The sequence below is a fragment of the Pseudomonas sp. R5(2019) genome (genome assembly GCF_009905435.1).
Lineage (GTDB): Bacteria > Pseudomonadota > Gammaproteobacteria > Pseudomonadales > Pseudomonadaceae > Aquipseudomonas.
Map to the genome: position 1 here is coordinate 1 of NZ_JAAAMT010000036.1, position 56,966 is coordinate 56,966.

Genomic DNA, 56,966 nt, shown 5'->3' on the forward strand with positions numbered 1-56,966 from the left:
CGCGATGGGCTGCGAAGCGGCCCCCTGCGATGGTGAAAACTATCTCTTCCGCTGGCTGCGTAGCAGATGTCAATGGCGTCTGGGGCCGCTTCGCGGCCCATCGCGGCCAGGTCCGCTCCTACATTCGATCATCTAACTCAGGCCAGCGCCTGCATTCTTCTGATGTATTTTTGTGCCCCGATCTCCGTCAACTGCCGGTTCATGAACGGCCCCTCAAGGGTGTTTCCCGCGTGCTGAAGTAGAACAGGCCGTTGATCAAGCTGATGCGGTCGCTGCGAAAATGCGTAGTGGGTCTCGGATCCTGAGCGCGTTTGCCGTACATGGCGATCTCCACGGAGGGGCGGTGTTCTCGAGCGTAATAGCTCTTTTCAGCCCCATGGGTTTGCCCGATCAGCGACAGCCACACAATTTCCCCTGGATCTGCACCATAACTGTGCCTGTGAGTGCACCCGCCTGGGCAGTACACTGCAGCTTCCCCCTGCCACAGGGTTATCGAGGCTGGTATGCATATTTCATCAGGACGCTGGGCTTTCGGTTTTTCATTGGCCCTGTTAACCGCCGTGCTATGGGGCGTCCTGCCGATCCAGCTCAAGCAGGTGCTGCAAGCCATGGACCCGGTGACCGTCACCTGGTTTCGCCTGGTGGGCGCCGGTGGGGTGCTGGTGATCTACCTGACCGTGATGAGGCGCCTGCCGGATTTCCGCGCGCTGGGCCGCAAGGGCATTGCGCTGGTGGCGGTGTCGGTGGCCGGGCTGGTGGGCAACTACGTGCTTTATCTGTTTGGCCTGCGCCTGCTCAGCCCGGGCACTGCCCAGCTGGTGATCCAGATGGGGCCGATCCTGTTGCTGCTCGGTAGCCTGTTTGTGTTCAAGGAGCGCTTCAGCCTGGGGCAGGGCCTGGGGCTTGCCGTGTTGCTGGTGGGCTTCGGGTTGTTTTTCAACCAGCGCCTGGACGAGTTGCTGGGCTCCTTGAGCCAGTACACCGCCGGGGTATTGATGACCCTCCTGGCCGCCGGGGTCTGGACTTTTTATGCGCTGGGCCAGAAGCAACTGCTGACGGTGTGGAATTCAGTGCAGGTGATGATGGTGATCTACCTGCTGTGTGCCTTGCTGCTGACACCCTGGGCGCATCCGTTGGAAGCACTGCAGCTGAGCCCGTTGCAGGGCTGGCTGCTGCTGGCGTGCTGCCTGAACACGCTGGTGGCCTATGGCGCGTTCGCAGAAGCGCTGGCCCATTGGGAGGCCTCGCGGGTCAGTGCGACGCTGGCGATTACGCCGTTGATTACCTTTATCGCCGTCGCTGTTTCGGCCTGGCTCTGGCCTGACTACGTGCAGGCCGAAGAGATCAATGGCTGGGGGTATCTGGGGGCGGTGCTGGTGGTAGCGGGCTCGGCGTTGACGGCGCTGGCGCCGTCGTTGTTGGCCAGTTGGCGGGCGCGGCAAGGCGCAACGGCGGCGGTGTGATTGAAAGGCGGTCCTGCGGCCCGCATCGCGGCCAGGTCCGCTCCTACAAACTGATGTAGGAGCGGACCTGGCCGCGATGGGCCGTGAAACGGCCCCAAAATCTCAACTCAGAGCATATTCTGCGGCTGCACCCACTCATCGAACTGCTCATCCGTCAGATACCCCAGCGCCAGCGCCGCCTCGCGCAGGGTGCTGTTTTCCGCATAGGCTTTCTTGGCAATTTCGGCAGCCTTGTCATAGCCGATATGCGGATTGAGCGCCGTCACCAACATCAACCCACGCTCCAGATGCGCGGCCATTTGCACAGGGTCGGGCTCAAGCTCGGCAATGCAGTGCTGCTGGAAGTTGCTGCAACCGTCCGCCAGTAGCCCGATCGACTGCAGCAGGTTGTGGATGATCACCGGCTTGAACACGTTCAGCTGCAGGTGCCCTTGGCTGGCGGCTATGCCGATCGCCACGTCGTTGCCCATCACCTGGCAGGCGAGCATCGACAGCGCTTCGCACTGGGTCGGGTTGACCTTGCCGGGCATGATCGAGCTGCCCGGCTCGTTGGCCGGCAAGCGCACTTCGGCGAGCCCACCGCGCGGGCCAGAACTGAGCAAACGCAGGTCGTTGGCAATTTTCATCAGGGCCACGGCCAGGGTTCTCAGCGCACCGGCCAGGGTGGTCAGCGGTTCATGGCCGGCGAGGGCGGCAAACTTGTTCGGCGCGGTCACAAAGGGCAAGCCGGACAACGCCGCCAATTCCCCGGCAATCGCCTCGCCAAAGCCCTTCGGTGCATTCAGCCCGGTGCCCACCGCCGTGCCGCCCTGGGCCAGCTCGCAGACCGCCGGCAACGCCGCCTTGATCGCCCGCTGGGCGTAGTCCAGCTGCGCCACGAAGGCCGAGACTTCCTGGCCGAAGGTGATCGGCGTGGCGTCCATCATATGGGTGCGACCGGTCTTGACCAGCGCCATATTGCGCGCCGCCAGCTCCGCCAGGCCTTCCGACAATTCGGCGATGGCCGGCAGCAGATCCTGATGAACGGCCTTGGCCGCGGCGATGTGCATGGCGGTCGGGAAGCAGTCGTTGGAGCTCTGGCAGCGGTTGACGTGATCGTTGGGGTGCACCGGGACCTTGCCGCCACGGCCCTTGCCCGCCAGCTCGTTGGCGCGCCCGGCAATCACCTCGTTGACGTTCATGTTGCTCTGGGTGCCACTGCCGGTCTGCCAGACGACCAACGGAAACTGGTCATCATGCTGGCCGGTCAGCACTTCATCGGCGGCCTGTTCGATCAATCGCGCGACGTCGGCCGGCAGGTCTCCATTGCGGTCGTTGACGCGTGAAGCGGCTTTTTTGATCAGCGCCAAGGCATGCAAGACCGCCAGCGGCATCCGTTCATTACCGATCGCAAAGTTGATCAGTGAGCGCTGCGTCTGGGCCCCCCAATAAGCCTTGTCAGGAACTTCGACCTGCCCGAGGCTGTCAGTTTCGATACGGCTCATGCTGCTCTCACTCCTTTGTGGTCTGAATCCGCAGTTTAGGTCGTGATTCGGCACACAGGATCCCTCGAACCTCGATTGCCGCTTCACGCCGCCCCTGTACGGGCTTGAGCCGTGCGCCCGACTGGGCGCAGAATGACAATCCCTGGGGTTCACGCCTCGCCTGTTCTATAAGGAAACTCGATGACTCGTCTTCGCGCCCTCTTTACCGCGGCCGCCCTGGTTTGCGCCAGCGGCCAGGTGTTTGCTGACACCGCCAGCCACAACGCCAGTGCCGAAGCCTTCCTGATGATGGCGCACGCCGATAAACTCGGAACCCCGGTCTACATGCAAGTGCAGCAGATGTTTGCCCAGCGCTTCGAGCAAACCAAGGCCCCGGCTTCGAAAAAGACCGTGCTTGACAGCTACCAGGCCAAGGCCAACGCCGCGCTGGATTCGGCCATTGGCTGGAACAAGCTCAAGCCGGACATGATCAAGCTGTACACCACCAACTTCACCGAAACCGAGCTCAAGGACCTGGTCGCGTTCTACAAATCGCCACTGGGCCGCAAAGTCCTGGAAAAAATGCCGGTCGTCACCCAGCAGTCCGCTCAGCTGACCCAGCAAAAACTCGAAAGCGCGGTGCCGGTGGTCAACAAACTGCTGGCCGACATGACCAACGAGCTTGACCCGGCCGCTGCCAAGGCAGCTGCTGGCGCTGCGAAAAAACCATAAGGCGCAGCCACCATGTCCATGCAACAGAAAATCGAGCAGACCCTGGCAGCCCTGGCCCCCGAGCACCTGCAAGTGCTCGACGAAAGCCACATGCACAGCCGTGGCCTGGAAACCCACTACAAGGCGATTCTGGTCAGCGAGCAGTTCGCCGGCCTCAACAGCGTCAAGCGCCATCAGAAGGTCTACGCCACCCTTGGCGAGCTGATGGGGCAATTTCATGCGCTGGCGCTGCACACCTACACCCCCGAGGAGTGGGCGAAAATCGGCGTGGCCCCGGCATCGCCGACCTGCGCCGGTGGCAGCAAGCACTGATTCCTCTTCAGGATTTTGTTAGAATCCGCAACGCGCCGCCTGTCGGCGCGTTTTTTTTGCATCCGGTTCGCCCTTTACGAGGGCAGCCACCTGGAGATTTCCCATGACACAACCGATTGTCGTGGCGGCCTTGTACAAGTTCGTCACCCTTGATGATTACGTCGAAATGCGCGAGCCGCTGCTGGCCGCCATGGTTGAGAACGGCATCAAAGGCACCTTGCTGATCGCCGAGGAAGGCATCAACGGCACCGTTTCCGGCAGCCGCGAAGGCATCGATGGCCTGCTCGCCTGGCTGCGCAGCGACGCGCGCATGGTCGATATCGACCACAAGGAATCCTACTGCGACGAGCAGCCGTTCTACCGCACCAAGGTCAAGCTCAAGAAAGAGATCGTGACCCTGGGCGTGCCGGGCGTCGACCCGAACCACAACGTCGGCACCTACGTCGACCCGCAAGACTGGAACGCCCTAATCAGCGACCCTGAAGTGCTGCTGATCGATACCCGCAACGACTACGAGGTTTCGATCGGTACCTTCGAAGGCGCCATCGACCCGAAGACCACCAGCTTTCGCGAGTTCCCCGACTACATCAAGGCCAACTTCGACCCGGCCAGACACAAGAAAGTCGCGATGTTCTGCACCGGCGGCATCCGCTGCGAAAAAGCTTCCAGCTATATGCTCGGTGAAGGCTTCGAGGAGGTCTATCATCTCAAGGGAGGCATCCTCAAATACCTTGAAGAGGTGCCGCAGCAGGAGAGCCGCTGGCAGGGCGACTGCTTCGTGTTCGACAACCGCGTCACGGTCCGTCACGACCTGACCGAAGGCGACTACGACCAGTGCCACGCCTGCCGCACGCCGATCAGTGTGCAAGACCGCGAGTCCGAGCATTATTCGCCCGGTATCAGCTGCCCGCATTGCTGGGGCAGCCTGAGCGAAAAGACCCGCCGCAGCGCTATCGACCGGCAAAAGCAGATCGAGTTGGCCAAGGCCCGCAACCTGCCACACCCGATCGGCCACAATTACCGGAAAGCCGCAGAGGTCTGATCGATGGCCGCACGCCTGCTGTATGTGATGGATCCGATGTGTTCGTGGTGCTGGGGGTTTGCGCCGGTGGCGCAGGCCTTGATCGAGCAGGCGCGCGAAGCGGGTGTTGCGGTGCATCTGGTGATGGGCGGGCTGCGCACCGGCAGCAGCGCCCTCGACGCGTCGACCCGGCGCTACATTCTTGAACACTGGCAGGCCGTGACCGAAGCCACCGGGCAGCCCTTCACGTTTGAAGGCGCCTTGCCGGAGGGCTTTGTCTACAACACCGAGCCTGCCTGTCGGGCCGTGGTGGTGGCGCGCAGCCTCGATCCGGCCTGCGCCTGGCCGCTGGTGCAACTGATCCAGCGGGCCTTTTATGTCGAAGGCCGTGACGTTGGCCGCGCGGCGGTACTGGTCGAGCTGGCCGAGCAGGCCGGCCTGCCGCGCGCGGAGTTCGCGGCGGCCTTCGACAGCGCTGAACAGCAGCTCGCCACCGCCTCCGATTTCAGTTGGGTCCAGGACTTGGGGATTGCCGGGTTCCCGACCTTGCTGGCCGAGCGCAATGGCCAGCTGGCGCTTTTGACCAACGGCTACCAGCCCCTCGACCAGCTATCGCCGCTGCTCGCGCGTTGGCTGGAGCGCGCGGCCTATGCTTGATGTGTCCGGCTCACCGGAGCTGCCGCCGGTCAAAGAGTCGTCACACACGGACCGATTGAGTTGGGCGCAAATCAGACGCCTGGCCCTGCACCATAAAAAAGCCCTGTGGATCGCCAACGGCGTGGCCGTGCTGGCGGCCTTCTGCAGTGTGCCGATTCCCTTGCTGTTGCCACTGCTGGTCGACGAAGTGTTGCTCGGCCATGGCGACGCCGCGCTCCAGTGGATGAACCACCTGCTGCCGGACCGCTGGCAGGCGGCCGCCGGCTATATCGGCCTGATGCTGCTGATGACCTTGACCCTGCGTCTGGGTGCGCTGGCCTTCAACGTGATGCAGGCGCGCTTGTTCGCAGGCCTGGCCAAGGACATCGTCTATCGCTTGCGCCTGCGCCTGATCGAACGCCTCAAGCGTATTTCCCTGAGTGAATACGAAAGCCTGGGCAGCGGCACGGTCACCACTCACCTGGTCACCGACCTGGACACGCTGGACAAATTCGTCGGCGAAACCCTCAGCCGTTTCCTGGTCGCCATGCTGACCCTGACTGGCACCGCCGGCATCCTGATGTGGATGCACTGGAAGCTGGCGCTGCTGATATTGCTGTTCAACCCGCTGGTGATCTTTGCCACGGTGCAGCTGGGCAAGCGGGTCAAGCACCTGAAAAAACTCGAAAACGACAGCACCTCGCGCTTTACCCAGGCCTTGAGCGAAACCCTGGAAGCCATTCAGGAAGTCCGCGCTGGCAACCGCCAGGGCTTTTTCCTGGGGCGCCTTGGCCTGCGGGCCCAGGAAGTGCGGGACTACGCCGTGGCCTCGCAATGGAAAAGCGACGCGTCCGGGCGGGCCAGTGGCCTGTTGTTCCAGTTCGGTATCGACATCTTCCGCGCCGCGGCGATGCTGACGGTGCTGTTTTCTGATCTGTCCATCGGCCAGATGCTGGCGGTGTTCAGCTACCTGTGGTTCATGATCGGGCCGGTTGAACAGCTGCTGAACCTGCAATACGCCTATTACGCCGCCGGCGGTGCGCTGACCCGCATCAACGAGCTGCTGGCGCGGGCCGACGAGCCGCAGTACGTCGGCAACGTCAACCCGTTCAAGGGCCGCGAGACGGTCGGCATCGAGGTCCGCGGCCTGCGCTTCGCCTATGGCGAGGAACCGGTGCTCGACCAGTTGAACCTGTCGATTGCACCGGGCGAAAAGGTCGCGATTGTCGGCGCCAGCGGTGGCGGCAAAAGCACCCTGGTGCAGTTGCTGTTGGGGCTGTACAGCGCCCAGGCCGGCAGCATCCGGTTTGGCGACTCGACCTTGCAGGAAATCGGCCTGGAGACGGTGCGCGATAATGTGGCGGTGGTGCTTCAGCATCCATCGCTGTTCAACGACAGCGTGCGCGCCAACCTGACCATGGGCCGCGAGCGCTCCGATGATGCCTGCTGGCGCGCGCTGGAAATCGCCCAGCTGGACGCCACCATTGCCGCGCTGCCCCAGGGCCTGGACAGCATTGTCGGCCGCTCCGGCGTGCGCCTGTCCGGCGGCCAGCGCCAGCGCCTGGCCATTGCCCGGATGGTGTTGGCCGAGCCCAAGGTGGTCATTCTCGATGAGGCCACCTCGGCTCTGGATGCCGCCACCGAATACAACCTGCACCATGCCCTGACGCGTTTTCTCAGCGCGCGGACTACGCTGATCATTGCTCACCGATTGTCAGCGGTGAAACAGGCCGACCGAGTGCTGGTGTTCGATGGAGGGCGCGTGGCCGAAGACGGGGGGCATCAACAGTTGATTGCCGAAGGCGGCTTGTACGCCAAGTTGTATGGGCACTTGCAACAAATTTAAGTGTTTTTTGCGTATCAGTTCTTCCGTGCGCGGGCGGCTTTTCGCCTAGGCTGAGCAAGGGTAGGTGACGATTGGCCTTTGTTGCCATGGATCAAGGGACCTCATGAAGTCAAAACGGACGCTGAAAACGCCAAGGTTACTGGGCATCATCTGGCCCTTTATCGCTGTCGTGCTGTTTCAGGCCCTGTTGGGTTGCCTGAGCCTGTATGCCTTGTCTGCGGTCAGGGCGTATGTGGGTGGGGAAAGCCTGTGGTCGAAAAGCCAGAAAGACGCGATCTATTACCTCAACCTGTATGCCGATACCCGTAGCCAGGCGGTGTTCGAGCGCTACCGGCGGGCGATTGCCGTGCCCGAGGGCGACCATGCCATGCGCGTGGCACTGGACCGACCGGTGCCGGACATCGAAGCCGCGCGCCAGGGGATTCTGCAAGGCGGCAACCACACCGAAGACGTCGACAGCCTGATCTGGCTGTATCTCAATTTCCGCCATTTCAGCTACCTGGAAAAGGCCATCGAGCTGTGGATGGTCGGCGATGCCTATTTGCAGCAACTCGACGATGTCGCCCGGCAGATGCACGCCAGCGTGAGCAACGGTCAAGTCAGCTCGGCGGATGTCGCTCGCTGGAAGCAGCAAATCAACGACATCGACGATGACGTCACCCCCGCGGCCAAGGCCTTCAGCGACGCGCTGGGCGCGGGCTCGCGGGCACTGTTGCGGGTGCTGATCGTGGTTAACCTGACCACAGCGCTGTTTCTGATTGCGCTGGCGGTGTGGCGCACGCACAAGCTGCTGACCCAGCGCCAAGCCTTCGCCACCGCCCTGGAGGCCGAGAAGGAGCGGGCGCAGATCACCTTGCAGTCGATTGGCGACGGGGTGATCACCACCGATGTGGATGGCTCGATTGCCTACATGAACCCGGCCGCCGAGCAGTTGACCCACTGGAACGCCGAGCAGGCCCAGGGCCTGCCGCTGTCTGCGTTGTTCAATGTGGTGGATGAATCGGCCGAGCACGACCGCTTTACCTTGATCGAATACATTCTGGCGGGCCGCCTGAAAAGCGGCAGCGAGCAGGCCAAGCTGATCCAGCGCCTGGATGGCAGCACGGTGTCGGTGACCCTGGTGGGTGCCGCCATCGAGAACGCCGGCACCTTGAGTGGTGCCGTGCTGGTGTTGCATGACATGACCCAGGAGCGCCAGTACATCGCCAACCTGTCCTGGCAGGCGACCCACGATGCCCTGACGGGCCTGGCCAACCGCCGCGAGTTCGAATACCGCCTGGAGCAGGCCCTGGCCGGCGTGGCCCGGCAAGCCGGCCGGCACTCGTTGATGTTCCTGGACCTTGACCAGTTCAAGCTGGTCAACGACACCTGCGGGCACGCCGCCGGCGATGAGCTGCTGCGGCATATCTGCACCCTCCTGCAGGCCGGCCTGCGCGACGGCGATACCCTGGCGCGCCTCGGCGGCGACGAGTTCGGCGTGCTGCTGGAGAACTGCCCGCAAGACATGGCCGAGAAAATTGCCGAGCAGCTGCGCCAGACCGTGCAAAACCTGCACTTTGTCTGGAAGGGGCGGCCGTTCGTGACCTCGGTCAGCATTGGCCTGGTGCACATCACCCACGTGCCGACCACCCTTGAAGCCTCGCTGCGCGCTGCCGATATGGCCTGCTACATGGCCAAGGAGAAGGGCCGCAACCGGGTGCAGGTCTACCATGCCGACGACACCGAGCTGTCCATGCTTTTCGGTGAGATGGCCTGGATTCAGCGCCTGCACGTGGCGCTCGACGAAAACCGCTTCTGCCTGTATGCGCAGGAGATCGCTTCGCTCGGGGTGCCGTTGCACAGTGCCGGCCATGTCGAGATCCTGCTGCGCCTGCAGGACGAAAATGGCCGCCTGATCCTGCCCGACAGTTTTATCCCGGCCGCCGAGCGCTATGGCCTGGTGGCCTCCCTGGATCGCTGGGTGGTTCAGCATGTGTTCAAGGTGATCCGCGAGGGCCTGGACAACGGCGTCGAGGGGCCGCTGGCGATGTGTGCGATCAATCTGTCCGGGGTCAGCATCGGCGATGAGGACTTCCTGGACTACCTCAAGGCCCAATTCCGGATGTTTGATATTCCTCCGGAATTAATTTGTTTTGAAATCACTGAAACCAGCGCAATCGCCAACCTGGGCAGTGCGATTCGATTCATCAACGAATTGAAAAGCTTGGGTTGTCACTTCTCTTTGGATGACTTTTGCGCCGGGATGTCGTCATTTGCATACCTCAAGCATTTGCCTGTAGATTTCCTGAAGATCGATGGCAGCTTCGTCAAAGACATGCTCGATGACCCGATAAACCGTGCGATGGTCGAGGTTATCAACCATATCGGCCATGTGATGGGCAAACGCACCATTGCCGAATTCGTCGAAACGCCATTGATCGAACAGGCTTTGCTGGAAATTGGCGTGGATTACGCTCAGGGCTACCTGATCGAGCGACCACAACCCTTCACCATTGAAAGCCTTCAGCGCCGGGAACCAAGGATGCGGCCGTTGCTGTTCAAGGCGCCGGGGACCTTTCGCTGAGTGGCTAGCCAGTTACACATCACACACACAAGGAGGCGAACGTGATTGATTCGTTCAACCGCACGGGCCCGCTGATGGAAGCCACCAGCTACCCCTTGTGGGCACAGCTGCTGATACAAGCCTGCGCGCCGAGCAAGGCCCGGGTAGTCGAACACGAGATTTACCAGCGCATGCGCGATGGCAAGCTGTCGCCCCAGACCCTGCGCCAATACCTGATTGGCGGCTGGACGGTGGTAGAGCAGTTTTCGCTGTACATGGCCCAGAACCTCACCAAGACCCGCTTCGCCCGCCACCCCGGCGAAGACATGGCGCGGCGCTGGCTGATGCGCAATATCCGTGTTGAACTCAACCATGCCGACTACTGGCTGGACTGGAGCCAGGCCAATGGCGTCAGCCTGCAGGACCTTCAGGCCCAGGAGGTGCCGGTAGCGCTGCAAGCCTTGGGGCACTGGTGCTGGCAGACCAGCACATCACACCCGCTGGTCGTCGCGATTGCCGCGACCAACTACGCCATTGAAGGAGCGACAGGGGAATGGTCGGCGCTGGTGTGCTCCGACGGCACCTATGCCGAAACCTTTGCGCCAGCGGAACGAAAGCGGGCGATGCGCTGGCTGAAAATGCATGCCCAGTACGACGATACCCACCCGTGGGAAGCGCTGGAAATTATCTGCACCCTGGCCGGCAACAACCCGGCCGAAGCCCTTCAGGCCGAGCTGCGGCGGGCCATCTGCAAAAGTTACGACTACATGTTTGTGTTTCTGGAGCACTGCCTGGCGCTTGAGCAGCGCCAGTCCGGCCGCAGTCGCATGGCGCTGGTGCAAGGCGGCTAACCCGCTCTTCACGGAGGCAGCAAATCCCTTGTAGGAGCGGACCTGGCCGCGATGGGCCGCACAGCGGCCCCTGAGGCCATTGACATCAGCGATACAGCTTGCGGGCCAGGTAGGTTTCAGAATCGCTGGGGGCCGCTGCGCGGCCCATCGCGGCCAGGTCCGCTCCTACAACACGTCAGCGTTCACACTCGTTTACTGGGCGTTGAACGCCTGGCCATTGATGCCGGTGCTGTCCGGGCCCATCAGGTACAGGTAGACCGGCATGATCTGTTCGGGCGTCGGGTTGTCCTGCGGGTTTTCGCCAGGGTAGGCCTGGGCGCGCATGCTGGTGCGGGTGGCACCGGGGTTGATGCTGTTGGCGCGCACGGCGGCGACGCCATCGACTTCGTCGGCCAGGGTCTGCATCAGCCCCTCGGTGGCGAACTTCGACACCCCGTATGCACCCCAGTAGGCCCGGCCTTTGCGCCCGACGCTGCTGGAGGTGAAGATCACTGACGCATCTTCGGACAACTTGAGCAGCGGCAGCAGCGTGCTGGTGAGCATGAAGGTGGCGTTGACGTTGATCTGCATCACCCGCATGAAGTTGTCGCCCGAGAGCTGCTCCAGCGGTGTGCGCGGGCCGATGATCGAAGCGTTGTGCAGCAGCCCGTCGAGGCGGCCGAACTCGGTTTCGATCATCGCGGCCAGCTCGTCGTACTGGTGCGGCAGGGCGGTTTCCAGGTTGAACGGAATGACCGCCGGCTGCGGGTATCCGGCCGCTTCGATGCGGTCGTAGAGCTCGGTCAGGTTGGCTTCGGTCTTGCCCAGCAACAGCACGGTGGCGCCGTGAGCGGCGTAGGTCATGGCGGCGGCGGCACCGATGCCGCGGCCGGCGCCGGTCACGAGAATGACCCGGTCTTTGAGCAGGTTGGGGCGGGCAGAGTAGTCGAACATGGGGGTTGCCTCGTTGTCAGGGTGGGATCAGCAGCTACAGAGCGCGTGATCCAGCACCTTCCTCAGTTCCAGCGGATGATCCACCACCACGTCCGCGCCCCAGTGATCCGGATTGTCATTCGGGTGGATATAGCCAAAGCGCACCGCCGCCGTTTTGGTACCGGCATCGCGCCCGGATTCGATATCGCGCAGGTCATCGCCCACGAACAGCACGCTGGCCGGATCCAGGTCGAGCATCTTGCACGCCAGGATCAGCGGCTCCGGGTCAGGCTTGCTGTTTTTCACGTGGTCCGGGCAAATCAGCAGGGCAGAGCGCTCGGCCAGCCCCAGTCGCTGCATGATCGGCTCGGCAAAGCGCACCGGCTTGTTGGTCACCACACCCCAGACCAGGTTGGCCTTCTCGATGTCGGCCAAAAGCTCTGCCATGCCGTCGAACAGCTTGCTGTGCACCGCGCAATCGATCTGGTAGCGCTCCAGGAACTCAAGGCGCAGCGGCTCGAACTCGGGGGCTTCGGGGTCCATGTCGAAAGCGGCGGCCACCATGGCCTTGGCACCACCGGAAATCACATCACGGATCAGCTTGTCGGCCACCTGCGGGCGACCGCGGTCTGCCAGCATGCTCTGGCAGATGGCAATAAAGTCCGGCGCCGTGTCGAGCAGGGTGCCGTCCATGTCGAAAAGAACTGCTCTTAAACGCATTGATTATTCCTCGCGCAGCGTCTGGATCATGTAGTTGACGTCGACGTCAGCGGCCAATTTATAGTGCTTGGTCAGCGGGTTGTAGGTCAGGCCGATGATGTCCTTGACCGTCAGGCCCGCGGCGCGGCTCCAGGCACCCAGCTCGGAAGGGCGGATGAATTTCTTGAAGTCATGGGTGCCGCGTGGCAGCAGCTTCATGATGTACTCGGCGCCGATGATGGCGAACAGGTAAGCCTTGGGGTTGCGGTTGATGGTGGAGAAAAACACCTGGCCGCCCGGCTTGACCATGCGAAAGCACGCGCGGATCACCGACGAGGGATCGGGTACGTGCTCGAGCATTTCCAGACAGGTCACCACGTCGAACTGCTCGGGCATTTCCTCGGCCAGGGCTTCGGCGGTGATCTGCCGGTAATCCACTTCTACGCCGGATTCCAGCTGGTGCAGCTGGGCAACCGCCAGCGGCGCTTCGCCCATGTCGATGCCGGTGACGGTCGCACCGCGCAAGGCCATGGCCTCGCTGAGGATGCCGCCGCCGCAGCCGACGTCGAGGACTTTCTTGCCGGCCAGTTTGACCCGCTCGTCAATCCAGTTCACCCGCAGCGGGTTGATGTCGTGCAGGGGCTTGAATTCACTTTCGCGGTCCCACCAGCGATGAGCCAGTGCCTCGAATTTTGCGATTTCGGCGTGATCGACGTTGCTCATGGACAATCCTCTGAAGCTTGAAAATACGGGGTTCCTGATGCCAGGCGATGGCTGCCCGGCAGAAATTATTCGCTAAGGCCGCTGATGCGTTTGCCCCATTGGGTGGCGGTGGCATGCAGCGCTTGTTCGTCAAAATGGGTCAGGCGGCGGTCGGCAACCAGCTGTTTGCCGCCGACCCAGACGTCCTTGACGCACTCGCGACCGGTGGCATAAATCAGCTGCGACACCGGGTCATAAATCGGTTGCTGGGCCAGCCCCGACAAATCGAAGGCCACAAGGTCCGCGGCCTTGCCCAGCTCCAGCGAGCCGGTCTGCTCGTCCAGGCCCAGCGCCCGGGCACCGTTGAGGGTGGCCATGCGCAAGGCGCTGTGGGCATCCAGGGCGGTGGCGGAGCCGGCCACGGCCTTGGCCAGCAGGGCTGCGGTGCGGGTTTCACCGAGCAGGTCGAGGTCATTGTTGCTGGCCGCGCCATCGGTGCCGACCGCCACATTGACCCCGGCTTGCCACAGGCGTTCGACCGGGCAAAAACCGCTGGCCAGTTTCAGGTTCGATTCGGGGCAGTGGATCACGCTGGTATTGCTTTCTACCAGCAAGGCCAGGTCGTCATCGCTGATCTGGGTCATGTGCACGGCCTGAAAGCGCGGCCCCAGCAGGCCCAGGCGCGCCAGGCGGGCCAGTGGCCGCTCGCCGCGCTGTTCGATGGACTGCTGAACCTCGAAGGCGGCTTCGTGGGCGTGCATGTGAATCGCGGCGTCCAGCTCTTCGGCCAGCACGCGGATTTTCTCGAGGTTTTCATCGCCCACGGTGTAGGGCGCGTGCGGGCCGAAGGCGACGCTGATGCGCGGGTGGTACCTGAGGTCGTTGAACAGCTCGATGCTCTGGTGCAGGGCTTCATCGGCGTTGCGCGCGCCGGGGATCGGGAAGTCCAGCACCGGGATGGTGATTTGCGCGCGAATGCCGCTGTTGTGCACGCACTCGCCGGCGACCTTCGGAAAGAAATACATGTCCGAGAAGCAGGTGATACCGCCCTTGAGCTGCTCGGCGATGGCAAGGTCGGTGCCGTCGCGCACGAAGTCTTCCGTGACCCAGCGACCCTCGGCCGGCCAGATGTGCTCTTCGAGCCAGGTCATCAGCGGCAGATCGTCGGCCAGGCCGCGGAACAGGGTCATGGCGGCGTGGCCATGGGCGTTGATCAGCCCAGGGGCCAGCAGGCAGCCCGGCAGTTCGCGTACTTCGGTGGCGGCAAGCTTGAGCGCATCGCTGCGCGGGCCGATAAATGCGATGTGCCCATCGCGCAGCCCCAGTGCATGCTCGGTGAGTACCACGCCAGCCGGTTCGACCGGCACCAGCCAGGTCGGCAGGAGCAACAGGTCGAGTGGGGTACTGGCGTTGGGCATGGGCAATTTCCGATACATTTGAGCGAAGAGGGCGAGTATACCCGAGCGTCTTCGTCGGGGGATCGCTATAATCGACCGCTTTTGATGTCTGAGTACGGGGTGAGGCATGCGCGATCGACTGTTGGCTGCGGAGAAGGTAAAGGCCATCGATTGGCGAGACGGTGCCCTTTACCTGATCGATCAGCGTGTCCTGCCGTTTCAGGAAACCTGGCTGAGCTACACCGATGCGGCCGGGGTGGCCGAGGCAATCCGCTTGATGGTAGTGCGCGGCGCGCCGGCGATCGGCATCAGCGCGGCCTATGGCGTGGTGCTTGGCGCACGCCAGCGCCTGGCAGCGGGTGGTGACTGGCGCGCTGCGCTGGAGCAGGACTTCGCCCTGCTGGCCAATTCGCGGCCCACGGCGGTCAACCTTTTCTGGGCGCTGAATCGCATGCGTGATCGCCTGGACCGTCTGAAAAACAGCGATGACCCATTGCCCGCCCTGGAAGCCGAAGCGCTGGCGATCCACGAGAGCGATCGTGAAGCCAACCTGACCATGGCGCAACTGGGTGTCGACCTGATCCGCCGACACCAGGGCAACGAACAGACCTTGCTGACCCACTGCAATACCGGTGCCTTGGCCACGGGCGGGTTCGGTACTGCCCTGGGTGTGATTCGCGGCGCGTTTCTGGAGGGCATGGTTGAGCGCGTTTACGCCGATGAAACCCGCCCTTGGCTGCAAGGCTCGCGCCTGACGGCCTGGGAGCTGGCGAACGAAGGCATCCCGGTCACCCTTAATGCGGACTCTGCCGCGGCGCACCTGATGAAGACCAAGGGCATCACTTGGGTCATCGTAGGCGCCGACCGCATCACCGCCAATGGTGATGTGGCGAACAAGATCGGCACCTACCAACTGGCGGTGAACGCCATGCATCACGGTGTGCGCTTCATGGTGGTGGCGCCAAGCTCGACCATCGACATGAGCCTGGCCAGTGGCGAGGACATCCCGATCGAAGAGCGCGCCGGCAGCGAACTGCTCGAAGTGGGCGGCCAGAGAGTCGGCGCGGACGTCGATGCCTTTAACCCGGTCTTCGACGTGACGCCTGCCGACCTGATCGATGCGATAGTGACCGAGAAGGGCATTGTAGAGCGGCCTGATACCGCCAAGATGGCGCAATTGATGTGTCGCAAGCGGTTGCATTGATCCTGCCGCACCGCAATCGTGTAGGAGCGGACCTGGCCGCGATGGGCCGCGCAGCGGCCCCTTGGGCCTGTGACATCTGCGAATAGCTTGCGAGTGCCGGCGGTTTCAGAATCGCCGGGGCCGCTTCGCAGCCCATCGCGGCCGGGCCGGGTCGCCGGACCGCCGCTCCTACAGGGGTGCAGGCTGTCTTGTAATACCAAACCGCGCCCACCCCCGCCATTTCACCTTGTCGCCATCCACACGACGAATGTCGCTCCCACACCCCCGTTTGTGATAACATCCGGCGGTTTCCAAGGCCGCTCGATGAAGCGGTCTTTACTGCGCAGATCCATGGCTTAACTCGTTGATTTGTCGTAAGTCGTCGCTGGGCAAACCTCGCGGCGGCGAGCTTCGTGCGTCCCATATGGATGTGACGAGGTTTCACCAGAAAAAGGAATCAGGCTTCTCATGGGCGAACTGGCCAAAGAAATCCTCCCGGTCAATATCGAAGACGAACTGAGACAGTCCTACCTCGACTACGCGATGAGCGTCATTGTCGGGCGTGCACTGCCCGATGCGCGTGATGGCTTGAAGCCCGTGCATCGCCGCGTTCTGTATGCGATGAGTGAACTGGGTAACGACTGGAACAAACCGTACAAGAAATCGGCCCGTGTGGTCGGTGACGTAATCGGTAAGTACCACCCGCACGGCGATACTGCGGTCTACGACACCATCGTGCGTATGGCCCAGCCGTTCTCCCTGCGTTACCTGCTGGTCGACGGCCAGGGCAACTTCGGTTCGGTCGACGGCGACAACGCCGCGGCCATGCGATACACCGAAGTGCGCATGACCAAGCTGGCGCACGAGCTGCTGGCCGACCTGCACAAGGAAACCGTCGACTGGGTGCCCAACTACGACGGCACCGAGCTGATCCCGGCGGTCATGCCGACCAAGATCCCCAACCTGTTGGTCAACGGCTCCAGCGGCATCGCCGTGGGCATGGCGACCAACATCCCGCCGCACAACCTCGGTGAAGTCATCGACGGTTGCCTGGCGCTGATCGACAACGCCGATATCACGGTTGATGAGCTCATGGAGTTCATCCCGGGTCCGGACTTCCCGACCGCTGCCATCATCAATGGCCGTGCCGGTATCATCGAAGCCTATCGCACCGGTCGTGGCCGCATTTATATGCGTGCCCGCTCCATGGTCGAAGACATCGACAAGGTCGGTGGCCGCCAGCAGATCGTCGTCACCGAGCTGCCTTACCAGTTGAACAAGGCGCGCTTGATCGAAAAGATCGCCGAGCTGGTAAAAGAGAAGAAACTCGAAGGCATCACCGAGCTGCGTGACGAGTCCGACAAGGACGGCATGCGCATCGTGATCGAGCTGCGTCGTGGCGAAGTGCCGGAGGTTATCCTCAACAACCTCTACGCCCAGACCCAGCTGCAAAGCGTCTTCGGCATCAACATCGTCGCCCTGATCGATGGCCGTCCGCGCATCCTCAACCTCAAGGACCTGCTCGAAGCCTTCGTGCGTCACCGCCGTGAAGTGGTGACCCGTCGTACCGTGTTCGAGTTGCGCAAGGCGCGTGAGCGCGGCCACATCCTTGAAGGCCAGGCGGTTGCGCTGTCCAACATCGACCCGGTGATCGCCCTGATCAAGGCCTCGCCGACGCCGTCGGAAGCCAAGGAAGCGCTGATCAGCACGCCGTGGGAATCCAGCGCCGTGATGACCATGGTCGAGCGCGCCGGTGCCGACGCCTGCCGTCCCGAGAACCTCGACCCGCAATTCGGCATGCGTGATGGCAAGTACTTCCTGTCGCCAGAACAGGCGCAAGCCATTCTCGACCTGCGCCTGCACCGCCTGACCGGCCTGGAGCACGAGAAGCTGCTGGCCGAGTACCAGGAAATTCTCAATCAGATCGGCGAGCTGATCCGAATCCTCAGCAGCGCCGAGCGCCTGATGGAAGTGATCCGCGAAGAGCTCGAACTGATCCGTTCCGAGTACGGCGATGTGCGTCGCACCGAAATTCTTGATGCGCGTCTGGATCTGACCCTGGGTGACATGATCCCGGAAGAAGACCGTGTGGTGACCATTTCCCACAGCGGTTACGCCAAGACCCAGCCGCTGGCGGCCTATCAGGCCCAGCGTCGCGGTGGTAAAGGCAAGTCGGCTACAGGCGTCAAGGACGAGGACTACATTTCTCACCTGTTGGTCGCCAACAGCCACACCACGCTGCTGCTGTTCTCCAGCAAGGGCAAGGTGTACTGGCTCAAGACCTACGAGATCCCGGAAGCCTCCCGTGCTGCCCGCGGTCGGCCGCTGGTGAACCTGCTGCCGCTCGATGAGGGTGAGCAGATCACCACCATGCTGCCGGTGGAGGAGTACACCGAAGGTCACTTCATCTTCATGGCCACCGCCAACGGTACCGTGAAGAAGACCCCGCTGGAGCAGTTCAGCCGTCAGCGCAGCGTTGGCCTGATCGCGCTGGAGCTGGACGAAGGCGACATCCTGATTTCGGCCTCCATCACCGATGGCGAGCGTGAAGTCATGCTGTTCTCCGACGCCGGCAAGGTCACCCGTTTCAAGGAATCCGACGTCCGTGCCATGGGCCGTACCGCCCGTGGCGTGCGTGGCATGCGCCTGGCCGAAGGCCAGAAACTGATCTCCATGATCATTCCGGAAGAGGGCAGCCAGATCCTGACCGCTTCCGAGCGCGGCTACGGCAAGCGCACCGCCATCAGCGAGTTCCCGGAGTACAAGCGTGGCGGCCAGGGCGTTATCGCCATGGTCAGCAACGAGCGTAACGGTCGCCTGGTAGGCGCTGTGCAGGTGCTCGACGGCGAGGAAATCATGCTGATTTCCGACCAGGGTACCCTGGTGCGGACCCGTGTCGGTGAAGTGTCGAGCCTGGGCCGTAACACCCAGGGCGTGACGCTGATCAAGCTGGCCAGTGACGAAACCCTGGTAGGCCTTGAGCGCGTGCAGGAGCCTTCGGATGAAGGCGACGAGCTGGACGGTGAAGAGTCTGAAGGTGAGTTCGCGGTCGACGCTGACGTGGTTGCCGGCGAAGAGCCGCAACCGGACGCCGGCGCAGACGAAGAAACACCGCAGGAATAAAGTAATAGCGCAATGCCCGTGGCCGCTGCGGCCGCGGGCTTGAGAACATGAGCAGAGCGAGAGTGGATGTGAGCAAACGAGCCTTTAACTTCTGCGCAGGCCCTGCTGCGCTTCCCGAAGCCGTTCTGGCGCGTGCCCAGGCTGAAATGCTGGATTGGCATGGCAAGGGCTTGTCGGTCATGGAGATGAGCCACCGCAGCGACGAATACGTGGCCATTGCTGAAAAGGCCGAGCAGGACCTGCGTGACCTGCTGTCTGTTCCGTCCAACTATAAAGTCTTGTTCCTGCAGGGTGGCGCGAGCCAGCAGTTCGCCGAGATCCCGCTGAACCTGCTGCCTGAAGAAGGCACCGCCGACTATATCGAAACCGGTATCTGGTCGAAAAAGGCCATCGAGGAAGCCCGTCGCTTCGGCAACGTCAATGTGGCTGCCTCCGCCAAGCCTTATGATTACCTGGCTATCCCTGGCCAGAATGAGTGGAACCTGACTCAAGGTGCTGCTTACGTTCATTACGCCTCCAACGAAACCATCGGTGGCCTGGAGTTCGACTGGGTTCCACAGACCGGTGATGTTCCGCTGGTGGTCGACATGTCTTCCGATATTCTCTCGCGCCCGATCGATGTGTCGCAGTACGGCCTGATCTATGCCGGCGCGCAGAAAAACATCGGCCCGAGCGGCCTGGTGGTGGTGATCGTTCGTGAAGACCTGCTGGGCCGTGCCCGCAGCAACTGCCCGACCATGCTCAATTACAAGGTCGCGGCCGACAACGGCTCGATGTACAACACCCCGGCGACCTACTCCTGGTACCTGTCGGGCCTGGTGTTCGAGTGGCTCAAGGAGCAGGGCGGTGTCGAGGCCATGGAGCAGCGCAACCGCGCCAAGAAGGATCGCCTGTACGGTTTCATCGACAGCAGCGCCTTCTACAGCAACCCGATCGCGCCAAACGCCCGTTCGTGGATGAACGTACCGTTCCGTCTGGCTGACGAGCGCCTGGACAAGGCCTTCCTCGCCGGTGCCGACGCCCGTGGCCTGCTGAACCTCAAGGGCCACCGTTCGGTCGGCGGCATGCGCGCCTCCATCTACAATGCCCTGGGCCTGGATGCGGTCGAGGCGCTGGTGGCCTACATGGCCGAGTTCGAGAAGGAACATGCCTGATGTCTGAACAAGAGCTCAAGGCGCTGCGGGTTCGCATCGACAGTCTGGATGAAAAGATCCTCGAGTTGATCAGCGACCGTGCCCGCTGCGCGCAGGAAGTGGCCCGGGTGAAGATGGCTTCCCTGGCCGAAGGCGAAGTCCCGGTGTTCTACCGCCCCGAGCGTGAAGCGCAGGTACTCAAGCGGGTCATGGAGCGCAACCCGGGGCCACTGGGCAACGAAGAGATGGCACGGTTGTTCCGTGAAATCATGTCGTCGTGCCTGGCCCTGGAGCAGCCGCTGAAAGTCGCCTACCTGGGCCCTGAGGGGACGTTCACCCAGGCCGCTGCGATGAAGCATTTCGGCCACGCCGTGATCAGCAAGCCGATGGCGGCGATCGACGAAGTGTTCCGTGAGGTGGCAGCCGGTGCGGTCAACTTCGGCGTGGTGCCGGTGGAGAACTCCACCGAGGGTGCGGTCAACCACACCCTGGACAGCTTCCTTGAGCACGACATGGTGATCTGTGGCGAAGTCGAGCTGCGGATTCACCATCACCTGTTGGTCGGTGAAAACACCAAGACCGACAGCATCACCCGTATTTACTCCCACGCCCAGTCGCTGGCGCAATGCCGCAAGTGGCTGGATGCGCATTACCCGAACGTCGAGCGTGTCGCGGTTTCCAGCAACGCCGAGGCGGCCAAGCGGGTCAAGGGCGAATGGAACTCCGCCGCGATTGCCGGCGACATGGCGGCCGGGCTGTATGGCCTGACCCGTCTGGCCGAGAAAATCGAAGACCGCCCGGACAACTCCACGCGCTTCTTGATGATCGGCAACCAGGAAGTACCACCGACGGGCGACGACAAGACCTCGATCATCGTCTCCATGAGCAACAAGCCAGGTGCCTTGCACGAGCTGTTGGTGCCATTCCACGACAACGGCATCGACCTGACCCGCATCGAGACCCGGCCTTCACGAAGCGGTAAATGGACCTACGTATTCTTCATTGATTTCATGGGGCACCACCGCGATCCGCTGATCAAGGCCGTGCTCGAGAAAATCAGTCAGGAAGCCGTGGCACTCAAGGTGCTGGGGTCCTACCCGAAAGCGGTTCTCTGAGGCGATTATCAATGAGCGACTTTTGTGCTTGATGTGATTCCGGTAGAGCCCGTCGTAGGGCGTCTGGTTGTTGTGGGCCTGGGCCTGATTGGCGGTTCGTTCGCCAAGGGTCTGCGTGAAAGTGGTCTGTGCCGTGAGGTGGTGGGTGTCGATCTGGATGCCCAGTCGCGCAAGCTGGCGGTCGAGCTGGGTGTGGTCGACCGCTGCGAAGCGGACCTGGCGGCGGCCTGTGTCGGGGCGGATGTGATTCAGCTCGCGGTGCCGATCCTGGCCATGGAAAAGTTGTTGGCCAAACTGGCCGCGCTTGACCTGGGCTCGGCGGTGCTCACGGATGTCGGCAGCGCCAAGGGCAATGTGGTGCGTGCGGCGCGTGAAGCGTTTGCCGGCCGGTTGTCGCACTTCGTTCCGGGCCATCCGATTGCTGGCTCCGAGCAGAGCGGGGTGGAGGCCTCCAATGCTGCCCTGTTCCGCCATCACAAGGTCATTCTGACGCCGCTGGCCGAAACCGATCCCGCTGCGCTGGCAGTGGTTGACCGGATGTGGCGCACGCTCGGCGCCGACGTCGAGCACATGCAGGTCGAGCGTCATGACGAGGTGCTGGCGGCGACCAGTCACCTGCCGCATCTGTTGGCGTTCGGGCTGGTGGATTCGCTGGCCAAGCGCAATGAAAACCTCGATATCTTCCGTTATGCCGCGGGTGGTTTCCGGGATTTCACCCGTATTGCCGGCAGTGATCCGGTGATGTGGCACGATATCTTTCTGGCCAACCGCGAAGCGGTGCTGCGCACCCTCGATACCTTCCGCAGTGACCTGGACGCCTTGCGCGAAGCGGTCGATGCCGGAGACGGGCATCAACTGCTGGGTGTGTTCACCCGGGCGCGGGTGGCGCGTGAGCATTTTGGCAAGATTCTGGCGCGTCGGGCGTACATGAATGCCAAGGGCTCCAGTGATTTGGTGTTCGTGGCCCAGCCTGGCGGGCAGCTGTCCGGTCGCGTTCGCGTGCCGGGCGACAAATCCATTTCCCACCGTGCAATCATGCTGGGTTCGCTGGCCGAGGGCACGACCGAGGTCGAAGGCTTCCTCGAGGGCGAAGATGCCCTGGCAACCCTGCAGGCCTTTCGCGACATGGGCGTGGTCATCGAGGGCCCGCACCATGGTCGGCTGACCATTCACGGGGTAGGGCTGCAAGGCTTGAAGCCGGCGCCGGGGCCGATTTACCTGGGCAATTCCGGCACCTCGATGCGCTTGCTGGCGGGCGTGTTGGCGGCGCAACCCTTCGACAGCGTGCTCAGTGGTGATGCGTCGCTGTCCCGGCGGCCGATGGGCCGGGTCGCAGCTCCGCTGCGCGAGATGGGCGCTGTGATCGAGACGGCCGCTGAGGGTCGCCCGCCATTGACCATTCGCGGTGGCCAGACGCTGAAAGGCATCGACTATGAATTGCCGATGGCCAGCGCCCAGGTCAAATCCAGTGTGCTGCTTGCCGGGCTTTATGCTCAAGGCGCTACGCGCGTGACCGAACCTGCGCCGACCCGTGATCATACCGAGCGCATGTTGCGTGGCTTCGGTTGCCCGGTAACAGTCGATGGCGCCAGGGTTTCGCTGGCATCCGGGAAGGCGCTCGTCGCATCCCGTATCGAAGTACCCGCCGATATCTCCTCGGCGGCGTTTTTCCTGGTGGCGGCCTCGATCGCCGAGGGCTCGGAGCTGGTGCTCGAGCACGTTGGCGTCAACCCTACGCGCACCGGTGTCATCGACATCCTGCGTTTGATGGGGGCCGACATTACCCTTGAAAACCCGCGTCAAGTGGGTGGCGAGCCGGTCGCCGACCTGCGGGTGCGCGCAGCGAAGCTGCACGGCATCGACATCCCCGAGGCGCTGGTGCCGCTGGCCATCGATGAGTTCCCGGTGCTGTTCGTCGCTGCGGCCTGTGCCCAGGGGCGCACCGTGCTGCGAGGTGCGCAGGAGCTTCGCGTCAAGGAATCGGACCGTATTCAGGTCATGGCGGACGGTTTGCAAGTAGTGGGCATTAACTGCCAGCCGACCCCGGACGGTATCATCATCGAAGGTGGTAAGCTCGGCGGCGGCGAAGTTCATGGGCATGGCGATCACCGTATTGCCATGGCCTTCAGTGTCGCGGCCCTGCGGGCGTCGGCGCCGATTCGTATCCATGACTGCGCCAACGTCGCTACCTCCTTCCCCAACTTCCTGGCGCTGTGCGCCGAAGTGGGACTTCGTGTTGCAGAAGAGGGCAAGTCGTGAAAGAACAAGCGCCGGTCATCGCGATCGACGGACCAAGCGGTTCGGGCAAAGGTACCATCGCAGGCATGCTGGCCAAGCGTCTGGGCTGGAGCCTGCTGGACTCAGGGGCTCTCTACCGATTGCTGGCATTCGCCGCCCGCAACCATGGGGTCGATCTGACCAATGAAGAATTGCTCAAGGCACTTGCCGCTCATCTGGATGTGCAGTTCATCGCCGCCCACGGCAAGGATCCGCAGCGGATCATTCTGGAGGGCGATGATGTCACCAACGACATTCGTAACGAAAGCATCGGTGCCGGTGCCTCCCAGGTTGCCGCACTGCCGGCGGTCCGCGATGCCTTGCTGCAGCGCCAGCGCGCCTTTCAAGAGGCGCCCGGCCTGGTAGCCGACGGCCGCGACATGGGTACCGTGGTGTTCCCGGATGCCCCGTTGAAGATTTTCCTCACGGCCAGCCCTGAGGAGCGAGCACGTCGCCGATACTTGCAGTTGAAGGCCAAAGGCGATGATGTTAGTCTGTCGAGTCTGCTAGATGAGATACGTGCACGCGATGAGCGTGACACCCAGCGAGCCGTCGCACCGCTGAAGCCGGCGCCCGACGCCATTCAGCTGGATTCCACGGAGCTGTCCATCGAGCAGGTGCTGCAACGCATCGAGAGCGAGATCGCCCTGCGCGACATCGCCGGATGAACAAGAAGCTCGCAGGGGACCAGTCATAGTCCTGCGGTTTTCTTTTATATGAACGTAACCCACGTCGTCTGGGATGTGGAGATGGGCGTATTCTTCGCCCTCATCGACAGGAATTAAAATGAGCGAAAGCTTTGCGGAACTCTTTGAAGAAAGCCTAAAAACCCTGAACCTTCAGGCAGGCTCCATCATCACCGGTATTATCGTTGATATCGATTACCAGGCTCGCTGGGTAACCGTTCACGCTGGCCTGAAGTCCGAAGCACTGATCCCGCTTGAGCAGTTCTACAACGACGCTGGCGAGCTGGCTATCAACGTCGGTGACGAAGTTCACGTTGCGCTGGACTCGGTTGAAGACGGCTTTGGCGAAACCAAGCTGTCCCGTGAAAAAGCCAAGCGCGCTGAATGCTGGATTGTTCTGGAAGCTGCCTTCGCAGCCGAAGAAGTGGTCAAGGGCGTTATCAACGGTAAGGTTAAGGGCGGCTTCACTGTCGACGTTAACGGCATCCGTGCGTTCCTGCCTGGTTCTCTGGTTGACGTCCGTCCAGTGCGCGACACCACGCACCTGGAAGGCAAAGAGCTGGAATTCAAGGTCATCAAGCTGGACCAGAAGCGCAACAACGTTGTCGTTTCCCGTCGCAGCGTCCTGGAAGCCGAAAACAGCGCCGAGCGCGAAGCTCTGCTGGAATCCCTGCAGGAAGGCCAGCAAGTCAAAGGTATCGTCAAGAACCTCACCGACTACGGCGCATTCGTTGATCTGGGCGGCGTTGATGGCCTGCTGCACATCACCGACATGGCTTGGAAGCGTATCAAGCATCCTTCCGAAATCGTCAACGTTGGCGACGAGATCGATGTCAAGGTACTGAAATACGATCGCGAGCGTAACCGCGTATCGCTGGGCCTGAAGCAGCTGGGCGAAGACCCGTGGGTTGCTATCAAGGCACGTTACCCAGAAAGCACTCGCGTCATGGCGCGCGTCACCAACCTGACCGACTACGGCTGCTTCGCAGAGCTGGAAGAAGGCGTGGAAGGCCTGGTACACGTTTCCGAAATGGACTGGACCAACAAGAACATCCACCCTTCGAAAGTCGTTCAAGTGGGCGACGAAGTGGAAGTCATGGTTCTGGACATCGACGAAGAGCGTCGTCGTATCTCCCTGGGCATCAAGCAGTGCAAGTCCAACCCATGGGAAGACTTCTCTGGCCAGTTCAACAAGGGCGACAAGATCTCCGGCACCATCAAGTCGATCACCGATTTCGGTATCTTCATTGGTCTGGACGGCGGCATCGACGGTCTGGTTCACCTGTCCGACATCTCCTGGAACGAAGTGGGCGAAGAAGCCGTACGTCGCTTCAAGAAGGGCGACGAGCTGGACACCGTGATCCTGTCGGTTGATCCAGAGCGTGAGCGCATCTCCCTGGGCATCAAGCAGCTGGAAGACGATCCGTTCTCCAACTACGTTGCTGTCAACGACAAAGGCGCTATCGTTACCGGTACCGTTAAAGAAGTTGACGCCAAGGGCGCTGTCATCACCCTGGCTGACGACATCGAAGCGACTCTGAAAGCCTCCGAAATCAGCCGTGACCGCGTTGAAGACGCGCGTAACGTCCTGAAAGTTGGCGAGCAAGTAGAAGCCAAGATCATCAGCGTTGACCGCAAGTCCCGCGTTATCAGCCTCTCCATCAAGTCGAAAGACGACGCTGAAGAGAAAGAAGCTATCCAGAGCCTGAAATCCGCTCCGGAAGCTGCTGCTGCCGATACCACCATGGCTGCACTGCTGCGCGAAGCAATGGCCAAACAGAACTAAGTTCTGCTTGATCATGAAAAAGGGCGACTTCGGTCGCCCTTTTTTGTGCCTGCGATTTTTCGCCCCGATAGGCGGTTGCGCCGACTGGCCGCGCCCTGGCGTCAATCAGGTATCCGCGCCCAACGCCTTGAATGCTCAACGCGCCGATATTCGCCCTGTTCAAATCCTTCTTCTCATGCTAAAACCATGAGAGCGCTTATCTAGCTGCTTGATAAAGAAGGGAAAAATATGACGAAGTCGGAACTGATCGAACGTATTGTCACCCATCAAGGGCTGCTCTCATCCAAGGATGTGGAGTTGGCCATCAAGACCATGCTTGAGCAAATGTCCCAGTGCCTGGCCACTGGTGATCGAATTGAAATCCGTGGTTTTGGTAGCTTTTCGCTGCATTACCGGGCACCGAGGGTGGGGCGTAATCCCAAGACTGGGCAGTCTGTCAGCCTCGATGGCAAGTTCGTTCCTCACTTCAAGCCGGGGAAGGAGCTGCGGGATCGGGTGAATGAGGATGATGAGTCGGTTTAACCGAGCAGTCTCAGGAGAAATGTTGTGCGCGGAGTAAAGAAGTTGTTGTTGCTTCTGGTCGTTTTGCTGGCATCAGCGGTTACCGTGCTATTTTCGCTGGAAAATCAACAGCCGGTTACTTTGTCGTTTGTTGGTTGGTCTGCCCCGCAATGGCCAGTGTCGGTTTACATTTTGGGGGCATTGTTGTCGGGGTTGGTGGTCGGACCTCTGTTGAGCTTAGTCATTTCCCGACGTCATAAGCCAAGTCTTGGCAAGTAGGCGGGTGACCGGGATCTGAAAGTGTCTCTGACGGCTTCGTCTGATGAACGCTGGATTTGGCTGTGAATAAAAGCCCGGCGCAGCGCGCCGGACCAGGCTGGCATCTAGCCGCGCAGCTCCATTGCTTCAATCATGGCGGTGTTCACTCGATGTACATCATACTTTTGCTCCGCCATTTCGCGACTTGTACGGCCCATTCGCTCACGCAGCTCACTAGAGCCTGCCAAGCGTCCCATCGCTGTAGCCAAGTCGACCGAGTCACGCGGCCTGACAAGAAATCCGTTAACCCCGTCCTGAACCGTTTCACGACAGCCAGGTGCATCAGTGGTCACAATCGCTCGCCCGCTTGACATGGCTTCAAGCACTGAGCGCGGTGTTCCCTCGCGGTACGAGGGCAGCACAAATATACTGCAGGCGGCGAGGTAGGGTTTCACATCGCTGACTGCGCCGTGGTACTGGACGATCCCTTCTTTTTCCCAGCCTGAAACAATATCTGCGTTAATGCCCGAGGGATTGGAGTCCAGCGGTCCGAGCAGATGGAATGTGGCTTGTGGGAAGGTGAGCTTCAGTGCGCGAGCGGCTTCTACATACTCGATCACTCCCTTGTCTCGCAGCAATCTGCCCACGAACAGAAAGCTTGGCTGTGCTGGCAAGGGAGCTACCGGGAAGCTGTCGGTGTCGACCCCGGATCCATTGACGATCCATGTCTTCAGCTTCGCGTTGAACAGTCCATTGTTCTTGAAAAGCTGTCGGTCATCCGGGTTCTGAAAGAACACACCATCGGCAAAGCGTAGGCCGAATCGATACAGGCCCGAAGCGACGCGATGTACAAGGCCTCGACTGAAGCTTTTTTCTACGTCTGTAAACGCATAGCCAAGCCCGGTAATCAGCGCGTAGCGCCGCCTGACACGCGCAAGACGCGCAGCAGGCAGGCCATAAACAACGGGCTTTATGGTATAGGCAAGTACTACATCGGGCTTGATTCTTCGCAGGCATCCGCAAAGTCGAAGCAGGTAGCGCAGATCGGCGAAGGGGTTTAGTCCGGCACGTGCCATCGGCACAACATGGTATTCGATCCCTTTCTCGGCGAGTCGTTTGCGTACCGAATCGTCTTCTTCCGGTGCAATGGCGACGACTTCATGGCCATTAGCCCTCATTGCATCCAGAAGATCCCCGCGAAATCGGATGAGCGATTCGGCCAGCCCGGCGATGACGGCAATCTTAGACATGCTTGCCTACATGAGTTGTGTAATAGGTTGCCGAGTCCTTCAGTCCGGCAGCAATACGATGTGTAGGTGCGTACCCGAGCAGTGTTTGCGCCTTGCTAATGTCCGCTTGGGAGTGGCGCACGTCTGCGGCTCTGAAATCACGGTATACCGGGGCCACATCCTTGAGCTCAGGCTTGGTTGCGCAGGCAAGATCACGGATATTGGTGAACAGCTCATTCAGCGTGGTGCGATCACCTACAGCGACGTTGAATACCTGATTCACAGCTTCGGTTTCTTGCGTCGTGGCCGCTAGCAGATTGGCTTGGACGGCATTGGCGACGAAGCAGAAGTCACGGCTGGTTTCACCGTCGCCGTTGATATGAATGGGTTCATCGCGGAGCAGAGCGCCAAACCATTTTGGGATAACGGCTGCGTACGCTCCATCAGGGTCCTGCCTGGGACCGAACACGTTGAAATACCGCAGGCCTATGGTCTGAAGTCCATAGCAACGTGCAAACACGTCCGCGTACAACTCGTTAACGTACTTGGTGACGGCATAGGGCGACAGTGGTCGGCCGATCCGATCTTCGACCTTGGGCAGGCCCGGGTGATCACCGTACGTGGAGCTTGAAGCGGCATAGACGAAGCGTTTGACACCTGCGTCTCGGCTGGCGACGAGCATGTTCAGGAAGCCGTCGATGTTCGTGCTGTTGGTTCGTATAGGGTCTTCCAGCGAGCGGGGTACGCTGCCCAATGCTGCCTGGTGAAGGACGTAGTCGACACCGTCTTCCAGTGACCGCTGGCAGTCTTCCAGTTTTCGGATATCACCTTGTACAAACTTGAACTGGGCCCAGGCTTTCTCGGAGACAGCCCGCTGAACCAGATCAAGGTTGCGTTGGTGACCGGTTTCGAAGTTGTCCAGGCCGATGACGCGCTGATTCAATTGAAGCAGAGCCTCAAGCAAATTCGAACCGATGAAGCCGGCCACGCCGGTGACGAGCCAGGTGCGAGGTGAAGTCGCTAGCTCTTGGCGCAATGTTTCGTAAGTAGTCATGCTGTTCTCCATTAAAGGCGCCAGAAGCGCGCTCCAGCACGTTCCAGCGCGGGACCATCGCAAACACCTTTGACATCGATGACGACGGGGCCGTTGTGCATGAGTTTCAGATATTCGTCGTTTGTCCACCGTGCATAAGCATCATGTGCAACGGCGACCACAACGGCAGCGGCAGGCTGGAGCTCGTCCAGTTTGAGCAGCGAGACGCCATATTCGTGCAGCGCTTCTGTAGGTTCGGCTTCTGGGTCGAAGACTTGTACCTTGACACCGAACTCTTCAAGCTCACGAATGATATCGATGACACGAGAGTTGCGCAGATCCGGACAGTTCTCTTTGAACGTCAGGCCAAGGACTGTAACCACGGCACCCGCAATAGGGTGGCCGGCATGGATCATCTGCTTGATCGTCTGTTGGGCGATAAAAGCGCCCATGCTGTCGTTGATGCGACGGCCAGCCAGAATGACCTGAGGGATATAGCCGAGTTTTTCAGCTTTGTGCGTCAGGTAGTAAGGGTCCACGCCGATGCAGTGCCCGCCTACCAGGCCGGGCTTGAACTTCAGGAAGTTCCACTTGGTCCCGGCTGCTTCGAGAACGTCGAGGGTATCAATGCCCATGCGGTCGAAGATCAACGCCAGTTCATTCATCAAGGCGATGTTCAGGTCGCGCTGGGTATTTTCGATCACCTTGGCGGCTTCGGCCACTTTGATGGATGCGGCTTTATAAACGCCGGCAGTAACGACGGAGCTATAGACGTCAGCGACAATCTCAAGGGTGGTGGCATCCTGTCCGGATACCACTTTTTTGATCTTGGTGAACGTATGCTCTTTGTCGCCCGGGTTAATACGCTCCGGGCTGTAACCTACGGTGAAGTCGGTGCCGCATTTGAGGCCGGACAGGCGTTCAAGAATTGGAACGCAGATGTCCTCCGTGACACCAGGGTAGACAGTAGACTCATAGACAACAATGTCCCCCTGTTTGAGGGCTTTACCAACGGTTTCGGATGCCTTCACTACCGGCGTCAGGTCTGGCTGATGAGCGTCGTCGATCGGCGTTGGGACCGCTACGATATGGAAGTCGGCTTGAGCAAGCACCTCTGTCTTGCTGGTGAATTCGATTTGCGTCTGCGCCAGCTCATCGCTGCTGACCTCATTGGTGCGGTCTTGTCCCGCACGCAGTTCTTGCAGACGGCTTTCATTAATGTCGAAGCCAATGACAGGTCCGTGCTTGCCGAACGCTACAGCCACGGGCAAGCCAACATAGCCCAGCCCGACCACTGATATCTTTCTCAGATACATGGATTTTCCTCTAATAATGGAATCTTTTTAGTCAGATGGTTCGTTTTCGATCGAGCCATGCCTGGAACATCAGCACAGGCCAAAGCTGGTGCTGGTAGTTTCCTTGTCCGCGAAGGTGCCTTTCCCAGACGGCGCGGACAGGGCCAGGAACGAAATATCCTTCGCTTGCCAATCGTTGTGGATCCAGCAGTGATTCAGCCCAGTCGCGCAAAGGGCCTCGGAGCCATTCGTGCAGCGGGATACCGAAGCCCATCTTGGGGCGTTCGATGAGTTCCCGAGGCACATAGCGATAGAGTAGTTGGCGCAGGATCCACTTGGTGCTGCCATTGCGGATTTTGAGTGACATCGGCAAAGCCGACGCGAACTCTACGATTCGATGGTCGAGGAAAGGTACGCGGGTTTCCAGGCTGACCGCCATTGCCGCGCGATCAACTTTGGCCAGAATGTCGTCCGGCAGGTAGGTTTGTGTGTCCTGGCGCATCATCCACGAGGCGAAATCACTGTCCCCGACAGCAGCCAGTTCGGGAAAGGCACGCGCCCCAATTACCACGTCGGTTGCATTTTGCCACTGCGATACCACGCGATTGTACATTTGGCTGGGTGAGTCGTGCCGCATGACGCTGGCCAGTTTGTGAAGTTTTTCTCCGGGCAGGCGAACTCGCAGGCCCGCGGGAATAATAGGGTTCAATCCATTGGCGATGGAGTCCCAGCGATTGGGTGAGGCGGACTCGATCATGCGGGCGACCAGCTTGCGTGCAGGTCCCGGTATGCGACTGAGTTTGCTCCATACGTTGGGCAAGAACTGATAGCGATTGTATCCGCCAAATAGCTCATCGCCCGCGTCGCCAGACAGGCTTACTGTGACTTGGCTGCGTGCCAATTGAGAAACCAGGTACGTCGGTATCTGTGATGAATCGGCGAAGGGCTCGCCATAAATCTCAGGTAGCTTCGGCACAACGCTCAGTGCGTCAGCGCCTGACACATAGAGTTCAGTATGGTCAGTGCCAAGATGGCGGGCCACGGCTTTTGCGTGCTCAGCTTCGTTGTAGCCGGGGTCGTCGAAACCGATGGTATAAGTCTTGACCTGTTGCGGCGATAGCGATTGCATCAAGCTGACGATCAGCGTTGAGTCAATGCCGCCGGAAAGGAAAGCGCCGAGGGGAACATCGGCCACCATTTGCTCGCTTATCGTAGTGCGCATCAGCTCATGCAGCTGGTCGATAGCCTCAGCGTCGGAAAGCGACGGGGTGCTTGCGGTGTGTGCGCTGGGCAGCTCCCAATAGGCTTGTGGCGTTGCCTTCGTGCCACTCGCCAAGGCGGCCCGGTCGAATTCGATCCACGTGCCGGCGGGCAACTTGTGAATGCCTTCATAAATGGAGTGTGGTGACGGCACATACGCATATTTGAGCAGCAGGGCCAGGCTGTCGCGTGATACATGCGCGTCAAAGCCGGGATGGGCATCAAGTGCCTGTAATTCCGATGCGAACAGTAACGCGCCTTTTTGCAGGCCGTAATAGAGGGGTTTTTCCCCAATGCGGTCGCGTGCAAGTGTGAGCGTTTCGCGGGTGCGGTCCCACACTGCCAGCGCGAACATGCCGACCAGCCTGCGCAGGGTGTCAATGATGCCCCAATGTTCGAATGCCGCCAGCATTACCTCGGTGTCGGAATGACCGCGCCAAGGCAGGGGATTCTGCTGCGCTGAATCGAGCGCCTTGCGCAGTGCCTGGAAATTGTAGATTTCACCATTGAAAACAATGACATACCGGCCGGTTGGCGATGCCATTGGCTGGTGTCCTGCTGAAGACAGGTCGACGATCGCAAGCCGGCGGTGGCCAAGAAAAAGGCCAGCGCCATCGTCCCAGGCGCCAGCATCATCAGGACCTCGATGAACAATGGCGTTAGTCATGCGAGTGAGGGCGGCTGGCCCGTCATACATGCTTTGGCTGTTAGGGTGCCAGAACCCAGCAATACCGCACATGGAACAATCTCGTTGTAATCAGATGGGTTGAGGCTTCTCGCGCGCGACAGTAAAGCTGCCCTTCTTGATCGCCAGTGCGCAAATAATCATGTAAAGACTAAATACGGGCTGTCGGAGCATGAAGTGAGCCGCAGAGAAAACCATCAGCACGATGAGTACCGCTAGCGAGTAAGGGTCTCGTGCTTGATACGCCTTGACGAGAAGCCACAGATACAAGGCAGCGAACAGCAACACGCCTGCGATGCCGACCTGGGTGAGCATGTCGAAGCCAAGGTTATGTGCCTCCTCCTTCTTGGCTGGATCTTCAAGGTAGGAAAACGCGCCTGGACCATGCCCGATAATGGGGGACAGCAACCATGCTTCAGATGCATGGATCCATAGCGTTTTACGCACGCCAGTCTTGTTCTGGTCGAAGCCGACGCCAATCATGGAGTCCGATTTGCCGGGAGCTGACGCTCGATGGATTTTTTTCGGGCGGGTTTCGCCTGCAGTTGGAGTGAATATCGAGGAGACGGTATTGATAATAGCGTTCTCGGCCGCAATGAGCTTTTCCCGGCCTGGTCCGTCGATCATGTACTTGAATGAACCGAAAGCCAGTACGAAGGCGGCCAGCATCGTTACAAACATTTTCCAGTTGATTCGTTTTAACCAGAGAGATGCCACGAATGTCAGCAGGGGCAAACCAATACACCAGGCAAGCAACAGTGCATCACTGCGCACGCATATGCCAAGGAAGAAAAAGGCCCAGAGAAGCAAGAAGTTACGTAGCCAGCGTGCGCCTTGCCAGTTGGAGTCACGGTAGACCGCCATCAGCCAGATTGGAATAGGCAGCAGGAATACCGCAAGCTGGTTGGGGTTGGTGGACCAGGCGGAAAGGCGTGAAGGGTAGTCGGTATTGATCCCGAATAACTCCGAAAGCTCGTAGGAATCAGTCAAGAAGCAGAGAAACGGAATAGCCAGCAATACAACCGGAACGATGCCCAGAGCCCTGATAAAACTGTTGAATTCCTCTTGTGAAGCTTTATCTATGCAGGCCAGTGCCATGAGCGAGAAGCACGCCGTATACACATAAGCAGCAGCGGTGTGGACGGTGCTGGCGCCCGTAAGAGGGCTGAAAAACGCTGCTACTCCTGCAATCGTGATAAAGCCTATCCAGAAGAGCATGATCGGGTGCGTCAGGTAGCCCAGTGCCTGCCTGTAGCGCAAGGCCCACAGAAAAAGCAGGATCACAGCCAGCTCGCCGATTCCAATTGGCAGTTTTCCGAAGCGCAGCGCTGTCGCCACGGAGGCAAAAACAATCAGGGCGGCGCCGATCGAGATGTAGTTTACCTTGCGCATTTTACTTGCCTTAGGTTACGCAAACGCTTCGCCAGAATGGCGAGGCTGCTCATAAAAACAGCAAGCAGGAGCAGTGAAGTCACTGTGCCTTCCATGCCGTGGATTGAAGTCGTTATGAAAACCCCGATACCTACCCCGAGCCAAGGCAGCAGCCCGATCACTGATTTACGGAGTGAGGAAGACAAAAGTATACCGTTACGAATGTCGACAATTATGACCGCCAACAATTGAGAGACGAACCATGCCCATCCGATTTCGCTGGTTGCTTCACCGTAGAAAGCGAATAGGGTCGCGGCACCCGCACCCAGTGAAAGCAGATTGATCAGAAGTGCAGCGCCTGCATCTTTCTGTGCCTGCAAAAACTCATACCCGAGTCGAACATGCCCAGACATGCAGATCCCGGCAAGCAGGCCTGCAGCGAAGGGGGCGGCATCCCCGAGCGCCGGAATCCAGTGAACCATGAGTGGGTAGATGGCCAGGCCCGCGAGCGTGAGCGCGCCATAAACCAGCGCGCTTCCCAAGTTCAGGTAAGGCATCATGTTCTGAAGCCACGCCTTTTTGTTTGTGTCGGCCAACCACTCGCAAATTTTTGGGTACACCAAAACCGGATAGAGCGTCGCAACAAACCAGATCTTGTTCAGTACGTCGTAGACAGATCTGTACTTGCCCAGTGTTTCAGCGCCATAGGCGTGGCTGACATAGATAGAGATGAACTCGGTCGCGAGCACCAGCAGCAGCGCGACTCCGATGATCGGTGCTGCCTGTCGATAGAGAGTGGTTACCACAGGCCAGGCGACCGGGGTGGTGGGTTCGGACTCTTGTTTGCGCCAGAACAGCCACAGAATCAGATAGTCGGGGATCTTTCTGAGTACAACCGCGGCAAGCACCCACTCGATCTGCTGTGTCGTGGCAGCGACGATCACCACCGCAAGAAAACGACTTAGCTGGATGCACAATTGATATTGCGCATAGGCAAAGTGACGAGCCCGTAGCACGTTCAGCATCTGGAAATATTGACCCGGCAAGGCCAGGACGTATTCAATCGCTGCAGCGGCGCCAATCCAGTAGGCCAGGTTCAGTTGTTCGCTGTAGAGCGGAAACAGGACCGAGACACCCTTGGCAATCATAGGGGTGGCCAGCAGCAGCGCAATTCCCGCAATGATGTAAGCCGCTCGTGAGGAGCTGACGAGCTGAGCGCGTTGCTCTTCCTTTGCCGAGTAAATGGCGTTTACCGCAGACTTGGATAATGCCGAGTCGAGGAACAGCAAGGTGCTCGAGAGAATGATATAGACGGAATAGAATCCATAGCCTTGAAAGCCGATGTAGTAAACAAGGATAGGGATAATCACAATGTTCAGCAGGAAATTCAGGCCATTGGCTGAATACAGCGCGAGGGATTTTTTCAGCCAGCTATTCAAGCGCATCTCCCTATGCCGAATACGTAAAGTTCTCAACGTTCCGGTTTCCATCGGGTAATGGCCTGGATCGCAAAGCATGGTGTGATCTATGGAGTATCAGAAGCAGTTCCTGGCCAGCCTTTTTCTTTATATGTGAGTAGCTGAAGGTCGTGCCGGGCTTCGAGCCAGGGAGGATGCAAGCGAGGTTGCGGCCCGGGGCTGGAAGGTACGGAATGATACTGGATAGGGCGGCTCTGGCAAGTGGCTTTAGTCGATGACAGACTCGCAGGCCGCACGCCAAGAGGCTGGCCGAATTTCAATCGGCGCAGTGACCTGCGCGCAGGTGAGCCTCCGGCGTGCTGCTGGAGCTGCGATTCGATGTCTGCGTCAGAGTCCGTGGTTAGGTTGGCTCAATGTCGACGGGCGAGGAGGTGAGCTTTTCTTTCAGGAACAATAGGGGAATTCGGGCTGCGCTATTCATTGCTTGACGACTGAAATCAGGGTTGTCAAAATTTTTCGCTTTTGGTGGCAGCATTCCGATTCATCGGGGTGAGCGGTGAAGGACAGGATGCAACGATCCCGCAATGGGTAACGGCGGTGTTGGCGCCTGGGGTCTCAAAAGGCGGAAGTTTGCGAATTATCCGGTCAATTTCTATCCTTTATCGAGACATCTGCAAGAAGGGTCGTCATCCATCATTATGTCCTCTTCAGGTTCCAGGCGCCCATGGCCTTTGTTTTGCCGCTATTGATGGTTGTCAATGTCTATTCAACAAGCCTCATGCGAAAGCTGTAACCTGATCGCTCAATGGAAAGACTCCAGTCGCAGGCAGGAGCAGCATTGAGGATGTGCACTCCTCCAATCCATATTCGAGTCAACACATGTACAAACGGTTCATCGACATCAGTGCTTCATTGTGCGCTCTCATACTCCTGGCTCCGGTGATGGCTATCGTCGCCTGGAATATCCGAAAAAAACTCGGCTCTCCGGTTCTCTTCAGGCAGGTTCGCCCTGGCCGCGATGGGAAACCGTTCGAAATGGTGAAGTTTCGAACGATGCGCGATGCGGTGGATTCCAACGGCAACCCTCTGGCGGATTCGGAGCGGATGACGCCTTTCGGCAGCTTCCTTCGCGCCAGTAGCCTGGACGAGTTGCCGGAGTTGTGGAACGTCCTCAAGGGAGACATGAGTCTGGTGGGGCCACGTCCGTTACTGATGGAGTACCTCCCCTTGTACAGTCTTGAACAGAACCGCCGTCACGAGGTTCGTCCAGGCGTTACCGGGTGGGCTCAGGTCAATGGCCGCAATGCGTTGAGTTGGGATGAAAAATTCAAAATGGACGTCTGGTATGTGGACAATCGATCGTTTGTACTCGATATGAAGATCATTTTCATGACCGTGAAGAAAGTGGTTGTCAAAGAGGGCATCAGCGCGGACGGCGAAGTCACCATGTCTAAATTTACCGGTAACAAGCGATGAGAAAACTGGCGGTTCTCGGGGCCAGCGGTCATGGGAAAGTCGTGGCTGATACTGCGCAATGCTGCGGTTGGGATCAGGTAGATTTTTACGATGATGCCTGGCCCGGACTCACGCGTAATGGCAATTGGTTCGTGGGAGGGGATTGGGCGGCAATGGTCGCTCGGCTCCAGGATTACCAAGGTGTCATTGTGGCAATCGGCAATAATACCGTTCGACATGTGAAACTGGCCGCTCTGATCGGTGTCGCGGCACCTGTTGTGTCTGTGATTCATCCCCAGGCGGTCATTAGCCAATACGCCTCCATCGGTACCGGGTCCGTCGTGTTTGCAGGGGTGGTGGTCAACGCCGACGCAAAAATTGGCTCAGGAGCAATCCTCAACACCGGTTGCAGTGTCGACCATGATTGCGTGTTAGGGGACACTGTACATATCAGCCCAGGCGCCAGACTGGCCGGAGCTGTAAACGTTGGTGAGCGCAGCTGGATCGGAATCGGTGCCAGCGTGAGGCAACTGATCAGAATCGGTAGCGATGTTGTTGTAGGGGCCGGCGCGTCTGTGGTGAGCGATGTGTCTGATGGCGCAGTGGTTGTTGGCGTCCCCGCCAAGGTCATTTCAACAGCTTGAGCAGACATCGACTACGCTGGAGACACGGGTCGAGCTGGATGTAAACGAGTGATTTTTCTGAATTTTCGTCTTGATATCAATGGGTATGGGCTGTGCTGAACTCTCCTTTTTCTCCTTGGCCTTCTTTTTCCGAAGAAGAAGCCAACGCGGTACGTGACGTCATTCTTTCCAACAAAGTCAACTACTGGACCGGCCAGGAGTGCCGTGAGTTCGAGAAAGAGTTCGCCGCCTGGAGCGGAACCCACCATGCTGTCGCACTGGCTAACGGCACTGTGGCGCTGGATCTCGCATTCAAGGCATTGGGCATCGGGGCGGGGGACGAGGTCATTGTGACCCCCCGAACGTTCCTTGCATCTGTGTCCAGCATCGTGAATGCCGGTGCGATCCCCGTTTTTGCCGATGTAGACCCTGACTCGCAAAACATTACGGCGGACACTATTGCTGCTGTGCTGACTTCGCGTACTCGGGCGATCGTCTGTGTTCATCTGGCGGGTTGGCCTTGCGACATGGACCCGATCATGGCACTGGCACATGAGCATGATCTAAAAGTGATCGAGGATTGCGCCCAGGCCCACGGTGCAAAATATAAAGGGCGTCCGGTCGGGTCTATTGGTCATGTTGGTGCATGGTCGTTCTGTCAGGACAAGATAATGACCACCGGTGGCGAAGGCGGAATGGTCACGACAAATGATCGCGACCTGTGGTCGGCCATGTGGTCCTACAAGGATCATGGCAAGAGCTGGGAAGCCATCTATGAGCGAGAGCATGCGCCCGGTTTTCGGTGGTTGCATGAAAGTTTTGGTACTAATTGGCGGATGCTGGAAGCGCAAGGCGTGTTGGGGCGTATCCAGCTGGGACGAATGGCTCAATGGCACGAAGCGCGATTGTCCAATGCCCGCAGAATCTGGGCTGCTGCTGATCAATTGACCGGTTTGAGGGTGCCTGCCATCTCGGAGGAATACCTGCATGCCGCTTATAAGTGCTATGTATTCGTCGAGCCCAAGTCATTGAAAGCCGATTGGAGTCGGGACCGAATTCTCAATGAAATTGTTGCACGCGGAGTTCCCTGCTTCTCGGGCTCGTGTTCTGAGGTATATCTGGAAAAGGCATTCGACAAAACGCAATGGCGTCCTCGGGAGCGTCTGCCAGTTGCCAGGCAGCTGGGTGACACTAGCTTGATGTTCATGGTGCACCCGACGCTGACTTCCTCGGAAATCGACAAGACGTGTCAAGTCTTGTGCGACGTTATGCAAGAAGCGTCGGCTGATTAGTATGGGCTCGCGGCAGCCGTAATTTAAATAGAGGCTGAACCGCAATGGCATCCCTTTGACCTCTGAGCTGAGGGTCTATGGTGGCTGCTATTGGGTTCTCGAACGGTCCAGGTTTGACGAGGGAGTTATGGGAAAAGCACGAGCCTATTTGCTAGGGTTATCGCGAAGGAAAAAGCGGCTGATCCAAGTGATCTGCGACGTTTTGCTAGTCTGGCTTGCTCTATGGATGGCATTTGTCGTGCGCCTCGGCATCGATGAGCTTATCAACCCTCTGGAAGGTTATCGCTGGCTGTTTATCAGTGCCCCGATTGTAGCAATACCCTTGTTCATTCGTTTCGGCATGTACCGTGCCGTCATGCGCTATTTTGGCAACGATGCGCTGATCGCTATCATCAAGGCCGTCAGCCTCGCTTCGCTTTTGCTTGCAGTCATCGTTTATTGGTACAGCAACCATGAGGCGGTCGTCCCTCGTTCGATCATTTTCAACTATTGGTGGTTGAGCCTGGTGTTGATCGGTGGCCTGCGTCTGGCGATGCGCCAGTACTTTTTGGGCGACTGGTTTGCAGCGGCTCAACATGTACCTTTCACCAGTCGAGATGATGGTTTGCCCAGAGTCGCAATTTACGGAGCCGGGTCGGCTGGCAATCAGTTGGCGGTGGCGTTGCGGATGGGGCGGCTTATGCGCCCGGTTGCGTTCATTGATGATGACCGCAGTATTGCAGACAGGGTTATTTTCGGGCTGCAGGTCTACACCCCCAAGCATATACAGGAGATGATCGACTCAACGGGCGCGCAGGAAATATTACTGGCCGTGCCCTCGGCAACCCGAGCCCGGCGTCGAGAAATACTTAATTTTCTCGAGGAGTTTCCTCTGCACGTGCGTAGCGTGCCCGGCTTTATGGACCTGGCCAGCGGGCGGGTAAAAGTGGACGATATTCAGGAGGTGGATATTGCCGACTTGCTGGGTCGTGACTCGGTGCCGGCGCAGGAGGATTTACTCTCACGCTGTATCGAAGATCAATGCGTTCTGGTGACGGGGGCAGGCGGTTCCATCGGGTCAGAGCTTTGTCGTCAGATTCTGGGGGCTCAGCCAAAAACGTTACTGCTTTTCGAACACAGCGAATTTAATCTTTACAGCATTCTGTCCGAACTGGAGCGGCGCATCAGCCGTGAATCGTTGTCGGTCAAGCTACTGCCAATATTAGGGTCGGTACAGCACGAGGCAAAACTACTGGATGTGATGAAAACCTGGCATGTCGATACGGTTTACCATGCTGCGGCTTACAAACACGTCCCAATGGTCGAGCACAATATTGCCGAAGGTGTTCTCAACAACGTGATTGGTACGCTTAATACAGCTCAGGCCGCCTTGCAGGCCGGTGTGTCGAATTTCGTGCTGATCTCCACCGACAAGGCCGTGCGTCCAACCAACGTCATGGGCAGTACCAAACGGTTGGCTGAAATGACATTGCAAGCGCTCAGTCGCGAAGCAGCCCCAGTCCTTTTCGGTGACACCAGCAACGTTTCACAGGTCAATAAAACACGTTTCACCATGGTGCGCTTTGGCAACGTTCTGGGCTCTTCGGGTTCGGTCATTCCCTTGTTCCACCAACAGATCAAGTCGGGTGGTCCGCTGACCGTTACTCACCCGAAAATCACCCGTTACTTCATGACCATCCCTGAAGCTGCACAATTGGTGATCCAGGCAGGTTCCATGGGGCAGGGCGGTGATGTATTTGTGCTCGACATGGGCGAGCCTGTGAAGATTGTCGAGCTGGCCGAAAAGATGATCCACTTGTCCGGCTTGAGCATACGTTCGGAGCGCAACCCGCATGGTGATATCGCCATTGAATTCAGCGGCTTGCGCCCAGGTGAGAAATTGTATGAAGAGTTGTTGATCGGCGATAACGTCGTTGCCACTCAACATCCGATGATCATGAGTGCCAATGAGGATTTGCTGCCCTGGGATGTATTGAAAGAAAAACTAACAGAACTCCTGGCGGCGATTTCCAGCGACGATTACAGCCGCGTTCGCCAGCTTTTACGCGAGACTGTCAGTGGTTACGCGCCTGACGGCGAGATAGTCGACTGGATTTATCAGCAACGCCGAATGGATCCGTAACATTCAGCTGTTTTACAGCAAAGCGAAGTCGGCTAGGTTAGAGGGGCAGCTTAGGAAAAGCTGCCTCGTTACTTACCGATGGAGCGTTATCATGCGTAAAGCCTTCCTCTCGTCTGTTCTGTTTGCCCTTTTCACTTCCTTTGCACTTCCAGCCGCTGCTGTCACTCCTCAGGCGATGCAGGAGCCCGAGGTGATGATAGTGGATACGGCCAAGGTGGCAGCGGTCGACCTGAACTCCGCCGACGCACAGACACTGCAAAAGGAATTGGCGGGTATTGGGCGAACAAAAGCCGAGGCAATCGTGGCATACCGCGAAAGCCAGGGGAAATTCGAGTCAGTGGATGAGCTGTTGGAAGTCAAGGGCATCGGTAAAGCACTGCTGGACAGAAATCGTGACAAGCTGACGCTGAACTAAGCCCACAAGAAGTCATAAGCCTCTTTAAAAAGGGGCTTATGATCAGTCATAGGGTTGATCACGTTGTAATCACCGATCCTTCGCCTCTTTAGCATCCATCTCCGCATTCCGCTCACGCACCCGTTTCAACTGTTCCTCCGTGAGCGGCACTTTCTTCGCTGTCTCGCGCAGCATCATCAAGCCACCGACAATAGAACCGATGGCGATCAGCAGGATTAGCCAGGCATACCAGGGCATTTTGCTTCTCCTCAAGAACCTGCCCGGGCCGAGGTCGGTGTGGGGCGGTCTTTCCATTTTTGAGTGAAATTGTTGACCAGTGATTCCATTATAGGTCTGCCCGGCCCATTGCACCGCAGCGACTAAAACCCGCGCCGTCCGGTTTTTGATGATCGGCGGGTCCCGTAGACCCCGCGCATCCGCTACAATGCGCGCCGATTTCGACTTGACCTGAGAGCCCGCCAATGTCCGCTTGCCAGACGCCTATCATCGTCGCCCTGGATTTTCCCACCCGTGAAGCCGCTTTGAACCTGGCTGATCAGTTGGACCCCAAGCTTTGCCGGGTCAAGGTCGGCAAGGAGCTGTTCACCAGCTGCGCATCCGACATTGTCGAAACCCTGCGCAAGAAGGGTTTTGAAGTCTTTCTGGATCTTAAATTCCACGATATCCCCAACACCACAGCCATGGCGGTAAAGGCTGCGGCGGAGATGGGGGTGTGGATGGTCAACGTGCATTGCTCCGGTGGCCTGCGGATGATGGCGGCCTGCCGTGACGTGCTGGACCAGCGCAGCGGTCCGAAGCCGTTGCTGATCGGCGTAACCGTGCTGACCAGCATGGAGCGTGAAGACCTGGCGGGCATCGGTCTGGATATCGAGCCGCAGGAGCAGGTGCTGCGCCTGGCGGCGCTGGCAGAGAAGGCCGGGATGGATGGCCTGGTCTGTTCGGCCCTGGAGGCTCCGGCCTTGAAAGCGGCGCACCCGTCGCTGCAGCTGGTGACGCCTGGCATTCGCCCGGCTGGCAGCGCGGTCGATGACCAGCGCCGCATTTTGACCCCGCGCCAGGCACTGGATGCCGGGTCTGATTACCTGGTGATTGGTCGTCCGATCAGCCAGGCGGCTGACCCGGCCAAGGCGCTGGCGGCGGTGGTGGCTGAGCTGGCCGGTTAAGCGGTCGCCTCCGGGGCCGTGTCACGGCCCATCGCGGCCAAGGCCGCTCCACATCATCCCCGGATGCAGGAGCCGGGCTTGCCCCAATGCCGGTCAGTTATGGCGAACTATGTGGGAGCGGATTTATCCGCGAATGAATGCAGCTCATTTTTCAGGCATTGCGCGTTGTCTTCATTCGCGGATAAATCCGCTCCCACAAGGTCTATGCCTTAACTCACGGGCATTGGGGCTTGCCGGATCGCCGGACCGCCGCGATGGGCTGTAAAGCAGCCCCAGGCCGTTGCCTCAGACCTTCAACACCAACTTGCCAAAGTTCTCCCCGCTGAACAGCTTCAGCAAGGTCTCGGGAAAGGTCTCCAGGCCTTCGACAATATCTTCCTTGCTCTTGAGTTTGCCGCTGGCGATCCAGCCGGCCATTTGCTGGCCAGCAGCGGCGAACTGCCCGGCGTAATCCATCACCACAAAGCCTTCCATGCGCGCACGGTTGACCAGCAGCGACAGGTAATTGGCCGGGCCTTTTACGGCGTCCTTGTTGTTGTATTGGCTGATCGCGCCACAAATCACCACCCGGGCCTTCAGGTTCAAGCGGCTGAGGACAGCGTCGAGGATGTCGCCACCCACGTTGTCGAAGTACACATCCACGCCTTTGGCGCATTCGCGTTTGAGGCCGGCGATGACGTCTTCGTTCTTGTAATCGATGACCCCGTCGAAGCCCAACTCCTCAACCAGGAACTGGCACTTGTCCTTGCCGCCGGCGATGCCCACCACCCGGCAACCCTTGAGCTTGGCAATCTGTCCGGCAATGCTCCCCACGGCGCCGGCAGCGCCGGAAATCACCACGGTTTCGCCGGCCTTTGGCGCGCCCACGTCGAGCAGGGCGAAATAGGCGGTCATGCCGGTCATGCCCAGCGCTGACAGGTAGCGCGGCAGCGGTGCCAGGCTCGGGTAGACTTTATAGAAACCGGCAGGTTCGCCCAAAAAGTAGTCCTGTACGCCCAATGCGCCGTTCACGTAATCGCCGACGGCGAATTTCGGGCTTTCCGAGGCGATGACTTTGCCGACACCCAACGCCCGCATGACCTGCCCGATAGCAACGGGCGCAATGTAGGACTTGCCCTCGTTCATCCAGCCGCGCATGGCCGGGTCCAGCGACAGGTACTCGTTTTTTACCAGGATCTGACCCGGTGCCGGGCTGCTGACGCGGGTTTCCCGGAAGTCGAAGTCATCCCGGGTCACGGCGCCGACCGGACGGCGGGCTAGCAGAAACTGGCGATTGGTCTGGGCAGTCATTGGAAGTACTCGTGTGTGGAATCAGTGCTTGTTGATAGTCGCTTGTTGCGCAACAGGCAAGGGAGCCCGGGTCTGCGAATGCGCGGTTATCGAAGGGGGTGATAGATGCCAGGCAAGTTCATCACTGCAATGCATGGATATTCAAGCCCGGCCGTGATCGACACCGATATGTTCCGACCTCGACCGTTCAGAAAGCGACGCGCCTGTAGCTTTTTGCCATTATCCCGACGGTGAAGACTTGTGCCCGAGGGGGCAGGGTTGCGACTCTGCCGCAAGGCCAGTTCGGCGATTGGCAACAGTGCAGAAAAAGGGGCGGTGCGCAATGAATTCGGCCACACGAGGACGTTTTGCCAATCAGGGGATGGCCAGGAAACTGGGGCTTGGTTTTGCCATGGTGTTGTCGTTGACAGCACTGGTGGCGGGGATTGGTGTGTGGTCGTTGGAGGTAATCAGCCAGCGCTCCGAAGCGCTGGCGCAGATGTCCATGCTTAACAGCGGCCTGTTGAAGGTGCGTTTGATGGAGCAGGATTTTGCCTTGCACGCCAATCCGAAAACGGTAGATGCCCTGCATGCCGGGGTCGATGAGCTACAAGCCCGGGCGGCCCACCTTAAAGTTCAAACTCCCGGCATAGCGCCAGTCATGGCTGACGTCGAGCAAGCGCTGGCAGCGTATCGCCAGGCGTTTGACCAGTTTGTCGAACTCAGCCAGTCCAAGGATCTGGCGCTGGACATGGCCAGTTGGTCGGTGTCCAGCGTGGCCAATAACCTGGACGTGCTGCAGGCCGGGCTGGCTGACGATGGCACTTACACCCTCAAGGACTCCCAAGGCCAACAAGGCGCGGAGTTTATTGAGCAATCGGCGGCGGTCAGCCAGGTTTCGCGGCTGATGTTGCAAGCCATGGACGAGGCCCGGGTGCGCCTTGAGCAAAGTCGCAAGGCGGACGCCGAGGGTGCCGACAAGGGCCAGATCGCCCAGGCCCAGCAGGCTTTGGTCATGGCCGAACAGCTCAAGGGCCAGATCAAGGACGCCGGTTACCAGAGTGTGCTGGGCGACGTGACCCACCATATCACCACCTTTGGTGAAAAACTGGCTGAATACACCGCGCTGTTGGGCCAGGAGCGGCAGGTGTATGAACAACTGCGTGAGCGTGCCGGGCAAGTGACGACCCGGGTGGATCAGGCCTCGGCCGAGCAGGGGCAGGCCCTGCAGGCACAAATTGAAAAAAGTACAGTGTTGATCATTGCGTCATCAATCGCCGCGCTGTTGTTCGGGATCATCGCTGCGATGGTGATCACTCGGCTGATTGTCGCTCCCCTGCGCGAGGTCATTGCCCATGCGCGGCAGATTGCCGCCGGTGACTTGAGCGGCGAAATAGCGGTGACACGCCGCGACGAAATCGGCCAATTGATGCAGGCCATGCAGCAGATGAATAGCGGGCTGAGCGGGATTGTCAGTGGTTTGCAAGCCGGCATCGAGCAGTTGGCCGGGTCCGCCCAATCGCTCTCGGCGGTCACCGAGCAGACCAATCTTGAGGTCAGTAGCCAGAAAGAGGAAACCGAGCAGGTGGCCGCCGCCATGAACCAGATGACCGCCACCGTGCATGACGTTGCGCGCAATGCCGAAGAGGCGGCGCTGGCGGCACAAACGGCGGATGACAAGGTCGACAGCGGCCAGGCCGTGGTTCGTCAAAGCATGCAGCGCATCGAACAGTTGGCCAGCTCCGCGGCGTCGGCCAGCCACAGCATCGAAAGCCTGAGCGCCGAAATCCAGACCATCGGCAGCGTGCTTGAGGTCATCAAGAGCGTTGCCGAGCAGACTAACCTGCTGGCGCTCAACGCTGCCATCGAGGCGGCCAGGGCAGGCGAGCAGGGGCGCGGGTTTGCGGTGGTGGCCGATGAGGTACGGGCGCTGGCGCGACGCACTCGGCAATCGACCGAAGAGATCGAGCGCCTGGTCAGCACCCTGCGCAGTAGCGCTCAGTCGTCGGTCGAGCAGATCCGCAACAGCGGTGAACTGGTGAAACTGGCGGTCAGCGATGCACTGCAAACCGAAAGTGCGTTGGGGAGCATTGCGGCGGCGGTCTCGCTGATTCAACAGATGAACCAGCAGATTGCCGCGGCAGCCGAGCAACAAAGCTCGGTGGCAGAGGAAATCAATCGCAGTGTCACCAGCATCCGCGCCAGTGCCGATCAATCGGCACTGGCCATGCACGGCAACGCCAGTTCAAGTATTGAACTGGCGCAGCTTGGGAATGAGCTGAAGGGGATGGTGGGGCATTTCCGACTTTGACGTCAGCGGCTCAGGCCTTGCGCCCGTTCAGGATCAGCAGGGTCAAGATGCCCGCAACGATGCCCCAGAATGCCGAGCCAATGGAAAACAGGGTAAAACCCGAGGCCGTCACCATAAAGGTGATCAATGCGGCCTCGCGCTCCTTGGGTTCGTTCATGGCCACGCTCAGGCCATTCATGATCGAGCCGAACAGGGCAAGCGCGGCAATCGACAGCACCAGCTCCTTGGGCAAGGCTGCAAACAGGGCCGCCAGCGTGGCGCCGAAAATACCGGCCACACCGTAGAAGATCCCGCACCACACCGCGGCCGTGTAGCGTTTGCCCTGGTCTTCATGGGCATGAGGACCGGTGCAGATGGCGGCGCTGATGGCGGCCAGGTTAATGCCATGGGAGCCAAAGGGGGCCAGCAGCAGCGAAGCGAACCCGGTCACAGAAATCAGCGGTGAAGCGGGCACGTTGTAGCCGTCGGCGCGCAGCACGGCAATGCCGGGCATGTTCTGCGAGGTCATGGCGACCACGAACAGAGGGATGCCAATGCTGATGGTCGCCGCCAGCGAGAAGGACGGCGTCGTCCACACCGGTGTGGCGACTTCCAGGTGGAATTCGCTGAAGTCCAGCAAGCCCAGCACCCCGGACAGCGCCGTGCCCACCAGCAGGGCCGCCAGCACCGCGTAACGCGCCGACACGCGCTTGGTCAGCAGGTAGGTGAAGAACATGCCCAACACCAGCACCGTGCGGTGTTGCGCCGCGACAAAGATCTCACTGCCGATCTTGAACAGAATGCCGGCCAGAAGGGCAGCCGCCAGGGAGGAGGGCAGGCGTTTGACCAGTCGCTCGAAACTGCCGGTCAGCCCGCAGATCACTACCAGCACCGCGCAGGTGATATAGGCCCCGATGGCTTCGCCATAGCTGACGCCGCCAAGGCTGGTGATCAACAGCGCCGCCCCCGGGGTGGACCAGGCCACAGTAATGGGTGTGCGATAGCGCAACGACAAGCCGATGCTGCACACCGCCATGCCGATCGACAGCGCCCAGATCCAGGATGATATTTGCGCGCTGGTCAGCCCGGCGGCTTGCCCGGCCTGAAACATCAACACCAGCGAGCTGGTGTAGCCGGTCATCATGGCAATGAAGCCTGCGACCACGGCAGAGGGTGAAGTGTCGGCCAGCGGGCGCAATTGCGCAGGGGCGGCGTTGCTCATCGGGCAATCCTTGTACGGGTTTCAGCAGCGTTTCAGGCTAACGCGAGAGCGCGGGGTTATTGCGATACAGCGATCTGCGCAATCTGCCGTACAGTCCGCACGCTGGTTGCTGCGCTGCCTTGGCATTTGCGGTTGCATTTTCGTATGCGGTCGTTCGCCGGCACGAGAGAGGGGGAAGGCATGTACAAAGTTAAAACAATCGCGGTATTTCAGGCATTGCGCGTCATCGTTCATCGCGGGCAAGCCCCAATGCCAGTCAGTTAAGGCGCAGAGCATGTGGGAGCGGATTTATCCGCGAATGTAGGCGCCGCGCAATGCCTGATAAACCGCGGTGTTTTCATTCGCGGATAAATCCGCTCCCACAGGGTTTGCGTCGTTCAATGCCTTAACTGACTGGCATTGGGGCAAGCCCGGCTCCTACAAATGCCACCCCACGGATGTGGAGCGGGACATGTGGCAGGGCTTGCCGGATCGCCGGACAGCCGCGAATGCTTTTGAATACTGTCAGGCAGCGAACCGCTTGTTCAGATAGTCGATGATCACCTTGGACTCATACATCCAGGTGGTCTGCCCGTTCTCTTCAATACGCAGGCACGGCACCTTGATCTTGCCGCCTTGTTCCAGCAGGGTCTGGCGATCCTGTGGGTTGTTCTTGGCGTCACGCAGTGCCACCGGCACATTCAGGCGGTGCAGGTTACGGCGGGTTTTTACGCAGAAGGGGCAGGCATGAAACTGGTACAGGGCCAGGCCCTTGGCCGCTTGCTCCACTTTCGCCTGATCGGCTGGCGAACGCTTTTGCTTGCGTGGGCGGGTGATCAGGTCGAGCAATACAATGAGCTGGCCCAGGCCAACGCGCAGCGCTTTGACGATCATGCTGTAAAAACCTCCGATAAAATAAAACCCGACCTTGAAGAGGCCGGGTTTTGGTGTGCTGCAAATTACTTGATCAGGCTGAGAAACTCGCTGCGGGTGGCCGCATTGTCGCGGAACGCGCCGAGCATCACCGAGGTGATCATCGTTGAATTCTGTTTCTCGACACCGCGCATCATCATGCACATGTGCTTGGCCTCGATGACCACGGCCACGCCCACGGCGCCGGTGACCTGCTGGACGGCCTCGGCGATCTCGCGGCTGAGGTTTTCCTGGATTTGCAGGCGGCGAGCGTACATATCGACGATACGCGCGACTTTCGACAGGCCCAGTACCTTACCGCTGGGAATGTAGGCAACGTGCGCTTTACCGATGAACGGCAGCATGTGGTGTTCGCACAGCGAGTAAAGCTCGATGTCCTTGACCAGCACCATTTCGCTGTTATCGGAGCTGAACAGGGCACCATTGGTGACCTGCTCCAGGGTTTGTTCATAACCGCGGCAAAGGTACTGCATGGCTTTGGCGGCACGTTTTGGCGTGTCGAGCAGGCCTTCGCGGGACACATCCTCGCCGAGCTGGCCGAGAATCGCGGTGTAGTTCTGTTCCAGGGACATGGATCTACCTGTGGTTTTTTTCGCAAACGCGAAGGTTACGGCGGCTGTGACTGCGCTGCAAGTACGGTGTTATTCGTCGCGACCTTCAAGCATGGTTCGCTTGAGCATCACGTAGACCGCGCCAGCCCCGCCGTGACGGGCCTGGCAGGAGCAAAAGCCGAGCACTTGCGGGTGTTGGCGCAGCCAGGTGTTGACGTGGCTTTTGATCAGCGGTCGCTTGCCATCCAGACGTACGGCCTTGCCGTGGGTCACGCGCACGCAGCGTACTTCAAAGCGGGTGGCCTCGGCCAGGAATGCCCAGAGCGTCTCGCGGGCTTTCTCGACGGTCATGCCGTGCAAATCAAGGCTGCCCTCGAAACCGATCTGCCCAAGCTTGAGCTTGCGCATCTGGCCTTCCTGCACACCATCGCGGGCCCAATGCAGTTCATCTTCCGGACCGACATCGATGACGAATTGGTCGGAGAGGCCGTCGACGGTGGTGGCATTGCTGCGAACGGTCGCCGCCTGGCGCAATGTCGCCAGCTGCTTGCGATCGCTCCGGGGTTTGCCGGTGTCAGCGCGATCATGCGTGATCGGCTTTACGCCGCGCATTTCGCTTTTGAACAGGGAAAAATCGTCGTCTTGCATGTAAGCCTCCGCCAGGGAGGGCTAGTTTACGCGACTCGTCCTGAAGGCTGGGCCGCTCAATCGTGTTTTTTCATCAAGTGGGGCGCCAGGTTCAGCTCGCGGCCGCGACGCATGCGCAGCCTGCAGACGCGCCACAGGCGGATTCCCACCCACAGCAGCACCAGGCCAAGGACCAGGATCAGCGCGGCGCCCATCGGGCTGGTGTTCAGCTCGCCCAAGGCGGGCGGACGGCCCAGCAGACTCGCCGCACCGGCCATGGCCAGCAGTACGCCCAGGGTCGCCAGCAGGGCGGAGAAGCCAGCGCCCAGTCGCATGCGCCAGTTGCTCGGTTCTTTGGCACGCAGGCGCCGAGCGTCGAAACCATCGGATAACTTCATTCCGATTTCCTCTATGGATATCGGGCCTTCGACCGTCTGGTGCCAAGGTGGTTCCGGCTGCCGGGCGTTTTCGCCAGCCCGGCGGGCTTTATCGGATAGGCGGCGTTAAATCAGGTCTTTGGTCAAGGCAACACTGGCGAAGTTATCCGCCATGATTGCCATTTCCGTGCGCTGCACTTGCGCCGCGGCAATCACTTCATCCTTGAAGGGCAGGTCGCGGGTGGCGCAAGCATCTTCCACCAGTGTACAACGATAACCGTAATCCTTGGCCGCGCGCACGGTGGTGCTGACGCTGGAGTGGCTCATGAAGCCGCAGACGATCACATCCAGATGCCCAAGGTCTTGCAGCAGTTTGTCCAGGCCAGTGCCGTTGAAGGCGTTGGGCAGGCGTTTTTCAATGATGCGCTCATCGCCCTGGGGTTTGAGCTCAGGAATGAATTCCCCACGATAGCCTTGTGGGTCAAACAGGCCGCCCACGGTTCCCAAGTGACGAATGTGGACAACCGGTCGTTTGCCGGTGCGTGCAGCGGCCAGCAACTGGGCAATGTTGGCCACGGCTTCGTCCATGCCAGACAGCGCCAGAGGCCCGCTCAGGTACTCTTTTTGCGCATCGATAATGACCAGTGTGGCATGGCTCAGTTGGGCCGGTGGATAACCTCGACCGCTGAGTTGAAACATCGTCTTTGGAACGGACATCGGGGGCTCCTGTGAGTAGGGCTTTTGGGACATTCTCCTCTGCTGGAGCACTTATGTGAACCGCTTCGCTTGCAAGCAGCGTCGTTACTGGCTTGCAGCCATCTGGAGGAAAGCCGAAAGCCGCTGCGCGGGGATCATTTGCGCGGTATCGCTGTTAGAATCGGCGGTCGTATTTCAAGGAGTCTGCCGTGATCACTTCTCGCCTGCGCACGTTGCGCGACCACATCCGTTGGGCTGTCAGCCGTTTCCACAAGGAAGATCTGTTTTTCGGGCATGGGACCGACAACGCCTGGGACGAGGCGAGGTTGCTGGTGCTGGGCGCCGTGCACCTGCCGTGGGAGATCGCCGACAGCTACCTCGATTGCCGCCTGGAAGATGACGAGCTGGTCAATATCCAGCGCTTGATCAAGCGCCGCATCGAGGAGCGCGTCCCGACCGCTTATCTGCTTGGTGAGGCGTGGTTCTGTGGCATGTCGTTCATCGTCGATGAGCGGGTGCTGATCCCGCGCTCGCCGATTGGCGAGTTGATCGAAAAACGCTTCGAGCCGTGGCTGGCCCAGGAGCCTGCGCGAATCCTGGACCTGTGCACCGGCTCGGGCTGCATCGGTATCGCCTGCGCCGACGTATTCCCGCACGCTGAAGTGGTGTTGGGTGATTTGTCCTTCGAAGCGTTGGAAGTCGCGAACCAGAACATTGAACGTCACGGCCAGGAAGAGCGCGTCTATGCCGTTCAGGGTGATGGCTTTGAAGGGTTGCCCGGCCAGCGCTTCGACCTGATCGTCTCCAACCCCCCGTATGTCGATGCCGAGGATTTCGCCGACATGCCGGAAGAATTCCATCACGAACCGGAGCTCGGTCTTGCCTGCGGCAACGACGGCCTGGACCTGGTGCGACGCATGCTGGCCGAAGCGGCAGACCATCTGAATGAGAAAGGGCTGTTGATCGTCGAAGTCGGTAACAGTCAGGTGCATGTGGAGCAGCTGTACCCTGAAGTGGACTTTGCCTGGCTTGAGTTCGAGCGGGGCGGGCATGGGGTGTTCATGTTGACGGCGGAGCAGTGCCGGCAGCATCAGGCGTTGTTTGCTTCCCGGGTTTAAAGCTTCGCGGGCGCTGCGGCGTGTCAGGCGCACCGTGGTGCCCGCGAATGGCCTCACCATGCATTCAGCGGTGCGTCGCAATCCAGATCAGCAACCCCGCCTGAAACACCGCAAACGCCACCAGGCAGGTAATGGTGAAGCGCAGGCCGCCGTCTTCACGGCGGTACTGGTTGATCCGTTCTTCCTGTTCGCGCAGCTTTACTTCCTGTTCCAGAAGGGTGTGATCGGCCTGCTGCAGCATGCTCGATGCGTCCAGAATCTCGACCACTTGCAGCCGTTCGCTGTTCCAGCCAGCGATCAATTCGCCGACCTGGGCATCGCCGTAGCTGCCTTTGAGGTGCTGCGCATCCGCGTACTCGACGGTCAGGCCCAGGCTATTCAACACATGGTCGCGGCGCAGGCGGGTGTCTTCGTTGAGGCCGTCCTTGCTCGGCAAGGCCGCGCCGTCGATGCGGTATTGGGGCCAGCGGCGCTGCGCCCAGAGAATCCCCTGAGCCAGCAGGAAACGCCCCAGCCCACGGTTGACCGGCTCAATCTGCAGGCCGGTTTGCGGGTCGAGATACACGCGGCGGGTGGCGTGATCGACCCACACATCCAGGTGGTTCTGCTCCTTGCGCACCCGTTGCCCCGGCAATTGGATATCCTGGCGCAGCAGGCTGCGTTCCTTGCTGTGGCGTTCGGCCCGGCCGTGCTGAACAAAGCGTAACGGCCGGGCGCCGCTGCTGCGGTCAATGGGCAGGGGCGCCAGGCGCAGCATCTGGAACTGTTCGGGCAACACATCCGCCCAGGGCAGCGTGACGCCTGCGGCGTCCGGCTCCTTGGCGAGGTCTTCGGGGTTTTCCCGGGTTGGGGCGTCAGTCATCACGGCGATCCTATTCTGCGCGGCGCGCCGACCGTATTTGCACAGCCAGCACCCGGCTTATCGGCCGATGCGCTCAGGACTGGAGCCCGGCGCGCCGCAAACCCCTCACTTTTTCGGCAGCGCCTCGATAAAGCTCACCAGGCTCTGGGCCAAGATGCTGGCCAGCGGCAGGTTGGGATTTTTGTAGGAGTCGAGCTGCGACTGCAGGTCCTCCGGCACGATGCGCAGGACATGGTTCATGCCATCGACCAGCACCAGCTGCGCATCCGGCTTGGCGGCCTTGAGTCGTTCGGCATCGTCGACGCTGACCTGGATGTCGTTGCGGCCCTGTACGATCAGTGCAGGCATTTGCAGGCGGGCGAAGGCGGCGGCGGGGTCCTGCCGGAACAGTGAGATCAGGTAAGGCTGCACACTGGGGCGGAAGATCACCTGCAAGTCGTCCGGGACGTGGGTGTCGACCCAGCCGGCCTTGAGGCTGTCGATCAGCTGTTCGCTGCGCTTGAGCAGCGGGTGCGGCAAGCGATCGTGCAGCTGTTCACGCAATACCGCATCGATGGGGCGCCCGGAGCCGGACAGCGAAATCACCGCTTGGGCGCCCGCCGATTCAGCCGCCAGGCTGGCAATCAGCGCACCTTCGCTGTGGCCCAGCAGAATCAGCGGGCCCAGGCGCGGGTCGGTGTGAAGCTTTTTGCCCCAGGCCACCGCGTCGGCCACATAACCCTCGACGCTCAGGAAGCGTTCATCCGGCCCGGCCGCGCGACTGGCGGCGATACCGCGCTTGTCATAGCGCACGCTGGCGATGCCGTTGTTGGCCAGCAACAAGGCCAGGCGCTTGAGGCTGTCATTGCGCCCGCCACCGAGCGCGTTGTTGCCGTCGCGGTCGGTGGGACCGGAACCGGCGATCAACAGCACCACCGGCACCGGTTTATCGCTGCGCGGCAACAGCAGCGTGCCAGCCAGCATGCCGCTGCCGGTGTCCAGCGTAATCGGGCGTTGCAGCACGCTGGGAGCGGCCTGAAGCAGGCTACTGCAGAACAAAAGCACAAGGGCGAAGAAACGCAACATCATCAAGCTACTATCGAGAAGGTGACGGTTGGACTCACCGATTCGCACAAGGTTCGCGCACGGAGGGATGAACTGGCCGGTTAGCCTGCGTATACTGGCGCCTTTGGTTTTTCAGGCTGATTTTTCGGAGCGTCCTGCATGTCCGGCAATACCTACGGCAAGCTGTTCACAGTCACCACCGCTGGCGAAAGCCATGGCCCGGCGTTGGTCGCCATTGTCGACGGCTGCCCGCCAGGACTGGAACTGTCGCTGCAGGACCTGCAGCACGACCTGGACCGGCGCAAGCCTGGCACCAGCCGCCACACCACCCAGCGCCAGGAAGCCGACGAGGTCGAAATCCTTTCCGGCGTCTTTGAAGGCCGCACCACCGGCTGCGCCATTGGCCTGCTGATCCGCAATACCGACCAGAAGTCCAAGGACTACTCGGCGATCAAAGACCTGTTCCGCCCGGCCCATGCCGACTACACCTACCACCACAAGTACGGTGAGCGCGATTACCGTGGCGGTGGCCGCAGCTCCGCGCGGGAAACCGCCATGCGCGTCGCCGCTGGCGCCATTGCCAAGAAATACCTGGCCAGCCAGGGCATCACCATCCGTGGCTACATGAGCCAGCTGGGGCCGATCGAGATTCCGTTCAAGACCTGGGAGTCGGTCGAGCAAAATGCCTTCTTCAGCCCTGATCCGGACAAAGTCCCGGAGCTGGAGGCCTACATGGACCAGCTGCGTCGCGATCAGGATTCGGTCGGCGCCAGGATCACCGTTGTGGCCGAAGGCGTGATGCCGGGCCTCGGCGAGCCGATCTTCGACCGTCTGGATGCCGAGCTGGCCCACGCCCTGATGAGCATCAACGCGGTCAAGGGTGTCGAGATCGGTGCCGGTTTCGCCAGCGTCGCCCAGCGCGGCACCGAGCACCGTGACGAACTGACCCCGGAAGGCTTCCTGAGCAACAACGCCGGCGGCATTCTTGGCGGTATTTCGTCCGGCCAGCCGATTGTCGCGCACCTGGCGCTCAAACCGACTTCCAGCATCACCACCCCGGGCCGCTCCATCGATGTCGATGGCAACCCGGTCGAGGTCATCACCAAGGGCCGTCATGACCCATGCGTCGGCATTCGGGCCACGCCAATCGCTGAAGCGATGATGGCGATCGTGTTGATGGACCACCTGCTGCGCCATCGCGGCCAGAACGCCGATGTGCGAGTGAACACGCCGGTACTGGGCCAGCTTTGATGCACGACTGCGTTATCCGCGCCACGGTGGCCTGACCGCCGTGGCGATTCCCTACTGGCGCCTGTCCAGCTTCTACCTCTTCTATTTCGCCTTGCTCGGTTCGACGGCGCCTTTTCTGGCGCTGTACTTCGATCACCTGGGTTTCTCCAGCGCGAGAATTGGTGAGCTGGTGGCCATTCCCATGCTAATGCGCTGCGTGGCGCCCAACCTGTGGGGCTGGCTGGGCGACTACACCGGGCGACGCCTGGCGATCGTGCGCTTTGGCGCGGTCTGCACGCTGTTTACCTTTTCTTTGATTTTTGTCAGCAAGAGCTACGCCTGGCTGGCGATGGTCATGGCCCTGCATGCGTTCTTCTGGCATGCGGTGTTGCCGCAATTTGAAGTGATTACCCTGGCCCATCTGCAGGGGCAAACCTCGCGCTACAGCCAGATCCGGCTGTGGGGCTCCATCGGTTTTATCCTCACCGTGGTGGGCCTGGGCCGGCTGTTCGAATGGCTTAGCCTGGATATCTATCCGCTGGCGCTGGTGGCCGTCATGGCCGGGATCGTGGTCAGCAGCCTCTGGGTCCCGAATGCCCAACCCCCCGCGCAGGGCGACCGGCCGGCGGGCGAGGGCTTTTTGCGGCAACTGGCCAGCCCCGGGGTGCTGGCTTTCTATGGCTGTGTGGCGCTGATGCAGCTCAGCCATGGGCCGTATTACACCTTTTTGACCCTGCACCTGGAACACCTGGGCTACAGCCGTGGCGTGATCGGCATGCTCTGGGCGCTGGGAGTGGTGGCGGAAGTGCTGATGTTTCTGGCCATGAGCTGGATTCTGGCGCGGCTCTCGGTGCGGCGGGTGTTGCTGTACAGCTTCCTGCTGGCGGCATTGCGCTGGGCCTTGTTGGGCACGCTTGCCGAGCATCTCTGGGTGCTGCTGTTTGCCCAGGTGCTGCACGCGGCGACCTTTGGCAGTTTTCATGCGGCGGCCATCCAGTTCGTGCAGCGTAGTTTCGGCTCTCGCCAGCAAGGTCAGGGGCAGGCGTTGTACGCAGCATTGGCGGGCACTGGCGGGGCTTTGGGCGCGCTGTACTCGGGCTACAGCTGGAACACGCTGGGCCCCACGGTAACCTTTAGTATTGCTGCCATCGCAGCATTGGCTGCAGCCGTTATGATTGCGACCCGAATGAAGGAGAAAACCTGATGAGCAGCCTGAGCGTATATCACCTGTCGACCCCGGATATCCCCAACAAGGTCCTGACTCATGTCGAGGACATTGCCTCGACATTGGCCGAGCACGGCGTGCGTTTCGAGCGTTGGCAGGCGACGACACCGATCAAGCCCGGTGCCAGCCAGCAAGAGGTGATCGCAGCCTATCAGGGGCAGATTGATCAATGGATGACTGAGGGTGGCTACAGAAACGTGGAGGTCATCAGCGTCCATGGCGAGCAGCCGCAAAAGGCCGAGCTGCGCGCCGAACATCTGGAAGAGCAGCGCCATGGCAAAGACGAAATACGTTTATTCGTGGCGGGCCGCGGGCTGCTCAACCTGCACATCGAGGATTACGTCTACGCCGTGTTGTGCGAGAAACACGATCTGATCTCGGTACCGGCTGGCACTGTGCATTGGTTGGATGTGGGTGAGGATCCGCGTGTTGTCGTCATTCGCTTGTTCAACGACGCTGAGGGTGGGGTGGAAAACTTCACCAGCGAAGACATCGCCAGCCGCTTCCCGGGCCTCGATGACTGACCTTTCGTCACACTGCAATTTTAGGTGGGAGCTTTATGTGGGAGCGGATTTATCCGCGAATAGCCGCACCCGACAGACGGTGGTGAGTCAATTCGCGGATAAAACCGCACCCACAATTCCCTCTCGGCTTTTGAGAGTGCCGCGGAATTAGTGATACGTCGGCAACGCAAAGCGGTTCTGGCTTTGCAGCATCGAAATCGCTGGCAGTTCGCTGGCCTGCTCGGCCAAGTCGCGGCGAATGGCGTTGATGGCCCAGGACAGCTGTTCGGAGGAGTGCAGCTGATTATGGGAAATCGAGCGCTTGATCTGTTTGCCTTCGGTGCTGCGAAGGGTCAGCAGGATGCCGCCGTCAGGGCGAGCCAGGGTGGTGACCTCATAGGCGGAAAACACCGACGCGAATTTTTGCTGGATCAGGTCCATATCAGCTCCTTAGCTCTTGTGGTTAAGCGTAAGGAAGCAGTTGCAGCGATTGTGCCAGCCTGGATTTTTTAAAAACTATTTATAAATCAACTATTTAAAAAAATAGCAACGGTAGCGGGTCGTGCATTTTGCATGAGTCGCTTTAGCCAGCCCTGCATTTTGCAGGATCATACCCGGCGATTTCGCAGCGCCTATTCTATTGAACCGCCCTTGCCCAATTAATTCCGTTGCGATTGCCTCATAGCGTCTGGCTGTTGACCCCGGTATCAGTGCCTGCGCAGACTTCATTCTTTGCACAGCCGCAGGAGCAGCCCATGTCAAACGACCAGCCACAGCAAATGAACGCAGACGAAGCCGCTGAATTTGCCGAGCAGGTGTTCAATGTCGCCCGCAGTGGCGATGCCGACATGCTCGAGCGTCTGCTGGAAAAGGGCTTGCCGCCCAACTTGCGCAACCACAAGGGCGACACCCTGTTGATGCTCGCCGCCTACCATGGTCATGCGGACGCCGTGCGGGTGCTGCTCCAATACAAGGCCGACGCGACCCTTCTCAATGACAAAAACCAGAGCCCGCTGGCGGGCGCTGCGTTCAAGGGCGATT

The 56,966-nt window shown here is 59.9% G+C and carries 53 protein-coding genes and 1 pseudogene (1 of these 54 running past the window's edge); 31 read left to right on the forward strand and 23 right to left on the reverse strand.

Annotation, left to right across the window (positions count from 1 at the left end):
* Positions 1-242 (forward strand): hypothetical protein (locus GUY40_RS28860; protein ID WP_218585464.1); only part of this gene is annotated, 242 nt, incomplete at its 5' end.
* Here GUY40_RS28860 and GUY40_RS28865 read toward each other — a convergent pair.
* Entirely contained in the window at positions 200-610 is a 411-nt protein-coding gene (locus tag GUY40_RS28865; protein ID WP_371924901.1) for a DUF6316 family protein, read from the reverse strand. The genes GUY40_RS28860 and GUY40_RS28865 overlap by 43 nt on opposite strands.
* Here GUY40_RS28865 and GUY40_RS20350 point away from each other — a divergent pair.
* Entirely contained in the window at positions 504-1,463 is a 960-nt protein-coding gene (locus GUY40_RS20350) for a DMT family transporter (RefSeq protein WP_166570705.1), read from the forward strand. The genes GUY40_RS28865 and GUY40_RS20350 overlap by 107 nt on opposite strands.
* 107 nt (positions 1,464-1,570) lie before the next feature.
* On the opposite strand, the gene GUY40_RS20355 is transcribed toward GUY40_RS20350, so the two are convergent.
* On the reverse strand, positions 1,571-2,947 hold the full coding sequence (locus tag GUY40_RS20355) for a class II fumarate hydratase (protein WP_166570706.1): 1,377 nt from the start codon (positions 2,945-2,947) through the stop codon (positions 1,571-1,573).
* 180 nt (positions 2,948-3,127) lie between these two features.
* Here GUY40_RS20355 and GUY40_RS20360 point away from each other — a divergent pair, with 180 nt between their 5' ends.
* The 7 genes from GUY40_RS20360 (at position 3,128) to GUY40_RS20390 (ending at position 10,866) form a co-directional block, all read left to right on the forward strand.
* On the forward strand, positions 3,128-3,658 hold the full coding sequence (locus tag GUY40_RS20360; protein ID WP_166570707.1) for a DUF2059 domain-containing protein: 531 nt from the start codon (positions 3,128-3,130) through the stop codon (positions 3,656-3,658).
* A gap of 12 nt (positions 3,659-3,670) precedes the next feature.
* Complete coding sequence (locus tag GUY40_RS20365; protein WP_166570708.1) at positions 3,671-3,970, forward strand: BolA family transcriptional regulator; 300 nt, start codon at positions 3,671-3,673, stop codon at positions 3,968-3,970.
* Positions 3,971-4,073: 103 nt separating this feature from the next.
* Positions 4,074-5,012 carry a rhodanese-related sulfurtransferase gene (locus GUY40_RS20370; protein WP_166570709.1) on the forward strand — a complete coding sequence of 313 codons (939 nt, stop codon included), beginning with the start codon at positions 4,074-4,076 and terminating at the stop codon, positions 5,010-5,012.
* A gap of 3 nt (positions 5,013-5,015) precedes the next feature.
* Positions 5,016-5,648 (forward strand): DsbA family protein, encoded by a 633-nt coding sequence (locus GUY40_RS20375; RefSeq protein ID WP_166570710.1) that lies wholly within the window; start codon positions 5,016-5,018, stop codon positions 5,646-5,648.
* Positions 5,641-7,473 carry an ABC transporter ATP-binding protein gene (locus GUY40_RS20380; RefSeq protein WP_166570711.1) on the forward strand — a complete coding sequence of 611 codons (1,833 nt, stop codon included), beginning with the start codon at positions 5,641-5,643 and terminating at the stop codon, positions 7,471-7,473. The genes GUY40_RS20375 and GUY40_RS20380 overlap by 8 nt, the downstream gene beginning before the upstream one ends.
* Positions 7,474-7,576: 103 nt before the next feature.
* The gene (locus GUY40_RS20385) at positions 7,577-10,036 is read left to right on the forward strand and encodes an EAL domain-containing protein (protein WP_166570712.1); all 2,460 of its coding nucleotides are present in this window, start codon (positions 7,577-7,579) and stop codon (positions 10,034-10,036) included.
* A 41-nt stretch (positions 10,037-10,077) separates the two neighbouring features.
* A complete protein-coding gene (locus tag GUY40_RS20390; RefSeq protein WP_166570713.1) occupies positions 10,078-10,866 on the forward strand; it encodes an iron-containing redox enzyme family protein in 789 nt (262 codons plus the stop codon).
* Between the two features lie 192 nt (positions 10,867-11,058).
* On the opposite strand, the gene GUY40_RS20395 is transcribed toward GUY40_RS20390, so the two are convergent.
* The 4 genes from GUY40_RS20395 to GUY40_RS20410 form a co-directional block, all read right to left on the reverse strand.
* A complete protein-coding gene (locus tag GUY40_RS20395; RefSeq protein WP_166570714.1) occupies positions 11,059-11,799 on the reverse strand; it encodes a YciK family oxidoreductase in 741 nt (246 codons plus the stop codon).
* Positions 11,800-11,826: 27 nt separating this feature from the next.
* Entirely contained in the window at positions 11,827-12,498 is a 672-nt protein-coding gene (gene mupP / locus GUY40_RS20400; protein WP_166570715.1) for an N-acetylmuramic acid 6-phosphate phosphatase MupP, read from the reverse strand.
* 3 nt (positions 12,499-12,501) lie between these two features.
* Positions 12,502-13,200, reverse strand: a complete 699-nt coding sequence (ubiG, locus tag GUY40_RS20405; RefSeq protein WP_166570716.1) for a bifunctional 2-polyprenyl-6-hydroxyphenol methylase/3-demethylubiquinol 3-O-methyltransferase UbiG — start codon at positions 13,198-13,200, stop codon at positions 12,502-12,504.
* 65 nt (positions 13,201-13,265) lie between these two features.
* Positions 13,266-14,597: a TRZ/ATZ family hydrolase gene (locus tag GUY40_RS20410; RefSeq protein ID WP_166570717.1), complete on the reverse strand. Its 1,332-nt coding sequence runs from the start codon at positions 14,595-14,597 to the stop codon at positions 13,266-13,268.
* 106 nt (positions 14,598-14,703) lie between these two features.
* On the opposite strand from GUY40_RS20410, the gene mtnA reads away from it, so the two are divergent.
* From mtnA to GUY40_RS20455, 9 genes are all read left to right on the forward strand, one after another.
* Complete coding sequence (mtnA, locus tag GUY40_RS20415; protein WP_166570718.1) at positions 14,704-15,780, forward strand: S-methyl-5-thioribose-1-phosphate isomerase; 1,077 nt, start codon at positions 14,704-14,706, stop codon at positions 15,778-15,780.
* Between the two features lie 447 nt (positions 15,781-16,227).
* Positions 16,228-18,882 (forward strand): DNA gyrase subunit A, encoded by a 2,655-nt coding sequence (gene gyrA / locus GUY40_RS20420; RefSeq protein ID WP_166570719.1) that lies wholly within the window; start codon positions 16,228-16,230, stop codon positions 18,880-18,882.
* A 68-nt stretch (positions 18,883-18,950) separates the two neighbouring features.
* Complete coding sequence (gene serC / locus GUY40_RS20425; RefSeq protein ID WP_166570720.1) at positions 18,951-20,036, forward strand: 3-phosphoserine/phosphohydroxythreonine transaminase; 1,086 nt, start codon at positions 18,951-18,953, stop codon at positions 20,034-20,036.
* On the forward strand, positions 20,036-21,130 hold the full coding sequence (pheA, locus tag GUY40_RS20430) for a prephenate dehydratase (protein ID WP_166570721.1): 1,095 nt from the start codon (positions 20,036-20,038) through the stop codon (positions 21,128-21,130). Before serC ends, pheA begins: the two co-directional genes overlap by 1 nt.
* 33 nt (positions 21,131-21,163) lie before the next feature.
* Positions 21,164-23,389, forward strand: coding sequence for a bifunctional prephenate dehydrogenase/3-phosphoshikimate 1-carboxyvinyltransferase (locus GUY40_RS20435; RefSeq protein WP_371924914.1), 2,226 nt, complete (start codon positions 21,164-21,166; stop codon positions 23,387-23,389).
* A complete protein-coding gene (gene cmk / locus GUY40_RS20440) occupies positions 23,386-24,075 on the forward strand; it encodes a (d)CMP kinase (RefSeq protein WP_166570723.1) in 690 nt (229 codons plus the stop codon). Before GUY40_RS20435 ends, cmk begins: the two co-directional genes overlap by 4 nt.
* A 118-nt stretch (positions 24,076-24,193) precedes the next feature.
* Complete coding sequence (gene rpsA / locus GUY40_RS20445; protein ID WP_166570724.1) at positions 24,194-25,879, forward strand: 30S ribosomal protein S1; 1,686 nt, start codon at positions 24,194-24,196, stop codon at positions 25,877-25,879.
* Positions 25,880-26,107: 228 nt separating this feature from the next.
* Positions 26,108-26,401, forward strand: coding sequence for an integration host factor subunit beta (gene ihfB / locus GUY40_RS20450; protein ID WP_166570725.1), 294 nt, complete (start codon positions 26,108-26,110; stop codon positions 26,399-26,401).
* An 84-nt stretch (positions 26,402-26,485) separates the two neighbouring features.
* Positions 26,486-26,659, forward strand: coding sequence for a LapA family protein (locus tag GUY40_RS20455; protein WP_371924916.1), 174 nt, complete (start codon positions 26,486-26,488; stop codon positions 26,657-26,659).
* Between the two features lie 104 nt (positions 26,660-26,763).
* Here GUY40_RS20455 and GUY40_RS20460 read toward each other — a convergent pair whose 3' ends face one another.
* Genes GUY40_RS20460 through GUY40_RS20485 form a run of 6 tightly spaced genes read right to left on the reverse strand, consistent with a single transcriptional unit; the run spans position 26,764 to position 34,950 of the window.
* A complete protein-coding gene (locus GUY40_RS20460) occupies positions 26,764-27,888 on the reverse strand; it encodes a glycosyltransferase family 4 protein (RefSeq protein ID WP_166570727.1) in 1,125 nt (374 codons plus the stop codon).
* Complete coding sequence (locus GUY40_RS20465) at positions 27,881-28,921, reverse strand: NAD-dependent epimerase/dehydratase family protein (RefSeq protein WP_166570728.1); 1,041 nt, start codon at positions 28,919-28,921, stop codon at positions 27,881-27,883. Before GUY40_RS20465 ends, GUY40_RS20460 begins: the two co-directional genes overlap by 8 nt.
* 11 nt (positions 28,922-28,932) lie before the next feature.
* Complete coding sequence (locus GUY40_RS20470) at positions 28,933-30,210, reverse strand: nucleotide sugar dehydrogenase (protein WP_306092851.1); 1,278 nt, start codon at positions 30,208-30,210, stop codon at positions 28,933-28,935.
* Positions 30,211-30,247: 37 nt separating this feature from the next.
* A complete protein-coding gene (asnB, locus tag GUY40_RS20475; RefSeq protein ID WP_166570730.1) occupies positions 30,248-32,194 on the reverse strand; it encodes an asparagine synthase (glutamine-hydrolyzing) in 1,947 nt (648 codons plus the stop codon).
* Between the two features lie 18 nt (positions 32,195-32,212).
* On the reverse strand, positions 32,213-33,532 hold the full coding sequence (locus GUY40_RS20480; protein WP_166570731.1) for an O-antigen ligase: 1,320 nt from the start codon (positions 33,530-33,532) through the stop codon (positions 32,213-32,215).
* The gene (locus GUY40_RS20485) at positions 33,520-34,950 is read right to left on the reverse strand and encodes a lipopolysaccharide biosynthesis protein (protein WP_166570732.1); all 1,431 of its coding nucleotides are present in this window, start codon (positions 34,948-34,950) and stop codon (positions 33,520-33,522) included. The genes GUY40_RS20480 and GUY40_RS20485 overlap by 13 nt, the downstream gene beginning before the upstream one ends.
* An 858-nt stretch (positions 34,951-35,808) precedes the next feature.
* On the opposite strand from GUY40_RS20485, the gene GUY40_RS20490 reads away from it, so the two are divergent.
* The 5 genes from GUY40_RS20490 (at position 35,809) to GUY40_RS20510 (ending at position 40,836) form a co-directional block, all read left to right on the forward strand.
* The gene (locus tag GUY40_RS20490; RefSeq protein WP_166570733.1) at positions 35,809-36,405 is read left to right on the forward strand and encodes a sugar transferase; all 597 of its coding nucleotides are present in this window, start codon (positions 35,809-35,811) and stop codon (positions 36,403-36,405) included.
* Positions 36,402-37,028: an acetyltransferase gene (locus tag GUY40_RS20495; RefSeq protein ID WP_166570734.1), complete on the forward strand. Its 627-nt coding sequence runs from the start codon at positions 36,402-36,404 to the stop codon at positions 37,026-37,028. The genes GUY40_RS20490 and GUY40_RS20495 overlap by 4 nt, the downstream gene beginning before the upstream one ends.
* A gap of 92 nt (positions 37,029-37,120) precedes the next feature.
* Positions 37,121-38,299 carry a DegT/DnrJ/EryC1/StrS aminotransferase family protein gene (locus GUY40_RS20500; RefSeq protein ID WP_166570735.1) on the forward strand — a complete coding sequence of 393 codons (1,179 nt, stop codon included), beginning with the start codon at positions 37,121-37,123 and terminating at the stop codon, positions 38,297-38,299.
* A 127-nt stretch (positions 38,300-38,426) separates the two neighbouring features.
* Positions 38,427-40,421 (forward strand): nucleoside-diphosphate sugar epimerase/dehydratase, encoded by a 1,995-nt coding sequence (locus GUY40_RS20505; protein WP_166570736.1) that lies wholly within the window; start codon positions 38,427-38,429, stop codon positions 40,419-40,421.
* 91 nt (positions 40,422-40,512) lie between these two features.
* Positions 40,513-40,836 (forward strand): helix-hairpin-helix domain-containing protein, encoded by a 324-nt coding sequence (locus GUY40_RS20510; protein ID WP_166570737.1) that lies wholly within the window; start codon positions 40,513-40,515, stop codon positions 40,834-40,836.
* Between the two features lie 69 nt (positions 40,837-40,905).
* Here the strand turns inward: GUY40_RS20510 and GUY40_RS20515 are convergent, their stop codons facing one another.
* Complete coding sequence (locus GUY40_RS20515) at positions 40,906-41,073, reverse strand: DUF2897 family protein (RefSeq protein ID WP_166570738.1); 168 nt, start codon at positions 41,071-41,073, stop codon at positions 40,906-40,908.
* Positions 41,074-41,297: 224 nt separating this feature from the next.
* Between GUY40_RS20515 and pyrF the strand changes: the two genes are divergently transcribed.
* Complete coding sequence (gene pyrF, locus GUY40_RS20520) at positions 41,298-41,999, forward strand: orotidine-5'-phosphate decarboxylase (protein WP_166570739.1); 702 nt, start codon at positions 41,298-41,300, stop codon at positions 41,997-41,999.
* 285 nt (positions 42,000-42,284) lie between these two features.
* Here the strand turns inward: pyrF and GUY40_RS20525 are convergent, their stop codons facing one another.
* Positions 42,285-43,289 (reverse strand): NADP-dependent oxidoreductase, encoded by a 1,005-nt coding sequence (locus GUY40_RS20525; protein WP_166570740.1) that lies wholly within the window; start codon positions 43,287-43,289, stop codon positions 42,285-42,287.
* Between the two features lie 1,285 nt (positions 43,290-44,574).
* Here GUY40_RS20525 and GUY40_RS28870 point away from each other — a divergent pair.
* Both GUY40_RS28870 and GUY40_RS28875 read left to right on the forward strand, forming a co-directional pair.
* Positions 44,575-44,706, forward strand: a pseudogene (locus GUY40_RS28870) (HAMP domain-containing protein); the annotation flags it as partial.
* A 9-nt stretch (positions 44,707-44,715) separates the two neighbouring features.
* The gene (locus GUY40_RS28875) at positions 44,716-45,579 is read left to right on the forward strand and encodes a methyl-accepting chemotaxis protein (protein WP_371924918.1); all 864 of its coding nucleotides are present in this window, start codon (positions 44,716-44,718) and stop codon (positions 45,577-45,579) included.
* 10 nt (positions 45,580-45,589) lie between these two features.
* Here GUY40_RS28875 and GUY40_RS20535 read toward each other — a convergent pair whose 3' ends face one another.
* From GUY40_RS20535 to GUY40_RS20560, 6 genes are all read right to left on the reverse strand, one after another.
* Positions 45,590-46,780: a benzoate/H(+) symporter BenE family transporter gene (locus tag GUY40_RS20535; protein WP_166570742.1), complete on the reverse strand. Its 1,191-nt coding sequence runs from the start codon at positions 46,778-46,780 to the stop codon at positions 45,590-45,592.
* A 504-nt stretch (positions 46,781-47,284) separates the two neighbouring features.
* On the reverse strand, positions 47,285-47,653 hold the full coding sequence (locus tag GUY40_RS20540; RefSeq protein ID WP_166570743.1) for a glutathione S-transferase N-terminal domain-containing protein: 369 nt from the start codon (positions 47,651-47,653) through the stop codon (positions 47,285-47,287).
* Positions 47,654-47,718: 65 nt separating this feature from the next.
* On the reverse strand, positions 47,719-48,264 hold the full coding sequence (gene folE / locus GUY40_RS20545) for a GTP cyclohydrolase I FolE (RefSeq protein ID WP_166570744.1): 546 nt from the start codon (positions 48,262-48,264) through the stop codon (positions 47,719-47,721).
* 69 nt (positions 48,265-48,333) lie between these two features.
* A complete protein-coding gene (locus tag GUY40_RS20550; RefSeq protein WP_166570745.1) occupies positions 48,334-48,891 on the reverse strand; it encodes a Smr/MutS family protein in 558 nt (185 codons plus the stop codon).
* A 56-nt stretch (positions 48,892-48,947) separates the two neighbouring features.
* Positions 48,948-49,268, reverse strand: coding sequence for a hypothetical protein (locus GUY40_RS20555; protein WP_166570746.1), 321 nt, complete (start codon positions 49,266-49,268; stop codon positions 48,948-48,950).
* Between the two features lie 105 nt (positions 49,269-49,373).
* A complete protein-coding gene (locus GUY40_RS20560; protein ID WP_166570747.1) occupies positions 49,374-49,964 on the reverse strand; it encodes a cysteine hydrolase family protein in 591 nt (196 codons plus the stop codon).
* Between the two features lie 188 nt (positions 49,965-50,152).
* On the opposite strand from GUY40_RS20560, the gene prmB reads away from it, so the two are divergent.
* On the forward strand, positions 50,153-51,061 hold the full coding sequence (prmB, locus tag GUY40_RS20565; RefSeq protein WP_166570748.1) for a 50S ribosomal protein L3 N(5)-glutamine methyltransferase: 909 nt from the start codon (positions 50,153-50,155) through the stop codon (positions 51,059-51,061).
* A gap of 64 nt (positions 51,062-51,125) precedes the next feature.
* Here the strand turns inward: prmB and GUY40_RS20570 are convergent, their stop codons facing one another.
* Together GUY40_RS20570 and GUY40_RS20575 are read right to left on the reverse strand one after the other, a co-directional pair.
* Positions 51,126-51,923: a hypothetical protein gene (locus tag GUY40_RS20570; protein ID WP_166570749.1), complete on the reverse strand. Its 798-nt coding sequence runs from the start codon at positions 51,921-51,923 to the stop codon at positions 51,126-51,128.
* A gap of 105 nt (positions 51,924-52,028) precedes the next feature.
* Complete coding sequence (locus tag GUY40_RS20575; protein ID WP_166570750.1) at positions 52,029-52,991, reverse strand: alpha/beta hydrolase; 963 nt, start codon at positions 52,989-52,991, stop codon at positions 52,029-52,031.
* A 135-nt stretch (positions 52,992-53,126) separates the two neighbouring features.
* On the opposite strand from GUY40_RS20575, the gene aroC reads away from it, so the two are divergent.
* Genes aroC through GUY40_RS20590 form a run of 3 tightly spaced genes read left to right on the forward strand, consistent with a single transcriptional unit; the run spans position 53,127 to position 55,946 of the window.
* Positions 53,127-54,218 carry a chorismate synthase gene (gene aroC / locus GUY40_RS20580; protein WP_166570751.1) on the forward strand — a complete coding sequence of 364 codons (1,092 nt, stop codon included), beginning with the start codon at positions 53,127-53,129 and terminating at the stop codon, positions 54,216-54,218.
* Between the two features lie 31 nt (positions 54,219-54,249).
* A complete protein-coding gene (locus GUY40_RS20585; protein WP_166570758.1) occupies positions 54,250-55,401 on the forward strand; it encodes an MFS transporter in 1,152 nt (383 codons plus the stop codon).
* Positions 55,401-55,946 carry an acireductone dioxygenase gene (locus tag GUY40_RS20590; RefSeq protein WP_166570752.1) on the forward strand — a complete coding sequence of 182 codons (546 nt, stop codon included), beginning with the start codon at positions 55,401-55,403 and terminating at the stop codon, positions 55,944-55,946. The genes GUY40_RS20585 and GUY40_RS20590 overlap by 1 nt, the downstream gene beginning before the upstream one ends.
* Positions 55,947-56,093: 147 nt before the next feature.
* Here the strand turns inward: GUY40_RS20590 and GUY40_RS20595 are convergent, their stop codons facing one another.
* On the reverse strand, positions 56,094-56,366 hold the full coding sequence (locus GUY40_RS20595; protein WP_166570753.1) for a DUF3509 domain-containing protein: 273 nt from the start codon (positions 56,364-56,366) through the stop codon (positions 56,094-56,096).
* Positions 56,367-56,680: 314 nt separating this feature from the next.
* On the opposite strand from GUY40_RS20595, the gene GUY40_RS20600 reads away from it, so the two are divergent.
* Positions 56,681-56,966: the 5' portion of an ankyrin repeat domain-containing protein gene (locus GUY40_RS20600; RefSeq protein WP_166570754.1), read on the forward strand. 236 nt of this gene lie beyond the right edge of the window; only the first 286 of its 522 coding nucleotides appear in the window; the start codon lies at positions 56,681-56,683; the stop codon falls past the right edge of the window.

Excerpts from the sequence above, each read along its gene's own strand:
- GUY40_RS20350 (WP_166570705.1), top strand. The coding sequence starts at position 504 with ATGCATATTTCATCAGGACGCTGGGCTTTCGGTTTTTCATTGGCCCTG.
- GUY40_RS28865 (WP_371924901.1), bottom strand. The coding sequence starts at position 610 with ATGGCTTGCAGCACCTGCTTGAGCTGGATCGGCAGGACGCCCCATAGC.
- GUY40_RS20355 (WP_166570706.1), bottom strand. The coding sequence starts at position 2,947 with ATGAGCCGTATCGAAACTGACAGCCTCGGGCAGGTCGAAGTTCCTGAC.
- GUY40_RS20360 (WP_166570707.1), top strand. The coding sequence starts at position 3,128 with ATGACTCGTCTTCGCGCCCTCTTTACCGCGGCCGCCCTGGTTTGCGCC.
- GUY40_RS20365 (WP_166570708.1), top strand. The coding sequence starts at position 3,671 with ATGTCCATGCAACAGAAAATCGAGCAGACCCTGGCAGCCCTGGCCCCC.
- GUY40_RS20370 (WP_166570709.1), top strand. The coding sequence starts at position 4,074 with ATGACACAACCGATTGTCGTGGCGGCCTTGTACAAGTTCGTCACCCTT.
- GUY40_RS20375 (WP_166570710.1), top strand. The coding sequence starts at position 5,016 with ATGGCCGCACGCCTGCTGTATGTGATGGATCCGATGTGTTCGTGGTGC.
- GUY40_RS20380 (WP_166570711.1), top strand. The coding sequence starts at position 5,641 with ATGCTTGATGTGTCCGGCTCACCGGAGCTGCCGCCGGTCAAAGAGTCG.
- GUY40_RS20385 (WP_166570712.1), top strand. The coding sequence starts at position 7,577 with ATGAAGTCAAAACGGACGCTGAAAACGCCAAGGTTACTGGGCATCATC.
- GUY40_RS20395 (WP_166570714.1), bottom strand. The coding sequence starts at position 11,799 with ATGTTCGACTACTCTGCCCGCCCCAACCTGCTCAAAGACCGGGTCATT.
- mupP (WP_166570715.1), bottom strand. The coding sequence starts at position 12,498 with ATGCGTTTAAGAGCAGTTCTTTTCGACATGGACGGCACCCTGCTCGAC.
- ubiG (WP_166570716.1), bottom strand. The coding sequence starts at position 13,200 with ATGAGCAACGTCGATCACGCCGAAATCGCAAAATTCGAGGCACTGGCT.
- GUY40_RS20410 (WP_166570717.1), bottom strand. The coding sequence starts at position 14,597 with ATGCCCAACGCCAGTACCCCACTCGACCTGTTGCTCCTGCCGACCTGG.
- mtnA (WP_166570718.1), top strand. The coding sequence starts at position 14,704 with ATGCGCGATCGACTGTTGGCTGCGGAGAAGGTAAAGGCCATCGATTGG.
- gyrA (WP_166570719.1), top strand. The coding sequence starts at position 16,228 with ATGGGCGAACTGGCCAAAGAAATCCTCCCGGTCAATATCGAAGACGAA.
- pheA (WP_166570721.1), top strand. The coding sequence starts at position 20,036 with ATGTCTGAACAAGAGCTCAAGGCGCTGCGGGTTCGCATCGACAGTCTG.
- rpsA (WP_166570724.1), top strand. The coding sequence starts at position 24,194 with ATGAGCGAAAGCTTTGCGGAACTCTTTGAAGAAAGCCTAAAAACCCTG.
- ihfB (WP_166570725.1), top strand. The coding sequence starts at position 26,108 with ATGACGAAGTCGGAACTGATCGAACGTATTGTCACCCATCAAGGGCTG.
- GUY40_RS20460 (WP_166570727.1), bottom strand. The coding sequence starts at position 27,888 with ATGTCTAAGATTGCCGTCATCGCCGGGCTGGCCGAATCGCTCATCCGA.
- GUY40_RS20465 (WP_166570728.1), bottom strand. The coding sequence starts at position 28,921 with ATGACTACTTACGAAACATTGCGCCAAGAGCTAGCGACTTCACCTCGC.
- asnB (WP_166570730.1), bottom strand. The coding sequence starts at position 32,194 with ATGTGCGGTATTGCTGGGTTCTGGCACCCTAACAGCCAAAGCATGTAT.
- GUY40_RS20480 (WP_166570731.1), bottom strand. The coding sequence starts at position 33,532 with ATGCGCAAGGTAAACTACATCTCGATCGGCGCCGCCCTGATTGTTTTT.
- GUY40_RS20490 (WP_166570733.1), top strand. The coding sequence starts at position 35,809 with ATGTACAAACGGTTCATCGACATCAGTGCTTCATTGTGCGCTCTCATA.
- GUY40_RS20495 (WP_166570734.1), top strand. The coding sequence starts at position 36,402 with ATGAGAAAACTGGCGGTTCTCGGGGCCAGCGGTCATGGGAAAGTCGTG.
- GUY40_RS20505 (WP_166570736.1), top strand. The coding sequence starts at position 38,427 with ATGGGAAAAGCACGAGCCTATTTGCTAGGGTTATCGCGAAGGAAAAAG.
- GUY40_RS20510 (WP_166570737.1), top strand. The coding sequence starts at position 40,513 with ATGCGTAAAGCCTTCCTCTCGTCTGTTCTGTTTGCCCTTTTCACTTCC.
- GUY40_RS20515 (WP_166570738.1), bottom strand. The coding sequence starts at position 41,073 with ATGCCCTGGTATGCCTGGCTAATCCTGCTGATCGCCATCGGTTCTATT.
- pyrF (WP_166570739.1), top strand. The coding sequence starts at position 41,298 with ATGTCCGCTTGCCAGACGCCTATCATCGTCGCCCTGGATTTTCCCACC.
- GUY40_RS20525 (WP_166570740.1), bottom strand. The coding sequence starts at position 43,289 with ATGACTGCCCAGACCAATCGCCAGTTTCTGCTAGCCCGCCGTCCGGTC.
- GUY40_RS28875 (WP_371924918.1), top strand. The coding sequence starts at position 44,716 with ATGAATAGCGGGCTGAGCGGGATTGTCAGTGGTTTGCAAGCCGGCATC.
- GUY40_RS20535 (WP_166570742.1), bottom strand. The coding sequence starts at position 46,780 with ATGAGCAACGCCGCCCCTGCGCAATTGCGCCCGCTGGCCGACACTTCA.
- GUY40_RS20540 (WP_166570743.1), bottom strand. The coding sequence starts at position 47,653 with ATGATCGTCAAAGCGCTGCGCGTTGGCCTGGGCCAGCTCATTGTATTG.
- folE (WP_166570744.1), bottom strand. The coding sequence starts at position 48,264 with ATGTCCCTGGAACAGAACTACACCGCGATTCTCGGCCAGCTCGGCGAG.
- GUY40_RS20550 (WP_166570745.1), bottom strand. The coding sequence starts at position 48,891 with ATGCAAGACGACGATTTTTCCCTGTTCAAAAGCGAAATGCGCGGCGTA.
- GUY40_RS20555 (WP_166570746.1), bottom strand. The coding sequence starts at position 49,268 with ATGAAGTTATCCGATGGTTTCGACGCTCGGCGCCTGCGTGCCAAAGAA.
- GUY40_RS20560 (WP_166570747.1), bottom strand. The coding sequence starts at position 49,964 with ATGTCCGTTCCAAAGACGATGTTTCAACTCAGCGGTCGAGGTTATCCA.
- GUY40_RS20570 (WP_166570749.1), bottom strand. The coding sequence starts at position 51,923 with ATGACTGACGCCCCAACCCGGGAAAACCCCGAAGACCTCGCCAAGGAG.
- GUY40_RS20575 (WP_166570750.1), bottom strand. The coding sequence starts at position 52,991 with ATGATGTTGCGTTTCTTCGCCCTTGTGCTTTTGTTCTGCAGTAGCCTG.
- aroC (WP_166570751.1), top strand. The coding sequence starts at position 53,127 with ATGTCCGGCAATACCTACGGCAAGCTGTTCACAGTCACCACCGCTGGC.
- GUY40_RS20590 (WP_166570752.1), top strand. The coding sequence starts at position 55,401 with ATGAGCAGCCTGAGCGTATATCACCTGTCGACCCCGGATATCCCCAAC.
- GUY40_RS20595 (WP_166570753.1), bottom strand. The coding sequence starts at position 56,366 with ATGGACCTGATCCAGCAAAAATTCGCGTCGGTGTTTTCCGCCTATGAG.